Annotated in this window: 52 protein-coding genes and 1 pseudogene (2 of these 53 only partly in view); 18 read left to right on the top strand and 35 right to left on the bottom strand. The window is 68.6% G+C overall.

Going from position 1 to position 55441, the window contains the following annotated elements:
- Positions 1–791 carry the start of a cytochrome c oxidase subunit I gene (gene ctaD / locus TSB10GB4_RS16990; protein WP_186396699.1) on the bottom strand. It extends 1732 nt beyond the left edge of the window, so only the first 791 of its 2523 coding nucleotides appear in the window; it begins with the start codon at positions 789–791; its stop codon lies beyond the left edge, outside the window.
- Positions 788–1465, bottom strand: coding sequence for a cytochrome c oxidase subunit II (coxB, locus tag TSB10GB4_RS16985; RefSeq protein ID WP_244570940.1), 678 nt, complete (start codon positions 1463–1465; stop codon positions 788–790). Before coxB ends, ctaD begins: the two co-directional genes overlap by 4 nt.
- Before the next feature lie 72 nt (positions 1466–1537).
- Between coxB and TSB10GB4_RS16980 the strand changes: the two genes are divergently transcribed.
- Positions 1538–2029: a DUF2231 domain-containing protein gene (locus TSB10GB4_RS16980; protein ID WP_244570951.1), complete on the top strand. Its 492-nt coding sequence runs from the start codon at positions 1538–1540 to the stop codon at positions 2027–2029.
- On the opposite strand, the gene TSB10GB4_RS16975 is transcribed toward TSB10GB4_RS16980, so the two are convergent.
- The 4 genes from TSB10GB4_RS16975 to TSB10GB4_RS16960 all read right to left on the bottom strand — a co-directional run bounded on the left by TSB10GB4_RS16975 (position 2010) and on the right by TSB10GB4_RS16960 (position 5013).
- Positions 2010–2504: a CopD family protein gene (locus TSB10GB4_RS16975; RefSeq protein WP_186396696.1), complete on the bottom strand. Its 495-nt coding sequence runs from the start codon at positions 2502–2504 to the stop codon at positions 2010–2012. The genes TSB10GB4_RS16980 and TSB10GB4_RS16975 overlap by 20 nt on opposite strands.
- Positions 2504–3232, bottom strand: a complete 729-nt coding sequence (locus TSB10GB4_RS16970; protein WP_186396695.1) for a cytochrome c oxidase assembly protein — start codon at positions 3230–3232, stop codon at positions 2504–2506. The genes TSB10GB4_RS16975 and TSB10GB4_RS16970 overlap by 1 nt, the downstream gene beginning before the upstream one ends.
- Positions 3233–3343: 111 nt before the next feature.
- On the bottom strand, positions 3344–3832 hold the full coding sequence (locus TSB10GB4_RS16965) for a hypothetical protein (protein ID WP_186396857.1): 489 nt from the start codon (positions 3830–3832) through the stop codon (positions 3344–3346).
- Positions 3829–5013, bottom strand: coding sequence for an AI-2E family transporter (locus TSB10GB4_RS16960; protein ID WP_244570939.1), 1185 nt, complete (start codon positions 5011–5013; stop codon positions 3829–3831). The genes TSB10GB4_RS16965 and TSB10GB4_RS16960 overlap by 4 nt, the downstream gene beginning before the upstream one ends.
- Positions 5014–5203: 190 nt before the next feature.
- Between TSB10GB4_RS16960 and TSB10GB4_RS16955 the strand changes: the two genes are divergently transcribed.
- Together TSB10GB4_RS16955 and TSB10GB4_RS16950 are read left to right on the top strand one after the other, a co-directional pair.
- Entirely contained in the window at positions 5204–5398 is a 195-nt protein-coding gene (locus TSB10GB4_RS16955) for a DUF3008 family protein (RefSeq protein ID WP_186396694.1), read from the top strand.
- Positions 5399–5410: 12 nt separating this feature from the next.
- Positions 5411–5653: pseudogene (locus TSB10GB4_RS16950) on the top strand (BON domain-containing protein); the annotation flags it as partial.
- A 270-nt stretch (positions 5654–5923) separates the two neighbouring features.
- Here the strand turns inward: TSB10GB4_RS16950 and TSB10GB4_RS16945 are convergent.
- Positions 5924–6190 carry a hypothetical protein gene (locus TSB10GB4_RS16945; protein ID WP_186396856.1) on the bottom strand — a complete coding sequence of 89 codons (267 nt, stop codon included), beginning with the start codon at positions 6188–6190 and terminating at the stop codon, positions 5924–5926.
- A gap of 319 nt (positions 6191–6509) precedes the next feature.
- Between TSB10GB4_RS16945 and TSB10GB4_RS16940 the strand changes: the two genes are divergently transcribed.
- The 3 genes from TSB10GB4_RS16940 (at position 6510) to TSB10GB4_RS16930 (ending at position 8726) form a co-directional block, all read left to right on the top strand.
- On the top strand, positions 6510–6746 hold the full coding sequence (locus TSB10GB4_RS16940; RefSeq protein ID WP_186388204.1) for a hypothetical protein: 237 nt from the start codon (positions 6510–6512) through the stop codon (positions 6744–6746).
- A 115-nt stretch (positions 6747–6861) separates the two neighbouring features.
- On the top strand, positions 6862–8232 hold the full coding sequence (locus TSB10GB4_RS16935) for a trehalose-6-phosphate synthase (RefSeq protein ID WP_186396693.1): 1371 nt from the start codon (positions 6862–6864) through the stop codon (positions 8230–8232).
- A 236-nt stretch (positions 8233–8468) separates the two neighbouring features.
- Positions 8469–8726, top strand: coding sequence for a hypothetical protein (locus TSB10GB4_RS16930; RefSeq protein ID WP_208984850.1), 258 nt, complete (start codon positions 8469–8471; stop codon positions 8724–8726).
- Between the two features lie 98 nt (positions 8727–8824).
- Here TSB10GB4_RS16930 and TSB10GB4_RS16925 read toward each other — a convergent pair whose 3' ends face one another.
- From TSB10GB4_RS16925 to TSB10GB4_RS16910, 4 genes are all read right to left on the bottom strand, one after another.
- Positions 8825–10066, bottom strand: a complete 1242-nt coding sequence (locus TSB10GB4_RS16925) for a cytochrome c (protein WP_186396691.1) — start codon at positions 10064–10066, stop codon at positions 8825–8827.
- The gene (locus TSB10GB4_RS16920) at positions 10063–11823 is read right to left on the bottom strand and encodes a GMC family oxidoreductase (protein ID WP_186396690.1); all 1761 of its coding nucleotides are present in this window, start codon (positions 11821–11823) and stop codon (positions 10063–10065) included. Before TSB10GB4_RS16920 ends, TSB10GB4_RS16925 begins: the two co-directional genes overlap by 4 nt.
- A gap of 25 nt (positions 11824–11848) precedes the next feature.
- Positions 11849–12583, bottom strand: coding sequence for a gluconate 2-dehydrogenase subunit 3 family protein (locus tag TSB10GB4_RS16915; protein WP_186396689.1), 735 nt, complete (start codon positions 12581–12583; stop codon positions 11849–11851).
- 151 nt (positions 12584–12734) lie between these two features.
- Complete coding sequence (locus TSB10GB4_RS16910; RefSeq protein ID WP_186396688.1) at positions 12735–13655, bottom strand: PRC-barrel domain-containing protein; 921 nt, start codon at positions 13653–13655, stop codon at positions 12735–12737.
- A gap of 204 nt (positions 13656–13859) precedes the next feature.
- Between TSB10GB4_RS16910 and TSB10GB4_RS16905 the strand changes: the two genes are divergently transcribed.
- On the top strand, positions 13860–14357 hold the full coding sequence (locus TSB10GB4_RS16905) for a ferritin-like domain-containing protein (protein WP_186388211.1): 498 nt from the start codon (positions 13860–13862) through the stop codon (positions 14355–14357).
- Between the two features lie 79 nt (positions 14358–14436).
- Positions 14437–15363, top strand: a complete 927-nt coding sequence (locus TSB10GB4_RS16900) for a lysylphosphatidylglycerol synthase domain-containing protein (protein WP_186396687.1) — start codon at positions 14437–14439, stop codon at positions 15361–15363.
- A gap of 24 nt (positions 15364–15387) precedes the next feature.
- Here the strand turns inward: TSB10GB4_RS16900 and TSB10GB4_RS16895 are convergent, their stop codons facing one another.
- From TSB10GB4_RS16895 to TSB10GB4_RS16820, 16 genes are all read right to left on the bottom strand, one after another.
- Positions 15388–15612 carry a formate dehydrogenase subunit delta gene (locus tag TSB10GB4_RS16895; RefSeq protein WP_186396686.1) on the bottom strand — a complete coding sequence of 75 codons (225 nt, stop codon included), beginning with the start codon at positions 15610–15612 and terminating at the stop codon, positions 15388–15390.
- Positions 15602–16417, bottom strand: a complete 816-nt coding sequence (gene fdhD, locus TSB10GB4_RS16890; RefSeq protein ID WP_186396685.1) for a formate dehydrogenase accessory sulfurtransferase FdhD — start codon at positions 16415–16417, stop codon at positions 15602–15604. Before fdhD ends, TSB10GB4_RS16895 begins: the two co-directional genes overlap by 11 nt.
- Before the next feature lie 4 nt (positions 16418–16421).
- The gene (gene fdhF, locus TSB10GB4_RS16885; RefSeq protein WP_186396684.1) at positions 16422–19292 is read right to left on the bottom strand and encodes a formate dehydrogenase subunit alpha; all 2871 of its coding nucleotides are present in this window, start codon (positions 19290–19292) and stop codon (positions 16422–16424) included.
- A 4-nt stretch (positions 19293–19296) separates the two neighbouring features.
- On the bottom strand, positions 19297–20853 hold the full coding sequence (locus tag TSB10GB4_RS16880) for an NADH-quinone oxidoreductase subunit NuoF (protein WP_186396683.1): 1557 nt from the start codon (positions 20851–20853) through the stop codon (positions 19297–19299).
- Positions 20850–21329: a formate dehydrogenase subunit gamma gene (locus TSB10GB4_RS16875; protein ID WP_186396682.1), complete on the bottom strand. Its 480-nt coding sequence runs from the start codon at positions 21327–21329 to the stop codon at positions 20850–20852. The genes TSB10GB4_RS16880 and TSB10GB4_RS16875 overlap by 4 nt, the downstream gene beginning before the upstream one ends.
- A 269-nt stretch (positions 21330–21598) precedes the next feature.
- Positions 21599–23344 carry an OFA family MFS transporter gene (locus TSB10GB4_RS16870; RefSeq protein ID WP_186396681.1) on the bottom strand — a complete coding sequence of 582 codons (1746 nt, stop codon included), beginning with the start codon at positions 23342–23344 and terminating at the stop codon, positions 21599–21601.
- Between the two features lie 341 nt (positions 23345–23685).
- Positions 23686–25734, bottom strand: coding sequence for a HAMP domain-containing sensor histidine kinase (locus tag TSB10GB4_RS16865; RefSeq protein WP_186396680.1), 2049 nt, complete (start codon positions 25732–25734; stop codon positions 23686–23688).
- A complete protein-coding gene (locus tag TSB10GB4_RS16860) occupies positions 25727–27133 on the bottom strand; it encodes a sigma-54 dependent transcriptional regulator (RefSeq protein ID WP_186396679.1) in 1407 nt (468 codons plus the stop codon). The genes TSB10GB4_RS16865 and TSB10GB4_RS16860 overlap by 8 nt, the downstream gene beginning before the upstream one ends.
- Positions 27134–27292: 159 nt before the next feature.
- Positions 27293–27607 (bottom strand): hypothetical protein, encoded by a 315-nt coding sequence (locus tag TSB10GB4_RS16855; protein WP_186396678.1) that lies wholly within the window; start codon positions 27605–27607, stop codon positions 27293–27295.
- 49 nt (positions 27608–27656) lie between these two features.
- Entirely contained in the window at positions 27657–28706 is a 1050-nt protein-coding gene (pyrC, locus tag TSB10GB4_RS16850) for a dihydroorotase (protein ID WP_186396677.1), read from the bottom strand.
- A complete protein-coding gene (locus TSB10GB4_RS16845; RefSeq protein ID WP_186396676.1) occupies positions 28703–29986 on the bottom strand; it encodes a Zn-dependent hydrolase in 1284 nt (427 codons plus the stop codon). Before TSB10GB4_RS16845 ends, pyrC begins: the two co-directional genes overlap by 4 nt.
- A complete protein-coding gene (locus TSB10GB4_RS16840; protein WP_186396675.1) occupies positions 29983–30927 on the bottom strand; it encodes a dihydroorotate dehydrogenase in 945 nt (314 codons plus the stop codon). The genes TSB10GB4_RS16845 and TSB10GB4_RS16840 overlap by 4 nt, the downstream gene beginning before the upstream one ends.
- Positions 30921–31772: a dihydroorotate dehydrogenase electron transfer subunit gene (locus TSB10GB4_RS16835; RefSeq protein ID WP_186396674.1), complete on the bottom strand. Its 852-nt coding sequence runs from the start codon at positions 31770–31772 to the stop codon at positions 30921–30923. Before TSB10GB4_RS16835 ends, TSB10GB4_RS16840 begins: the two co-directional genes overlap by 7 nt.
- Complete coding sequence (locus tag TSB10GB4_RS16830) at positions 31769–33055, bottom strand: TRAP transporter large permease (RefSeq protein ID WP_186396673.1); 1287 nt, start codon at positions 33053–33055, stop codon at positions 31769–31771. Before TSB10GB4_RS16830 ends, TSB10GB4_RS16835 begins: the two co-directional genes overlap by 4 nt.
- Positions 33052–33555, bottom strand: coding sequence for a TRAP transporter small permease (locus TSB10GB4_RS16825; protein WP_186396672.1), 504 nt, complete (start codon positions 33553–33555; stop codon positions 33052–33054). The genes TSB10GB4_RS16830 and TSB10GB4_RS16825 overlap by 4 nt, the downstream gene beginning before the upstream one ends.
- Before the next feature lie 286 nt (positions 33556–33841).
- Positions 33842–34855: a TRAP transporter substrate-binding protein gene (locus tag TSB10GB4_RS16820; RefSeq protein ID WP_186396671.1), complete on the bottom strand. Its 1014-nt coding sequence runs from the start codon at positions 34853–34855 to the stop codon at positions 33842–33844.
- Positions 34856–35085: 230 nt separating this feature from the next.
- On the opposite strand from TSB10GB4_RS16820, the gene TSB10GB4_RS16815 reads away from it, so the two are divergent.
- The gene (locus TSB10GB4_RS16815; protein ID WP_244570938.1) at positions 35086–36033 is read left to right on the top strand and encodes a helix-turn-helix domain-containing protein; all 948 of its coding nucleotides are present in this window, start codon (positions 35086–35088) and stop codon (positions 36031–36033) included.
- Positions 36034–36052: 19 nt separating this feature from the next.
- Here the strand turns inward: TSB10GB4_RS16815 and TSB10GB4_RS16810 are convergent, their stop codons facing one another.
- From TSB10GB4_RS16810 to TSB10GB4_RS16800, 3 genes are all read right to left on the bottom strand, one after another.
- On the bottom strand, positions 36053–36706 hold the full coding sequence (locus TSB10GB4_RS16810) for a bifunctional 2-polyprenyl-6-hydroxyphenol methylase/3-demethylubiquinol 3-O-methyltransferase UbiG (RefSeq protein ID WP_186396670.1): 654 nt from the start codon (positions 36704–36706) through the stop codon (positions 36053–36055).
- Entirely contained in the window at positions 36703–37401 is a 699-nt protein-coding gene (locus TSB10GB4_RS16805) for an amino acid ABC transporter permease (protein ID WP_186388230.1), read from the bottom strand. The genes TSB10GB4_RS16810 and TSB10GB4_RS16805 overlap by 4 nt, the downstream gene beginning before the upstream one ends.
- 180 nt (positions 37402–37581) lie before the next feature.
- On the bottom strand, positions 37582–38391 hold the full coding sequence (locus tag TSB10GB4_RS16800) for a transporter substrate-binding domain-containing protein (protein ID WP_186396669.1): 810 nt from the start codon (positions 38389–38391) through the stop codon (positions 37582–37584).
- Positions 38392–38735: 344 nt separating this feature from the next.
- Here TSB10GB4_RS16800 and TSB10GB4_RS16795 point away from each other — a divergent pair, with 344 nt between their 5' ends.
- The 7 genes from TSB10GB4_RS16795 to TSB10GB4_RS16765 all read left to right on the top strand — a co-directional run bounded on the left by TSB10GB4_RS16795 (position 38736) and on the right by TSB10GB4_RS16765 (position 46759).
- Entirely contained in the window at positions 38736–40451 is a 1716-nt protein-coding gene (locus TSB10GB4_RS16795; RefSeq protein WP_186396668.1) for an ABC transporter ATP-binding protein/permease, read from the top strand.
- On the top strand, positions 40448–42100 hold the full coding sequence (locus tag TSB10GB4_RS16790) for an amino acid ABC transporter ATP-binding/permease protein (RefSeq protein ID WP_186396667.1): 1653 nt from the start codon (positions 40448–40450) through the stop codon (positions 42098–42100). Before TSB10GB4_RS16795 ends, TSB10GB4_RS16790 begins: the two co-directional genes overlap by 4 nt.
- 142 nt (positions 42101–42242) lie before the next feature.
- Positions 42243–43856, top strand: coding sequence for a cytochrome ubiquinol oxidase subunit I (locus TSB10GB4_RS16785; protein ID WP_186396666.1), 1614 nt, complete (start codon positions 42243–42245; stop codon positions 43854–43856).
- A 5-nt stretch (positions 43857–43861) separates the two neighbouring features.
- Entirely contained in the window at positions 43862–45025 is a 1164-nt protein-coding gene (cydB, locus tag TSB10GB4_RS16780) for a cytochrome d ubiquinol oxidase subunit II (RefSeq protein WP_186388235.1), read from the top strand.
- A 14-nt stretch (positions 45026–45039) separates the two neighbouring features.
- Entirely contained in the window at positions 45040–45168 is a 129-nt protein-coding gene (gene cydX / locus TSB10GB4_RS16775; RefSeq protein WP_186388236.1) for a cytochrome bd-I oxidase subunit CydX, read from the top strand.
- Between the two features lie 151 nt (positions 45169–45319).
- Positions 45320–46288, top strand: a complete 969-nt coding sequence (locus tag TSB10GB4_RS16770) for an SLAC1 anion channel family protein (protein WP_186396665.1) — start codon at positions 45320–45322, stop codon at positions 46286–46288.
- Positions 46289–46303: 15 nt separating this feature from the next.
- Complete coding sequence (locus TSB10GB4_RS16765) at positions 46304–46759, top strand: DsrE family protein (protein WP_186396664.1); 456 nt, start codon at positions 46304–46306, stop codon at positions 46757–46759.
- A 76-nt stretch (positions 46760–46835) separates the two neighbouring features.
- Here TSB10GB4_RS16765 and TSB10GB4_RS16760 read toward each other — a convergent pair whose 3' ends face one another.
- Positions 46836–47795 (bottom strand): LysR substrate-binding domain-containing protein, encoded by a 960-nt coding sequence (locus tag TSB10GB4_RS16760; protein ID WP_186396663.1) that lies wholly within the window; start codon positions 47793–47795, stop codon positions 46836–46838.
- 102 nt (positions 47796–47897) lie between these two features.
- On the opposite strand from TSB10GB4_RS16760, the gene TSB10GB4_RS16755 reads away from it, so the two are divergent.
- Both TSB10GB4_RS16755 and TSB10GB4_RS16750 read left to right on the top strand, forming a co-directional pair.
- Positions 47898–48557, top strand: a complete 660-nt coding sequence (locus TSB10GB4_RS16755) for a peroxiredoxin (RefSeq protein ID WP_186396662.1) — start codon at positions 47898–47900, stop codon at positions 48555–48557.
- A gap of 88 nt (positions 48558–48645) precedes the next feature.
- Entirely contained in the window at positions 48646–49326 is a 681-nt protein-coding gene (locus TSB10GB4_RS16750; protein WP_186396661.1) for a Crp/Fnr family transcriptional regulator, read from the top strand.
- 3 nt (positions 49327–49329) lie between these two features.
- On the opposite strand, the gene TSB10GB4_RS16745 is transcribed toward TSB10GB4_RS16750, so the two are convergent.
- The 4 genes from TSB10GB4_RS16745 to TSB10GB4_RS16730 form a co-directional block, all read right to left on the bottom strand.
- Positions 49330–49785, bottom strand: a complete 456-nt coding sequence (locus TSB10GB4_RS16745) for a YaiI/YqxD family protein (protein WP_186396660.1) — start codon at positions 49783–49785, stop codon at positions 49330–49332.
- A gap of 142 nt (positions 49786–49927) precedes the next feature.
- Complete coding sequence (locus TSB10GB4_RS16740) at positions 49928–52033, bottom strand: ATP-binding cassette domain-containing protein (protein ID WP_186396659.1); 2106 nt, start codon at positions 52031–52033, stop codon at positions 49928–49930.
- Positions 52034–52038: 5 nt separating this feature from the next.
- A complete protein-coding gene (locus tag TSB10GB4_RS16735; protein ID WP_186396658.1) occupies positions 52039–54153 on the bottom strand; it encodes a cysteine peptidase family C39 domain-containing protein in 2115 nt (704 codons plus the stop codon).
- Positions 54154–54156: 3 nt separating this feature from the next.
- Positions 54157–55441, bottom strand: the 3' portion of a protein-coding gene (locus TSB10GB4_RS16730) for a biotin/lipoyl-binding protein (protein ID WP_186396657.1). It continues 35 nt past the right edge of the window; only the last 1285 of its 1320 coding nucleotides appear in the window; the start codon falls outside the window, past its right edge; the stop codon is at positions 54157–54159.

Raw genomic sequence — 55441 nt, 5'->3', positions numbered from 1 at the left:
TCCGGATGGCCGAACAGCCAGAACAGGTGCTGCCACAAGAGCGAGTCGCCGCCGCGCAGCGGATCGAAGAACGGCAGGTCGGCGGCGCGCTCCAGCTCCAGCAGGATCGAGCCGAGGATCAGCGGCGGGAAGCCGAACAGCATCATCAGGGCGGTGACGAGCAGATACCAGGCCATGATCGGCATGCGGGCAAGGCTCATGCCGGGGGCGCGCACCTTCAACACCGAGACGGTGATCTCGATCGCCGCCGACAGCGCCGAGATTTCCACGAAGGTGATGCCGAGCAGCCAGACATCGGCATTGATGCCGGGCGAATAGGTCGAGGAGGACAGCGGCGTGTACATGAACCAGCCGCTGTCCGGCGCAACGCCGGCGACCATCGCGCCGAGCAGGATCGAGGCGCCGAAGATGTAGCACCAGAAGCCGTAGGCGGTGAGGCGCGGGAAGGCGAGATCGCGCGCGCCCAGCAGCTTGGGCAGGAGGTAGATCGCAAAGCCCTCGAACATCGGGATCGCGAACAGGAACATCATCACCGTGCCGTGCATGGTGAAGATCTGGCCATAGGCCTCCGGCCCGACAAAGGCCGTGCTCGAGGTCGCGAGTTGCACGCGGATCAGCATGGCGAGCAGCCCGCCGACGACGAAGAAGAAGAAGGCCGCGAGGATGAAGCGCTTGCCGAGCACCGTGTGATTGACCGCCGACAGCCGGCGCCAGCCGGCCGGCGTGTCCCACAGCGCCGCAAGCTCCCGGTGCAGGCGGAGCGGGGTCTGCCGCGAGGGACGCGCGCTCATTCTCCGCCCTCCCCGGCCGCGTCCGCTTCCGGAGCGAGCGGCGCGACGATCCCGCGGAATGTCTCCTCCTCGTGCACCTCCACGTCGAAGCGCATCGGCGCGTGACCGATGCCGCAATATTCGGCGCAGACGCCGCCGTATTTTCCGATCCTGTCGGCATGCAGCCGCAGGATGTTCGTGTGTCCGGGAATGGCGTCGAGCTTGCCGGCCAGGCGCGGCACCCAGAACGAATGGATGACATCCTCGCTGGTCAGCACGATGTCGACATCGCGCCCGGCGGGCAGATGCAGCAGATTGGTCGTGACATGGCCGCCGGGATAGTGGAACTGCCAGATCCACTGGCGCGCCACCGCCTCGATGCGCAGCGCCGCCGGCTCCCGCGCCGCGGCGATGCCCCGCTCCCCCAGCGCGAAGGCGGCCGCCACCAGACCCGCCAGCAGGACAAGGGGGATGACGAGCCCGCCCCACAGGATCAGCCGCGCCTCGCCGAAGGCGCGCAGCCAGGCGGGCCGGACGACGGCCAGCACCAGCACCGAGGCGGTGGCGATGAAGATCCCCGTGCCGGCATAGGCCATGACCCACCACAGCGTCGTGGCATCGCGCGCCGACGCACTCTCCGGCTCCAGCACCGACAGCGGCCCCGAACAGGCGGACAGAACCAGGCAGCCGGCCAAAACGCCGGCCGATCGGAACCAAACGCCGGGGCCGGGCCTTTCCTGCCAGAAGGGAGCCGCACGATGAACGAAATGAAACCCAGCGACAGTCCGGTCATCGAGAAGGTCGCGGAAGAATCCGTCGCCTCCGCCGTCGCCGTTGCCGGGCACCCGCTGCATGCGATGAGCGTGCACTTTCCGATTGCCCTGGTCGTTGCCACGCTCGGCTGCGACCTGCTGCTGTGGTGGAGCGCAGATCCGTTCTGGCTGCGCGCCGGCCTGTGGGCATCCGGCGGCGCGTTTCTTGCCGGCGTCGGCGCGGGACTGGTCGGCACGGCCGAACTCCTCCTGGTTGCCGGCATCCGCATCCGGGTGGCGAGCTGGACCCATGCGGTTGCCGCGATGATGCTGATCGCGATAGCGGGAACCAACTGGGGCCTGCGCCTGGCGGATCCGGCTGCCGTGCTGCCCTACGGCCTGATGCTGTCGCTCCTGGCGAGCGTCTTCACGGGAGTTGCCGGATGGCATGGCGGCAAACTGGTGTTCGATCACGGCATCGGCCTCATCATCTCGGAAGAAGATTGAACGCGCCGGCAAGGCGTCGCAGCCCGCCGGGCTCGGACAGGATCGCGGGGAGCAGGCCCGCAAGGTCGGGCTTGGCCAGCACCAGCAGCAGGATCGCGGCGGACGCCAGCAGGACCGCCGTCACCGCGGCCGTCCAGCGCCACAGCGGATAGGTGCGCCCCCGTCTGAACAGGCTGACGATGACCGTGCCAGCGAGCACATGCAGCACCACCAGCACAGCAACGAAAGCCAGCTTGAGAAAGAACCAGACGTCGAATGTCTGCCGCAGGAACACCAGCGCCGTGCCGCTGGCGACGGCGAGGAAGGCGGCCGGCGAGACGATCCCGACATAGAGAAAGCGCACGAGGGCATGCAGCCGGTGGAAGCTGTCGCGGTCGCGGACCCGCGTGCGGCGGAGATAGAGCCCCGGCAGGCAGACAAGCCCGGCGACCCAGAAGGCAATGGCGGCGAGATGCAGGCCTTTCACCCAGAGCATCAGGGGACCGGCCGCGACGCAGGCGCCCCCCACGCCGCCAGCAGCAGCACCGCCGCGGCGAGATAGGGCAGCGAGGCCGGCACCCACATGATCAGCCCAGCTAGCTGCTGGTCGGCAAGCGGCGACAATCCGTAGGGCTCGGCCGAGGCCAGATGCGGCGTGTAAAGCGGCCGGCGGGCAAAGGTGAGCAACGCGCCGAGCATGCCCATCTGCACCATGGTGGCGAGCAGGGCGAACACGGCGAGCCCCGGATGCATTTCGCGCGCCAGAACGCCGCGCCACAGAAGAAAGGCGGCCGTCAGCAGGCTCGACTGCATCGCCCAGTAGGGCAGCGCCCCGACAATCGCGACCTCATAGACCTGTGGGACATGCCAGAACCACAGGATCGCCGCGTTGACGGCGACAAGGACACTCAGCGGCAGCGCGGGGCCGGGGATCCGCACCTCGCGAAAGGCCAGGGCCAGCAGCGGCGCCGCGACGCCGATCAACAGGGTGTGATGGGCAACCCGCGCGGAGAACAGCGCGACCGTCAGCGCGCAGAGCGGCGAGACGAACAGCAGCAGAAGAAGGCCGGTGCCCGCCAGCAGCGCCGGCCGGTCACGCCGGCGGCCGACCCTCGCATGGATGGCGACGAGGGCGACGCACAGGGCGATCGCCACCGGATCGACATTCCAGGCAAGGGCCAAGTTCTGCGGCTCCGGCGCCGCCCCACAGTAGAATTCGGGCATGACGGTTCCCCCTCGCGATCGGGACCGTAACGCCCCGCCCCGGCAAAAGTTCCCCTCCCGCCGCCCTTCGCCGCGCTCGCGCCCCTGCCCCGGCAGGCGGCGGCAAGGCCCCTACCTGTCGGCCGGACCGCCGTCGCCGTACTGCCGCCGGCGCTGCTCGGCGAGCGCGCTCTCCAGCTTGCGGGCAAGGTCGAGAAGACGCTCCGGCACCGGCTCGCTCTCGACCTGCCGCAGCAGGCTGCGATAGTCGCCCCTGCGAGCGCGCCGGCGCTCCTTGCGGGGATCATCCGTGTCCTGCATCGCTGTCACCGCGGCTTTCTTGTCTTGCGTTTCTGACGTTGCCCCGATCCCCATGCCGGGCCGAGGCGGATCCGCATCGGCGGATCGGACGGTGTCCCACCCGCCCGGACAGACAGACCAGGGCGAGGCGGGGCGGATCGCCCTCTTCGCCTGCTGCGGCGGGTGGTTCTGCTCGTCCGGGTTGGGCAGCGGCTCCTCGTCGGGGAGCCGTTCGGGATCGGGTTCGCGCACCGGCTGCGGCGGAAACGGCAGCGGCAGCGGCGGCGTGTCCGGGTCGGGAAGAGGGCGGGGCGTGGTCATGGCAAGGTCTCCTTTTGCCGCAAACCCCGTCCGGTGCCGCCGTGTTCCGCGGGGTCGGAACCCGCGCCCTTTCCCGGCAGCGGAACAGCTTCACCCAGCATTCGGCGCACCCAGACCTGCTTGATCGCAACGAGACAGACGACCGCGAGCGGCGTTGCCAGCAGGATTCCGAGCGGGCCGAAGAGAATGCCGAAAGCCAGCAGCGCGAACAGCGTCACCGCCGGCGGCAGGGCGACGGCCTGCTGCTGGATCAGCGGGTTGAGCAGGTTTCCCTCCATCTGCTGGATCGCCAGATACAGCAGCAGGACCCAGATCGCCGTGGCGGTATCGACGGACAGCGCGATGGCGAGCGCGGGAACGGTCGCCAGCACCGGCCCGACAAAGGGGACGAATTCGAGGATGCCGGCGATGAAGCCGAGCGCCAGCGCCGCCTCGATGCCCAGCGCCCACAGGCCAAGGAAAGTGAGCGTGCCGACCACCAGCATCGAGGCGATCTGGCCCATCAGCCAGCGCTGCAGCGCAGTGCCCAGCGCATCAAGGGTGCTGGCGGCACCGGCACGCAACCGGCGCGGAAACAACAGCAGAAAGCCGTGGAGGTAGAGGCCCGGATGGGAGCCCATATAGAGCCCCGCGACAACCACCAGAACCACGTTCGCCAGCAGCGTCAGGGCCCATCCCGACAGGCCGGCGATCCGGCTCATCACGTCCACCTCGGACATCATGGCTTCCGCCCGCTCGACCAGCCATTCGCCGATGTTGCCGCCGCCGAGCCAACGTTCGAGCGGCGCCAGCAGCTCCGGCAGTTGGTCGCGCAACTGCACGAGCTGCGCCTGAAGCTGTGACCCGAGAACGGCGAAAAACAGGACGATCGACAGGACCGCGGCGAGATTCGCAACCGCGAATGACCAGCCGTTGCCCATGCCGGTGGCCCGGGAAACAAGGGAGGCGAGGCCGCGCAGGGCCACGGCGAGCAGGATCGCCGCGAAGACCAGCAACAGGAGATGCCGCAGGCACCACAGCGCCAGCACCGCAATCACGGCGAAGGCAACGGCCAGCAGTCGCTGCGCGAAGGGACTGAGAGCAGGCGGGGGGTTCGAACCCTTCATCCGCGGCTGCGCCGGATCAGGCGACCGCGCGTCGCGGCGGGACCGCAAAACGGGATGTCGATGGCGCGCATGCAAGCGTCTCCGGTCTGCCTCTCGTCGCAGCCCAACTGCCGAACGCGCCGTTTGTTCGCCGCATTCCTGCACCTGCTCCGACGCTGCTCCGGCGCTGCCCCCGCTGCTGCTCCCGGCGCTGCGCGGTTCCGGCAGGGAACATCCGCCCGCGCGCGCAGTTGAACGCCAAGCAACACAGGATGGGAGACGAGCAATGCCCGCGAAATCCAAGTCCCAGCAGAAGGCCGCCGGCGCGGCCCTGTCGGCGAAACGGGGCGACACCAAGAAAAGCGATCTGAAGGGCGCATCGAGGGGCATGGCGGACTCGATGAGCGAGAAACAGCTCGAGGAGTTGGCCTCCACCTCCCGCAAGGGCAAACCGGACCACGTGTCCAAGTCGAAATCCTAGGAGGGCATCCCGATGGTTCTGAAAGACCGGCGCTTCTTCGGGGCCCGCGCCGAGCGCCGGGCACCCCGCTCCCCCGCCTCCGAACTCGAGGCACAGGTGGCCTCCGCCCTTGCCGAGGACGGCGAGGTCGATGCCTCCGACGTTGCCGTCACCGCCACCGGCGACGAGATCACCCTGTCCGGCACGGTCACGCGGATCGAGGAAATCGGGCGATGCTCGCGGATCGCGCTGCGGGTGGACGGCGTTGGCAGCGTTCGCAACGTCATCGGCGTCTGGGGCTCGAAGATGCAGCCCCCGCGGAGGACCCGCTGGGGCATTTCATTTGCCCTCGACCGCGAGACGGCTTCATCGGTTTGTTTTTTCACGCAATTCCGGGCGGAAAACCGGTGCCCGCTTTTCCTGGAATTGCCGAAATCCCTTGGCGCAATTCCGGACGGAAAACCGGTTCCCACTTTTCCTGGAATTGCCGAAATCCCCTGGCGCAATTCCGGGCGGAAAACCGGTGCCCACTTTTCCTGGAATTGCTTAGTCGGGGCTTCTGTGCAAGGACTCGTCCGGCAGGACCGGCGAAGACGGCGGATAGTCCGGCTGCTGGGTTGTGGCGGGGTCCTGCGCCGGTTCGTCCGGCGCCAGCGCGATCTCGCGATAGAGATCGACGCCCCACCAGTAGACCAGCGCCAGCAGCAGCGAGACCACCAGCAGGATCAGGATGCGGGGCGATCCCGTGCCCTGTCTTGCCTTGCCGGGAGGCAGTTCGACCGGTTCGTCCCTGGTGTCCCGTTTGTCGTTCATCCTGCGTCCTTCCCATGAAAATTGGCGGCAAGATCGTCGCGGCGACCCCTGCGGGCCGCGCGGTCCCAAGGCCAATCCGGATCCCAGCAAGGACAGGACGGTCAGGACGACGCCGATCAGCCCGACGAGCGATGCTGGTCGGGCTCCGTCGTGAAAGGGCCGTGCTCCGTCAGGATGTCTCGCCATCCGGGTTTCGCCCTCCACGTCCCTCCAACCCGCACGCGCCGCGATGGTTCCCGGTGCCGGCGATTTTTCCGGACGCCGGTCGGAACCTCGGCGCGCGCCGCGGGTTCGGGGAGAAACGCGAAAGGAGAGACCCATGGGCACGTGCCACCAATGCGGCAACGACTACGACAAGGCCTTCGAGGTGACGATGGCGGGCTCGACCTATGTCTTCGACAGCTTCGAATGCGCCATCCAGGCGCTGGCGCCGTCCTGCCCCCATTGCGGCTGCAGGGTGATCGGCCACGGCGTCGAGGCGGGCGGCACCATCTATTGCTGTGCCCATTGCGCCGCCCGGGAAGGCGCGACGCAGCTCGCCGACCGGGCGCCCTGACATGGCGCCCGACATGGCCGACCCACGGGGCCCGCAGCCCATTGCGGCACGGCCTGCTCCGCCGATGACGGGGCCTGCGCCGCCACGATTTGCGAGCGCCCGCGAGGACGAGGCCATGAGCAGACTGGTGGTCGTCTCCAACCGGGTCGCCAACCTGCGCAGCGCCAACCACGCGGGGGGCCTCGCCGTCGGGCTGGCCGACACGCTGAAGCAGCGCGAGGGCATCTGGTTCGGCTGGAACGGCGCCGCCGACGGGGTGACCGGCGGCGAAGCGCAGGTCGAAAGGGTCGGCCGCGCCGAGCAGGTGACCGTTCCCCTCTCGCGCGAGGACATCGCCAATTACTATCTCGGCTATGCCAACAGCGTGCTGTGGCCACTGTTCCACTACCGGCTCGACCTCGTCGACTATCGGCCGGCGTTTTTCGAAAGCTACCAGCGGGTCAACGAGACCTTCGCGCGGCAGCTCGCGCCGCTGCTCAAGGCCGACGACCTCGTCTGGGTGCACGACTATCACCTGATCCCGCTCGCCCGGTGCCTGCGCAAGCTCGGCTGCCGCCAGCGGATCGGCTTCTTCCTCCACATTCCCTTTCCTCCGCCCGACATTCTCGTCGCCTCGCCCAATCATGCGGAGCTGGTCGACGCCTTGCTGGACTATGATGTCGTCGGCTTCCAGACCCACACCGACGCGGGCAATCTCAAGGCCTATCTCGGCGAGCGCCTGTCGGCGGTGCAGCTCGGCGACACCCGCTTCCAGGTCGGCGGCCGCAACGTCACGATCGACCGCTTCCCGATCGGCATCGACGCGAGCGGCTTCGCGGCCATGACCCGGCAGGCCGACGACGAGGTGCAGATCGACCTGATGCGCCGGCGGGTGCTGGGTCGGCGCCAGATCATCGGCGTCGACCGGCTCGACTATTCCAAGGGCCTGCCCGAGCGGCTGAAGGCCTTCGACCGGCTGATGGCGCAGCACCCGGAGCTGGAGAAATCGGTGACCTATCTCCAGGTCGCCCCGCCCACCCGCGAGGAGGTCGGCGCCTATGGCGACATCCGCGCCGAGCTGGAGGCGCTGGTCGGGGCGATCAACGGCCGGCTCGCCGACTTCAACTGGACACCGATCCGCTACATCCACCGCAGCGTCGACCGCAGCAAGCTGGCACCCCTGATGCGCGGCAGCCAGGTCGGCTTCGTCACCCCCTTGCGCGACGGCATGAACCTCGTCGCCAAGGAATATGTCGCGGCGCAGGATCCGGAAGACCCCGGCGTCCTCGTCCTGTCGCGCTTCGCCGGCGCCGCCGAGGAGATGGACGAGGCGCTGCTGGTCAACCCCTATGACATCGACGAGATGGCCCGAAGTCTCCACCGCGCCCTGACCATGCCGCTGGCCGAACGGCGGCAGCGCCATGCGGCCCTGCTGGAGCAGGTTTTGCGGCACGATTCGAAAGCCTGGCTCGACGCCTTCCTGAGCGCGCTCGCGCACCGGCGCTAAACCGCCGGGCCCCAGGGAACAGACGCACCGCCCGCGTGTTGGGCCTTCAAGGAGGCGACGCGCCATGTGGAACAGGCTTCAGGGTCTCATGAACGAACTTCTGCCCGGCTGGGCACGGAGCCGGGCGCTGCGGCGCCGACGTACCTCTCCACGCCCCCCGATAAAGGGCGAGGTCGTTCCGCCTCCGACCGACCGGCCCCCGGTCGATCGCAACGCGCCACCAACAGGAGGAGGCAATGCCTGACGAACGAAGACCAGACCGCCGATCTCGCCCTTCGAAAGGCATGAACCGCATCTCGCGCTTTGTTCTCGTCAACCTGGCGACAGGCATGCTGGTCGGGGTGCTGGTCGGCGCCGCCTATCTGCACTGGATCGGCGATGTCGGCCTGCTGTTTCGCGAGCCGCTCGCAGCGGCGATGCTGCTGTGGAGCTTTGCCGCCAGCACCGGCATGGGAGCGGTGGGAACGGGACTGGCCCTGCTCGGCGACGAATGATCCGGGACCTGTCGCCGGCTCCGTCAGTGGACCAGCCCCGCCTCCTTGCAGTGTTGCAGCGTCAGCTCCGCAAGACGGCCAAGACATCGCGGGGTCCCTCACTTCTCTTCCAGATAGCGGCGCATGTCCTCCACCTGCGAGGCCGAGACCGGCCCCGCCTTCCGCTCGCCAGCATGGCGCAGATAGGTGAGAAGATCGGCGACCTGCCGGTCGGTCAGCTTCCAGGCGAAGGGAGGCATGGCGAGCTGGCTCGGGGCGGCCCTGGTCGCCTCCGCCCGGGCGCCGCCAAGGATGATGCGGATGGCGGTGGAGGGGTCCTCGGCCGCGATCTTGTTGGAGCTGCCGAGCGGCGCGAAGATATAGGGCACCCCCGCCCGATCGGCCGCATGACATGCGGCGCAATTGTCGAAATAGATCGCCGCGCCGATCTCCAGCCGCGCCTGGTCGGGTGCCTCCGGCGCCTCTCGCGACCGGTCGTCGAGGCTCTTCAGATAGACCGCCATCGCCCGCAGGTCCTCCTCCGCCAGGTGCTGGGTCGACAGCCCGACGACCTCGCCCATGCGCTGCATCGGCGCGGTATGGCGGGCGCGACCGTCGCGCAGGAAGCGCACGATGTCCTCCACCTCCCAGTCGGCGATGCCGCCGTTCAAGCCCCCGCGAATGTTGGGCGCGAACCAGTTCTCCAGCGTGCCGCCCCTCAGATATTCGTCGTCCTTGTCCGCCCCCAGCACGTTCTTGCCGGTGTGGCAGGCGCCGCAATGGGCAAGGGCATCGACGAGATAGCGGCCGCGGTTCCACTCCTGCGGACGGTCCGGATCGACCGCGAATTCGCGCTGCTCGAAGAACAGCATCTTCCAGCCGGCGAGCGTCTGGCGAAGGGTCAGCGGAAACGGCAACTCGTTTTCGGGCCGCTCGTTCCTCACCGGCTCGAGGGTGAAGAGATAGTCGTAGATCGCATCGGCATCCGCGCGCGAGATCAAGGTGAAATGGGTATAGGGCATCGCCGGGTAGAGATGCTCGCCGTCGCGGCCGACGCCCTCGTTGAGGGCGCGGTAGAACTCGTCGCGCGACCAGCGGCCGATGCCCGTGGTCTCGTCCGGCGTCAGGTTCGCCGAATAGATGACGCCGAACGGCGTCTCCAGGCCGCGGCCGCCGGCATAGGCTTCGCCGTCCTCCTCGATATTGGTGTGGCAGGCCATGCAATCGGCGGCGGTCGCCAGATAGCGGCCGCGCTCCACCTGCGAGAAGGCGAGTTCCTGCGCCGGCGCGGGCGGGACGGCAACAAGGCCGAGCCCGCCGGCGAGCGTGCTCGCCAGCAGCATGTCGCGCAGCCGTCTCATGTCCGCACCAAGGGTCCCGGATCGGGGAGATAGCGGCTGACGATGGCCTCGGCCGACCAGTAGGCCAGCGCCGCCACGGTTGCGGTCGGGTTGTATCCGGCGTTCTGCGGAAACAGCCCGGCGCCGCTGACGAACAGGTTCGGCAGGTCCCAGCTCTGGCAATAGCGATTGACGACGCTCGTCGCCGGATCGGTCCCCATGATGGTGCCTCCCGTGTTGTGCGTGGTCTGATACGGCATCGTGTCGTAGGAGCCGCGGCGGGCATTGACCTTGATCTCGCGCCCGCCCATGCCGCGGGCGATCTCCTCGGCAACCGGCGTCAGATGCGCGGTCAGCCGGCGGTCGTTGAGCGTGAAATCGTAGGTCATGCGCAGCAGCGGCCGTCCCCGCGCATCCGTATAGGTCGGATCGAGATCGAGATGGTTGCCGCGATGCGCCATGGAGGCGCCATGCACCCCGACATCGGCCGTCTTCAGGAAGTTCTCGCGCACCGCCCGCTTCCAGCGCGAGCCCCAGTTCGGCACGCCGTCGGGCACCGGATGGCTCTCGATCGGGCGGGCATTGGTGGTGTTGCAGGCGATGTAGCCGCCACCGATGAAGCCGAGGCCGGAATGGTCGAAATTGTCGCCGTTGTAGTCGTCGATCGCCATGCCGAGCGCGCCGGCTCCGACGAAGCCGTTGGTGTGCTCCTCCTCGAAGAAGACGGTGACCGACGACATCACCTGATAGCAGTAGTTCTTGCCGACGACGCCCTCGCCGCTGCGCGGATCGTACGGCGTGCCGATCTCCGACAGCAGCAGAAGCCGCGTGTTCTGCAGGGGATAGGCACACAGGACGACGATCTCGGCGGGCTGGAAGATCACCTCGCCGCTGGTGTCGACATAGGTGACGCCGGAGGCGCGCGAGCCGTCGGCCGTCTTCTCCACCGACAGCACTTCCGAGTTGGTGCGCAGGGAGAAGTTCGCCCGCTGCATCAGGGCGGGAAGGATGGTGGTCTGGGGCGAGGCCTTGGAGTAGTTGCCGCAGCCGTATTTCTCGCAGTAGCCGCAATAGGTGCAAGGGGCGAGCTGCATGCCGAGCGGATTGACATAGGCGCGCGACATGTTCGCCGACGGCACCGGAAACGGGCTCAGGCCGAGCTGCCGCGCCGCCTCGCCGAACCGGTCCTGCGAGAAGGTCATCTGCATCGGCGGGTTCGGATAGTGATCGCTGCGCGGACCCTCGAAGGGATTGCCGCCGGGGAGGATCTCGCCGCGCAGGTTGCCCGCCTGACCACCGATGCCGCAGATCTTGTCGAAATGGTCGAAATGCGGCTCGAGCTCGTCATAGGTGACGCCGTAGTCCTGCACCGTCATGTCCGGTGGCAGGGGGCCGTAGCGCTCTTCGTTGTGGCTGCGGGCGACGAAGTCCGACGGCAGGAAGCGGTAGGTCTGGCCGTTCCAGTGGACGCCGGCGCCGCCGACCCCGTTGCCGGGCAGGAACGAGCCCCAGCGCCGCATCGGCAGCGCCGTCTGGGCGCTGTTGTTGCGGAACGTCAGCGTCTCCTGCGAGGCCTCCTGGAACATGGCGTGACGCCAGTAGTAGCGCAGCTCGTCCTGGGCGAAGGTGGTGGCGAAATCGCTGTGGGTGTCGCGCCAGGGTCCGCGTTCGAGCGCCAGCACCTCAAGCCCCGCGGCCGTCAGCTTTTCGGCATACATCGCGCCGGTCCAGCCGAAGCCGATCAGCACCACATCGACGCGTGGACGTTGCTTGGTCATGGGTCTCCCTCTGCCGGGCGCGCATCTACGGACCGGACCAGCCGGGCCGCCCCGAAAGGCCGACCGGTTCCAGCACGATGGCCGCCCCGTTGTGGTTGATGAAATCGCGGTAGTCGTAGCGGGTGCCCGGGAAGCCGACATAGCGCCAGCCGACCATGTCGCGGTTGCCGCCATAGATCGGATCGGCGAAGAAGCCCTCGATCGCGTTTTCAAGGATGAGGTCGAAGAACGTCTTCGCCGACACGCGATCGAACTCGATCTCCTCGCCCTCCAGGCCGGCGAGGATGGCGTCCTGCGCGTCCGCGCCGAGATCCGCGAAGGGCGCGCCATGCTCCGCCCGGCAGTAGGCATCGAGCTCCGCCAGCGCCAGGCGGTAGAGCATCGCCGGCGGGTGCTCGCTCTGATAGCCTTGCGTCGAGGTTCCCTCGCCGAAGGGGCCCTTCATGTACCAGTTCTGGCCGCGGCCGTAGAAGCCGGCCAGTTGCCGGTCGATGAAGGTGACGACATCGGCTTCCGCCGCCCCGGCCCCGTCCTCGTCGCTGGGAATGAGGCGGGCGCAGATGGCCGCCACAGTCGCGTGCTCGGCGGGGGTGAGAAAGCGCTCGTCGCCGGTTCCATGGTGGGGAACGTCTCCCGACATCGGTGCCCAGGGCATGCCTTCGCCATGACCGTATTCCCGCCCCAGAACGCGCGGCGCGGCAAGGGCGGTGCCCGCCAGCAGCAAAAGCCTCACCGCCTGGCGTCGTGTGAAGGACGTCACGTCTCGTCTCCCGGTTTCCCCCCACCCAACCCGCGAAAGCGCGGCGTGTTCCATTCCGGCCCGGCTGCGGCCGCGATCCGGAGGCCGCGGCGAACAGGGGGCGCTGTCCGCCGCGGCCTAATATGGCTGCGCGATGATCTGAAGCGCGGTGTCAGCGCCGGCCGACGCCCGACCAGAACTCATCCACCGGTCCGCGATCGGCCTGCATGTTGTCAGGGCTTCGGAACCGGTCCGGATCGATGGTCGGCGCCCGCTCGAGCTCTTCCTGGCTGACATTCAGCACGATCGTCTCCAGCCCCGGCGTCGCGTTCAACTGCTCCCAGGGGACCGCGACATATTCCTCGCCGAGACCGAGGAAGCCGCCGCGCGCCACCAGCACATAGGAGACGGCGCCCGATGCGGGATCGAGGATCACGTCATGCACGCTGCCGAGGTTCTCGTCCTGGATGTTGCGCACGTCGGTGCCGGTGATGTCGTCGATGCGGTAGGACCGCATGCCTTCCGCCTGATCGATCGGCTGCGCCAGAGCCAGTTGCTCCTGGCGCCAGTCGGTGACCTGCGCCGGATCGACGCCGGCCGAGGTCAACTGCTGCGTATAGTCCTGATAGACGGCATCCAACTGCCCGGCGACATAGTCGCAGCCTTCCTGCTCGCCGCGCTGGGCCAGGATGTGGGCGGCGAAATAGAGCGTGCGGATCTGCTCGCGCGGCGAATAGGCGCCCTCGACCGCCCCGCGCGGATCGCCCGCCAACGGTACGCCCTCGCCGGTCGGGGCGACCGAGGTTTCGGCTCCCGGCCGTGCCGCGCCGTCGGGCGCCGTGGTCGGGGTTCCCATCGGCCGCGTGCCGTAGCCGGCGCCCCAGCCGGTCAGCCAGAACTGGTCCTGCCGCATCCGGTCGGTCGCCTGTTGCAGACGCGCCTGGCACTGGGCGGAGGCCTGCTGGTTGGTCTGCGGATTGGTCTGCTGGGCGGCCGGCTGGCCCGTCTGCTGCGCCGAGACGGCGTGCGGAAGCAGCGAAAGCGCGGTCGCGGTCAACAGCACGCCCGCCATCTTCGTTGCATGTCTGGTCATTGGCTACTCCTCAAGTGGGGACAGGCAGCACCGCCGCCTGTCGTGGGGTCCACCCTGCAAACAGCCGACGCCGCCGCATGTTCCGCCCCTCACCCCGCGTCACCGACACGGCGCAACATCCCGCCGCCTGGAACAATCCCGGCGGCCCTGCGTTCGAAGGCGGCATCGCCCAGGGCGGCGAGCACCATCAGAAAGGGAAGTGACATGGCCAGGGAAAAGACCCTCGAAGATCTGTTCCACGACACGCTCAAGGACATCTATTATGCCGAGCGCAAGATCCTGAAGGCGCTGCCCAAGATGCAGCGCGCGGCGCAGTCCGAGGAGCTGAAGAAGGCTTTCGAGATGCATCGCGAGGAGACCGAAGGCCACGTCGAGCGCCTGCAGCAGGTGTTCGAGATCATCGGCAAGGCGCCGCGCGGCAAGACCTGCGACGCCATCGAAGGCATCGTCTCCGAAGGCGAGGAGATCATCGACGAGTTCAAGGGCACGCCCGCGCTCGATGCCGGACTGATTTCCGCGGCCCAGGCGGTCGAGCACTACGAGATCACCCGCTACGGCACGCTCAAGCGCTGGGCGAGCGAGCTCGGGCTCCAGGATGCGGCAAAGCTCCTCGACGAGACCTTGAAGGAAGAGGCCAAGACCGACGAGACCCTGACCAAGCTCGCGGACGCTTCGGCAAACGATCGCGCCAAGGCGGCGTGATCACCGGCACGCTCGGCCCCCGCAACGGCCCTGGTCTGCGGAGCAGGGCCGTTGCGGGACAGCGTCCGGGAACATCCCCATGTCGATCTACCGCCTTTTTCTCCGCCTCCTGATCCTGGCGGCCCTCTGCGGCGCGGCGTTCCTTCTGTACCGGACGCTGGGCCGGTATACGCTCGAGGACATCACCGACGCGGTTCGCGCCATTCCGGCCGGACAGCTCGCCCGCGCCGCCGCCTTTGCCGCCGCCTCCTATCTCTGCCTCACCGGTTTCGACTGGCTGGCCGTGCGCTACGCCGGCAAACCGCTCGCCTGGCGCCGCACCGCGCTGGCCTCCTTCGTCAGCCTCTCCATCGGCCACAATGTCGGCGTCGCCGCCCTGTCCAGCGGCGCGATCCGCTATCGTTTCTATTCGCGCTGGGGATTGCGGGTCGGCGACGTCGCCAAGGTGATCCTGTTCTGCGGCATGACGGTGGGGCTGGGACTGGCGACGCTCGGCGGGATCAGCCTGCTGCTCTATCCGGAGGAGGCGGAGGGGCTGATGGGCATCACCCGGGCCGAACTGCGGGGCATGTCGATCGTCTGCCTGTCGCTGCCGCTTGCCCATGTCGTGCTGTCGGCGACCCTGCGCGGCGACCTGAGGCTCCGTCGCTGGAGCGTGAGGTTCCCGCCGCTGCGGCTGGCCCTGCCGCAGATCGTTGTCGGAACGGCAAACTTCGCCTGCGTGGCGGCCTGTCTTCACCAGTTGCTCGCGGCGATCTCCGAGGCAGCCTATCTGGAAGTCACGGCGATCTACGTCATCGGCAATGTCGCCTCGCTGATCAGCCATGTGCCGGGCGGCCTCGGCGTGCTGGAGGCGACGGTCCTGTATCTTCAGCCGGGGGCGGAGGCGATCGGGGCGCTGATCGTCTTCCGCGTCCTCTATTTTCTCGTGCCGCTGGCTATCGGCCTGCCTGTGCTGCTCATCAGCGAATACGTCCTGCGCCCCTCGCGGGCGCGCGAGAACTGAAGGTCCGGCGCGGCGGCTCGCCGCTCAGGCGGCCTGCTTCGGCTTGCGGATGGCAGGGGCCGCCTCGACCACCAGTGGGTCGAAGCCGGCGCCACCCGCCTCCAGCATGGCGAAGAGCTGGGTGCGCATGCGCGGCTCCCAGAACTTGCTGATGTGGTCGGCGATCCCGGCCACCGCCTCGTCATGCGGGCGGGTGCGGAAAAAGCCGGCGATCTGGTTGGCCATGTAGGTCAGTTTGTCAGGCGACATCTTTCAGGCTTCCCCCGATGATCCTTTGCGGATGCGTGAAGAGTTCGAATTCCTCGCCGCGCGCGATCCCCGCGAGCGTGATGCCGGCGGCGGCGGCCTCGTCGACGGCAAGGGCGGTGGGCGCGGACACCGCGACGAGGATGCCGCAGCCGGCGACCGCCGTCTTCTGCACCAGTTCGATGGAGAGCCGGCTGGTGAGGACGATGGCCCCCGTCGCCATGTCGATCCCGGCCCGCGCCGCCGCGCCGATCAGCTTGTCGAGCGCATTGTGCCGGCCGACATCCTCGCGCACCAGCACCAGCCCGCGCTCGCCCTGCCAGAGGCCGGCCGCATGCACCGCGCGGGTGCGCAGGTTCAGCGCCTGCGCCTTGGCCATCGCCGCGACAGCCCGAGACACCTCGGCCGGCGCGAGCCGAAGCTCGGCGGAAACCGGCGCGATCTCGCGCATCGCCGCCGCAAGGCTCTCGATCCCGCAGAGCCCGCAGCCGACCGGCCCGGCCATCGACCGGCGCCGCTCGCCGAGCCGCTGGCCGGCATCGCCGGCAAGGCGGACCTGCAGGTCGAGGCCGCGGCCGCAATCGACGATCGCGATCTCCTCGACCTCGCTGACCGAGGCGGCGAGCCCTTCCGTGAGCGAGAAGCCGAGGGCGAGATCCTCCAGATCGGCCGGTGTTGCCATCAGCACGGCATGGGACGTGCCGTTGTAGCTGATGGCGACCGCCACCTCCTCCGCAAGCTCCCTGGTGGAGGCGGAGAAACGGCCGTTGCGATAGGCCGTGCCGGAGGCGGGGCGATGGGTGAGCATGGCTCTACTCCGCCGCCTCGATCCGCCGCGACAGGGTCGAGAACTCCTCGTATTTCTCCTGCCAGTCGGTCGGACCGTTGGACGGCATCACCTGCACCGCCGTCACCTTGTATTCCGGGCAGTTGGTCGCCCAGTCGGAATAGTCGGTGGTGATGACGTTGGCCTGCGTCGTCGGGTGGTGGAAGGTGGTGTAGACGACGCCCGGCGACACCCGGTCGGTGATCTGCGCCCGCAAGGCCGTCTCGCCCGAGCGGCTGGCGAGCTTCACCCAGTCGCCGTCCTTGACGCCGCGCGTCTCGGCATCGTGCGGATGGATCTCCAGCACGTCCTCCGCATGCCAGACCACATTGGCGGTGCGCCGGGTCTGCGCGCCGACATTGTATTGCGACAGGATGCGGCCGGTGGTGAGCAGTAGCGGGAAGCGCGGCCCGGTCTTCTCGTCCGTCGCCACATAGTCGGTGCGGATGAACCGTCCCCTGCCCCGCACGAAGCCGTCGACATGCATGATCGGCGAGCCGTCCGGCGTCTTGTCGTTGCACGGCCACTGCACCGAGCCCTTCTTCTCCAGCATCTCGTAGGAGACATTGGCGAAGCTCGGCGTCGTCGCGGCGATCTCGTCCATGATCTGCGAGGGGTGGGTGTAGGACCAGTCGGCGCCCATGGCATTGGCCAGCATCTGGGTCACTTCCCAGTCCGCATAGCCGTTGCGCGGTGCCATCACCTTGCGGACCCGGTTGATCCGGCGTTCCGCATTGGTGAAGGTGCCGTCCTTTTCCAGGAAGGTCGAGCCCGGCAGGAAGACATGGGCGTAGTTTGCGGTCTCGTTGAGGAACAGGTCGTGGACGATGACGCAGTCCATCGCCGCAAGGCCGGCCGAGACATGGCGCGTGTCGGGATCCGACTGCAGGATGTCCTCGCCCTGGCAGTAGAGCCCCTTGAACGTGCCGTCGACCGCCGCATCCAGCATGTTGGGAATGCGCAGGCCCGGCTCGTCGGAAATCTCGACGCCCCACAGCTTTTCGAAGATGTCGCGCACCTCCTGCCCGTTGACATGGCGGTAGCCGGGAAGCTCATGCGGGAACGAGCCCATGTCGCAGGAGCCCTGCACGTTGTTCTGGCCGCGCAGCGGGTTCACGCCGACGCCCGGCCGGCCGATATTGCCGGTCAGCATCGCAAGGTTGGCGATGCCGATGACCGTGGTCGAGCCCTGGCTGTGCTCGGTGACGCCGAGGCCGTAATAGATCGCGCCGTTGCCGCCGCGCGCGTAAAGCCGGGCAGCCTCGCGCAGCTCCTGCGCCGGGACGCCGGTCAGCGCCTCGACGGCTTCCGGGCTGTGCTTGGCGTCGGAGACGAATTCCGCATAGTCCTGGAACTCGTCCCAGTCGCAGCGCTCGCGGATGAAGGTCTCGTCGAACAGGCCTTCGGTGACGATGACATGGGCGAGCGCCGTCACCACGGCGACATTGGTGCCCGGACGCAGCGCCAGGTGATGGGCGGCCTGCACATGCGGCGTCCTCACGAGGTCGATGCGACGCGGGTCGACGACGATGAGCTTTGCCCCCTGGCGCAGCCGCTTCTTCAGCCGCGAGGCGAAGACCGGATGGCCGTCGGTCGGATTGGCGCCGATCACCATCACCACGTCGGCATGCTGGACGCTGTCGAAGTCCTGGGTGCCGGCGGAGGTGCCGAAGGTCTGGCCGAGGCCGTAGCCGGTCGGCGAATGGCAGACGCGGGCGCAGGTGTCGGTGTTGTTGTTGCCGAACACCGCGCGCGCCAGCTTCTGCACCAGATAGGTCTCCTCATTGGTGCAACGCGAGGAGGTGATGACGCCGATGGCGTCCTTGCCGAGCTCGTACTGGATGGCGCGCAGCCGCGTCGCGGCAAAGCCCAGCGCCTCCTCCCACGACACTTCCCGCCAGGGGTCGGTGATCTTGTCGCGGATCATCGGGCTGAGGATGCGGTCCTTGTGCGCGGCATAGCCATAGGCGAAGCGCCCCTTGACGCAGCTATGGCCGCGGTTCGCCTTGCCATCCTTGTAAGGCACCATGCGCACCAGCTCGTCGCCGCGCATCTCCGCCTTGAACGAGCAGCCGACGCCGCAATAGGCGCAGGTCGTGACCACCGAATGCTCCGGCTGGCCGATCTCGATCACCGACTTTTCCTGCAAGGTCGCCGTCGGGCAGGCCTGGACGCAGGCGCCGCAGGAGACGCATTCGGAGGACAGGAAGTCCTCATGCATGCCCGGCGAGACGCGGCTGTCGAAGCCGCGTCCCTCGATGGTCAGCGCGAAAGTGCCCTGCACCTCCTCGCAGGCCCTGACGCAGCGCGAGCAGACGATGCATTTGGACGGGTCATAGGTGAAATACGGGTTGCTCTCGTCCTTCGGCATCCAGCGGGCATTGACCTCGCCCAGCCCATCGCGCGCCTTGACGTGGTTGTCGCCGTCATGGCCGTAGCGCACGTCGCGCAGACCGACGACGCCGGCCATGTCCTGCAGCTCGCAGTCGCCATTGGCGGCGCAGGTCAGGCAGTCGAGCGGATGGTCGGAGATGTAGAGCTCCATCACGCCGCGGCGCAACTGCTTGAGCCGGCCGGTCTGGGTGCGCACCACCATGCCGGGTTCCACCGGCGTCGTGCAGGAGGCCGGCGTGCCGCGCCGCCCCTCGATCTCCACCAGGCACAGCCGGCAGGAGCCGAAGGCGTCGACCATATCGGTGGCGCAGAGCTTGGGGATCTGGATGCCGGTCTCCATCGAGGCCCGCATCACGGATGTGCCTTCCGGCACGGTGACCTCGAAGCCGTCAATGGTCAGCGTGACCGTCTTGTCCGACGTCGAGGCCGGTGTGCCGTAGTCGGTTTCCTTGATCAGGGTCATCGGTCTACTCCGCCGCTTCGGCCATCGGCCGGGGGGTGAAATCCTGAGGGAAGTGGGTCAGCGCGCTGAGGACCGGATAGGGTGTGAAGCCGCCGAGCGCGCAGAGCGAGCCGGCCTTCATCGTGTCGCAAAGGTCCTTCAGCAGGTCGACCTGCGCCTCCGGGCGCTCGCCGCCGGCGATCCGGTCCAGCGTCTCGACGCCGCGCACGGCGCCGATCCGGCAGGGCGTGCACTTGCCGCAGCTCTCGATGGCGCAGAACTCCATGGCGAAGCGCGCCTGCTTCAGCATGTCGACCGTGTCGTCGAAGACGACGATGCCGGCATGGCCGATCAAGCCGTCCTGCGCCGCGAAGGCCTCGTAGTCGAACGGCGTGTCGAACAGCGCCGGCGGGAAATAGGCCCCGAGCGGGCCGCCGACCTGCACCGCGCGCACCGGACGTCCGCTCGCCGTGCCGCCGCCGATCTCCTCGACCAGGGTGCCGAGCGTCACGCCGAAGGCGGTCTCGTAGAGCCCGCCATGGCGGATGTTGCCGGCAAGCTGGATCGGCATTGTACCACGCGAACGGCCGACGCCGAAATCGCGATAGAAGGCGGCGCCCCGGTCCAGGATCACCGGCACGGAGGCCAGCGACAGCACGTTGTTGACCACCGTCGGCCGGCCGAAGAGGCCGCGCAAGGCCGGCAGCGGCGGCTTGGCCCGCACCACGCCGCGCTTGCCCTCCAGACTGTTGAGCAGCGAGGTCTCCTCGCCGCAGACATAGGCGCCGGCGCCGACGCGCACCTCCATGTCGAAGGCGTGGCGCGAGCCCAGCACCGAGGCGCCGAGAATGCCGTCGCGGCGGGCGATCTCGATCGCCTCGCTCATGATCGCGATGGCATGCGGATATTCGGAGCGGGTGTAGATGTAGCCCTTGGTCGCCCCCGTCGCGATGCCGGCAATCGCCATGCCCTCGATCAGCACGAAGGGGTCGCCCTCCATGATCATCCGGTCGGCGAAGGTGCCGCTGTCGCCCTCGTCGGCATTGCAGACGATATATTTGCGGTCGGCCTCTGCCCTGAGGACCGTGTTCCACTTGATGCCGGTGGGAAAGCCGGCGCCGCCGCGGCCGCGCAAGCCGCTGTCGGTGACCGTGGCGACGATCTCCGCCGGCGCCATGGCGATGGCGTTGTGCAGCCCGCGCAGGCCCTTGTAATGGCGGTAGTCCTCCAGCGACAGCGGATCGGTGACGCCGACGCGGGCGAAGGTCAGCCGGGTCTGGCTCTTGAGGAAAGGAATCTCCTTGGTCTCGCCGTGGAACAGCGGATGCTCGCCGCCCTCCAGAAAGCCGGCGTCGAACAGGCCGGGCACGTCCTTTTCCGTGACCGGACCATAGGCGACGCGGCCATGGGCGGTGCGCACCTCGACCAGCGGCTCCAGCCAGTGCATGCCGCGCGAGCCGTTGCGCACGACCCTCGCCTCAAGGCCGCGGGCGGAGAGTTCGCCTGCGATCGCCTTGGCGACGCGGTCGGCGCCGACGGCCAGCGCCGCGGAGTCCCTGGGAACGAAGATCACCGGGGTCATCGGCCTGTCTCCTTCACCAGCTCGCGCATCGCCGTCTCGTCCAGCCGTCCGTGCAGCTCGCCGTCGAGCATCGCTGCCGGGGCGCAGGAACACAGGCCGAGGCAATAGACCGGCTCCAGCGTGACCCGCCCGTCCGGCGTCGTCTCGTGCCAGTCGATGCCGAGCGCGGAACGCACCCCGTCGGCAAGCCCGTCGCCGCCCATGGACTGGCAGGCCTCGGCCCGGCAGATCTTCAGCACATGGCGGCCCGCCGGCTCCTTGCGGAAATCATGATAGAAGCTCGCGACGCCGTGCACCTCGGCCCGGCTCAGATTGAGCGCCTCGGCGATGGTGCGCAACGCCTCGTCCGGCACGCAGCCGAACTCCTTCTGCACCTCGTGCAGGATCGGCAGCAGCGGCCCCTCGAGCTGCGCAAGGTCCTCCACGACGGCCTGCGTCCGTTCCGCGACCTGTCGTGACGACAATTGCAATGACATGCGTTCTCTCCCTCGCCTCGCCCGCCTCCCGGAAAGTCCGAAATGCGCGGAGAAACATCAACATCACTGTTCCGTTGTGCGATTGCACATCCTTATAGATGAGCAATTTACTCCACTTTTACGCCCTCCCGGCCCGGCTGCGTCGGGACGCGAGGGCTCGGCCGCGCCGGATGAGCGGCGCGCAGGGCGAAAGCACGGAAACGGTGGATCGGAGCCCGGGACGCCGGAGCGCCCCGGGCTTGGGTCTGGGCTTGGGCCTGGGGCCTGCCTCAGGCCTTGGCCGGCTGCGCGCCCTCCGGACCGGTGCTTTTCGCGCCGGCGCCCGCGCCGCTTTCCATGTGATGCCTGGCATCGACCGGGCGCACCAGCGCATTGGCCACCAGCGCGATCACCAGCAGGGCCGCCATGGCATACATGGTGGTGTTGTAGAGGCTCGGCGTCGGATCGACCGTGCCAATGGGCGCGATCTCCATCAACTGCGCCACCGTCACCGTCTTGGCCGCCACCAACTGATCGAGCTGCTCGACGCCCGCGCCGAACTTCTGCGCGAAGGCCTGCGGGTCGACCCTGGACGCAAGGTCCCGGATGGCGCTGTTGAGCGACATGTTGCGCAGCTCGGTGATGGCGAGCGGGCCGAGAACGCCGGCCGTGCTCCAGGCGGTCAGCAGCCGCCCGTGGATGCCGCCGACATATTTGGTGCCGAAGATATCCGCGAGATAGGCCGGGATCGTCGCGAAGCCACCGCCATACATCGTGAAGATGATCATGGTGGCGCCGTAGAACATCACCAGCCAGGTCACCGCCGGGTCGACGCTGACCTGCGCCGCCGCGAAGGGGATCGACAGGTACAGCAGCGTGCCGAGCACGAAGAACACGTGGTAGGTGTTCTTGCGCCCGATATAGTCGGAGGTGGAGGCCCAGAAGAACCGGCCGACCATGTTGAACACGGAGATCATGAACACATAGGTCGCCGCGAAGGTGGAGTTGACGATCAGCGGCAGGGTGGTGCCGAAGATCTCCGACATCATCGTCTTGGCGACGCCGATCACGCCGATGCCGGCGGTCACGTTGAAGCACAGCACGATCCACAACAGGTAGAACTGCGGCGTCTTCAGCGCCTGGTCGATATGGACGTTGTTCTGGGTGATCATCTTGCGCGAGGCGGCGGCGGCCGTCGGCGGCGTCCAGCCGGCCGGGCGCCAGCCCTCGCGCGGCACCCGGTAGGACAGGGCCGCAACGATCATCACCAGCAGATAGGCGAGCCCCAGGGTGAAGAAGGTGCCGGCGGCGCCGGTGTTGCCGGTGCCGACCACATAGATGCCTTCCTGCAGCGCGACCGGGGCGGCGGCCACCTCCTTGGCGCCGGCGAGCACCACCTCGACCAGTTGGCCGTTGACCTCGGCGAGGCGACGGCCGCCCTCGGTGACGAGATCGATGGAGCCGAGCGGGCCGAGATAATCCGGCGCCCGGTAGAACACGCCGAGCAGCCATTCCTTGATCGGCGTCGCGATCATCGCGCCGCCGCCGAAGCCCATGATCGCCATGCCGGTGGCCATGCCGCGGCGGTCCGGGAACCAGCGGATCAAGGTCGACACCGGCGAGACATAGCCGAGGCCGAGCCCGCAGCCGCCGAGCACGCCATAGCCGAGATAGAGCAGCCAGAGCTGGTGCGTCATGATGCCGAGGCCGCCGATCAGGAAGCCGCCGCCCCAACACAGCGCGGCGACGATGCCGACCATGCGCGGGCCGACTTCCTCCAGCCACTTGCCGGCAAAGGCGGCGGACAGGCCGAGAAAGACGATGGCGACCGAGAAGATCCACACGACCGACGACAGGCTCCAGTCGCCGGGCGCCGCCGCCACGACGCCGAACTGCTTGATCAGCGGCGGATTGAAGATGCTCCACGCATAAACGGAGCCGATGCACAGGTGGATGGCAATGGACGCCGGCGGAACCTTCCAGCGGTTGAAGCCGTCCTCTGCGACGATGTGTTCCTTTTTCAGCCAGTCAAACATGCACCTATTTCCTCCCGTGCACGGTTGTCGAGGCAGCTCCGCAAGCCATGCCGCGCCGTTGACCGGATCGTCGGCAGCTTCCGGCCGGCCCCCTCCGGAGCCGGATGCCTGCCGTCCGCCCTCCCCGCACGCCGACAGGGCCTCCCGCCCCGCCAACCACGGCAGACCGGCCCGCTCGGGCGGCCTGCGACCAGACAGCGCAGTCCCCTACGCAAGTTCGGCGCCAGTTTGAATGATCTTTGTTTTTCAAGGGATTGACGGAAAAGCCCCACCCAACGCGGACATTTTGTCCACTTGACGCGCCGGTCGCCCGTCGCGGCCTGGACATTTTGTCCGAAGGCTCAGGAGGCGTCGGCCAGCGGCTCCTCGGGCAGCCAGATGGTGAAGACGGTGCCGGCGCCCGGCGCGCTGCGCACGCGGATCTCGCCGCCCTGGCGGCTGACCAGCGTCTGGGTGATCGACAGGCCGAGCCCCGTCCCCTGCCGGCTCTTGGTCGTGTAGAACGGGTCGAAGACGCGCGCGAGCACCTCCGCGCTCATGCCGACGCCGGTGTCGGCGACCTCCACGGTCACGCCCGGCACGCCGTCGCGCTGCGTGTCGGCGGTGGCGAGCGACAGCCGCCCGCCCTTCGGCATCGCGTGGATGGCATTGACGATCAGGTTGATCAGCACCTGCTGCAGTTCGGTCCGGTTCATCAGGACGGTGCGGGAGGCCCGCATCTCGCGCACCACCTCGATCTCGGTCTGGCGCAGCAGATGGCGCACCAGCGGCAGGCAGTCGGAGATCACCTCGTCCGGCGCGTGCCGGTCGGCATAGCCGGCATATTCGTCGGGCTTGGCGAATTGCAGCAGCTTCATGACGATCTGGTTGATCCGGTCGACCTGCTCGTCGATCAGCCGGATCTCGGTCCCGGCGACCTTGGCGTGTTCGCCGAGCAGCATCCGCAAGACCTCCAGGTTGCCCTGGATGACGGCGATGGGATTGTTGATCTCATGCGCGACGCCGGCGGTGATCTCGCCGATGGCCGCCAGCTTCTCCGACATGATGAGCTGCTTGGTGGTCTCCTCCAACTGGCGGTTCGCCAGCATCAGGTCGCGGGTGCGCTCCTCCACGCGGGCGTTCAGCTCCTCGTTCCAGGAGCGGAGCTGCCGGTCGCGTTCCTGCACCAGGTCGAGAAGATGGTCGAGATGCTGCGCGACGCGGGCGATCTCGTCGCTGCCGCCGCCGGGCCGGGTGCGCGCGCCGAGATCGCCGTGCTCGACCCGCCCGATCGTGTCGGTCATCCGCTCCAGCGGCTTGAACACGCCGCGCGCCCAGCGCAGGAACAGCGGCACGCTGCCGGCGGTGACGACAAGGAAACCGACCAGCACGGCAACCAGCGTCGCCAGCTTTTCCGCCTGGAACGGCGCCTCCAGAAAGCCGACATAGAGCATGCCGACCCGCTCGCCCCGGCTGTCGGCGATCGGCTCATAGGCGGAGATGTACCAGTCGTTGACGACGAAGGCACTGTCGAGCCAGACCTGCCCCTCGCCCAGCACGCGCTCGCGCACCGCCGCCGAGACCCGCGTGCCGAGCGCCCGGCGGTTCTCGAACAGGCGCACATTGGTGCTGACCCGGACATCATCGAGAAACAACGTGGCGGTGCCCTGGCTCCCCTCCGGCAGGCTCGCCTCGCGATAGACGAGATCGTTGATCGTGTCGATGAAAACGAGGTTCTGGTTGAGCAGGATGCCGCCGACCAGCGCCGCCGGCACCGCCTCCGCCAGACGCGCCGGACTGGCCGAGTGCACGACCATGCCGCGCGTCTCGGTGGTCCGCTCTGTCGGCACCGCGTTGGCTGTGGGGATCAGCTCCAGGCTCGCCCGCGCCGCAAGCTCCGGCGACAGGCCGGCAAGCTCCTCGCCCTCGAAAATGTCGACGCCGCTGGCCGGCGTGCCGGCCATGGCCCGGTCGATCACCGGCCAGTCGCGGCCGAGCGGCGGGCGAGCCCCGGCCGGAGAGACCGCCCGCACCCGGCCGTCGCCGCCGACCAGATAGAGAAAGTCGAGGCCCATCTCCGCGCGGCTGCGCTCCAGCAGCGCGGCCAGCGCCGCCCCGTCGCGCGCATCGGCGATGTCGCGGAACTCCGCCGACTTGCCGAGCGCGTCGAGCCGCTCGCCGGTGTTGTCGAGGATCCGGGTGAAATACTGGTGGGCGACCGTCAGGTCGGCATTGACCTTGGTCTTCAGCAGGGCATCGAACTTCGAGTTCCAGCGCACCATCGCCCAGCCGAGGAACAGCGGCAGCACCACCAGGGTCGGCAGCAGCGCGATGGCCAGCAGCCGCACCCGGACCGACAGCCGGCCGCGGCGCGCGGGCACCGCCCGCCGCCCGTCCTCAGGCTCAGCCATTCCAGTCGACGAGCTTGCGGTCGATGGTCTTGCGCGAGATGCCGAGCCGGCGCGCCGCCTCGGCGCGGTTGCCCTCGCACGCCTCCAGCACCCCGAGGATATGGCGCCGCTCGACGTCTTCCAGCGCATCCGTCCGGACTTTGGCCGGCGCGGGCGCAGGTCCGCGCACGGGCTTGCCCACCAGATCCTCCGGGAAGCGTCCGAGGATCAGCGAGCGCTCGATCATGTTGCGCAACTCCCGGACATTGCCCGGCCAGTCATAGGCGAGCAGCCCGGCGACCACCTGTGGCCCCATCGGCACCGGCGGCATGCCGAGCTGGATCGCCAGCTTGCTCATGAACAGTTCCGCCAGTTCGCGAATATCGTCGCCGCGCTCACGCAGCGGCGGCATCTCGATCTGCAGGACATTGATCCGGTAGAACAGGTCGGCGCGGAACCGGCCGGCCTCCACTTCGCGCTCCAGATCCGCGTTGGTGGCGAAGACGAACCGCAGATCCACCGGCACCTCGCGCTCCGAGCCGATCGGCCTCACCCGGCGATCCTCGATCGCCCGCAGCAGCTTGCCCTGCAGCGGCATCGGCAGATCGCCGATCTCGTCGAGGAACAGCGTGCCGCCCTGGGCATGCATGAACAGGCCCTCGCGATTGGCCGCCGCCCCCGTGAAGGCCCCCTTCAGGTGGCCGAACAGCTCCGCCTCGATGACATCGGCGGGGATCGCCGCGCAATTGACCGGCACGAAGGGCTTGGCCGCACGATCCGACAATTCGTGGACCGAGCGTGCCGCCACCTCCTTGCCGGTGCCGGACTCGCCGGTGATCAGCACCGAGGTCGGCAGCGGCGCGACGCGGGCGATGGTGTCGCGGATCTGGCCGATCTGGCGGGAATGGCCGATCAGCTTGTCGCGCAGCAGCAGGTGGTCGGAGGTGGCCTGCAACTGGTGGCGCAGCAACTGGTTCTCGCGCAGCAAGGTCACCCGGTCGAGACAGCGCGCCACCGCGTTGAGCAACTGGTTGGACCGGAACGGCTTCAGCACGAAGTCGACCGCGCCCGCCCGCAGCGCCTGGATCGCCGTTTCCAGGTCCGCATAGGCGGTCATCAGGATCGCATGGGCGAAGAAGCCGATCTCCCGCTGTTCGGCGAGCCACTCCACCCCGGTCTTGCCGGGCATGATATTGTCGAGGATGACCACGTCGAAGTGATGCCGGTCGAGCAGCAGCGAGGCGGCGGCCGCGTCCTCCGCCTCCTCGATCCGCTTGCAATGCGGCGCCAGCGTGCGCACCAGGAAGTTGCGCATGCCGGGCTCGTCGTCGACGATCAGGATCGAGGCCTGCGACAGCCACGGCCCGAATTGCGCGTCGACGGACGCGTCCGTCGCGCGCTTGAGCGATCCCGTGCCCATGAACTCCCTCCCCCGGATTCTTTTGTCGTTCTGTGTTTTTCTCTTCCAAGAGATAGCACAGCCGGCCGGACACGATAATGCCCGCGAGGCGCAGCTTGCAAACACACGAAGACGCGAGAACCGGAAGACCGGCGCTGTGGGAGGGACGACGCGCGCCGCCTAAACGGCGCTGAGGCGCAGGGCGACCGTGTTCAGCGCCGCAACCTTGGCCTCGGCCGAGCCGCCGGCATAAGCGCTTTCCAGCGTCTCCAGCACCTGGCGGAACCGCTCCAGCTCCTTGCCGGCGATGTCCAGCGTCAGCGGCTGGTCGTCATAGGCATCGACGAATGCCTGCGCGGCGCGGGCCACCAGCAGCCAGGCGATGGCCTGTTCGGGCTCGCCGGCGATGCGGGCACGGGCCTCGCGCGCGCAAGCTTCGAAGCTGCGCACGCTCGCGCTGTGCTCGGTCAGACCATTCGCAATCTCGATGAACATCCTGCTCTCCTTTGGCGAAGACCTTTCGCCGGCCTCTTTCGCGGGGACCCTACGCCGTGCGGGCCGAAACCGTCCAGTGCACCGGCACCATGGGATCGAAGACGGTAACCGTGCCCTCGCCCGTCACCACCTTGTCCGGCACCGGGACCGGCGCCGCGCGCTTTTCCAGCACCAGACGGCCCTCGTTCGGCGGCAGCCGGTAGAAGGCCGGCCCGTTCAGCGAGGCGAAGGCCTCCAGCCTGTCGAGCGCGCCCTCCTCCTCGAAGACATGGGCAAGGCAGGCCATGGCGTTCGGCGCGGTGTAGATGCCGGCGCAGCCGCAGCCGCATTCCTTCGCCGGATCCACATGCGGCGCGGAATCGGTGCCGAGGAAGAAGCGCGCATCGCCCGAGGTCGCGGCCGCACGCAGCGCCAGCCGGTGTTCCTCGCGCTTGGCGACGGGCAGGCAGTAGTAATGCGGGCGGATGCCGCCGGCGAAGATCGCATTGCGGTTGATCATCAGGTGATGAACCGTGATCGTCGCGGCGAGATCCCTCTCCTGCGCGCGGACATAATCGACCCCCTCGCGCGTCGTCACATGCTCCAGCACGACGCGCAGGCCCGGAATGCGCCGGCGCAGCGGATCGAGCACCGTTTCCAGGAACACCGCCTCGCGGTCGAAGATGTCGACGGCCGGGTCCGTCACCTCGCCATGGACGCAGAGCGGCAGGCCGATCTCGGCCATGCGCTCCAGCACCGCAGTGACCTTGGAGAAATCGCGCACGCCGCCATGCGAATTGGTGGTGGCGCCGGCCGGATAGAGCTTCACCGCGGTGATCAGCCCGCTGCGGAAGCCGGCCTCGACATCGTCCGCCTCGGTGCCTTCGGTGAGATAGAGCACCATCAGCGGGGTGAAGTCGTGACCCTTGGGCAGGGCGGCGAGAATGCGCTGGCGATAGGCCTCAGCCTGCGCCGTCGTGACCACCGGCGGCACCAGGTTCGGCATGATGATCGCGCGGGCGAAATCGGCCGAGCTGTGCGGCAGCACGCCGGCGAGCATCGCCCCGTCGCGCAGGTGCAGGTGCCAGTCGTCGGGCCGGCGGATCGTCAGTCGGGTCATGGCGCCCCCACGAGATACTGGTGGACGATATCGGTGGCGGCGAGCAGATCGGGCAGCTCCATCGCCTCCTGCGGATTGTGCGAGCCGTTGCGGTTGCGCACGAAGACCATGCCGGCCGGCACCCCGACGGACGAGAACACCGCCGCATCGTGGCCGCCGCCGCTCGCCATCACGAACGGCTCCTGGCCGACGGTCTCCATGGCCGTGCAAAGGCCGGCGACGAGACCGGGATCGCACAGGGCGGGGGCGACGCGCAACTCCTCGTCGAGCTCGAAACGGACTTTCCGGTCGCGCTCGATCTGCGCCATCTCGGTCTTCAGCAATTCGCGCATCTCGTCCAGCACCCGCGCGCTCTGGCTGCGGATGTCGAGGCTGAACGACACCTGGTCGGGAATCCGCGTCATCGCGTGCTTTTCCGGATCGGTGCCGACGATGCCGCTGGTCAGCACCAGGTCGTCGCCCTTGGCGAGAATGGTCGCCCAGCTCTCGTCGAGCCGCACCAGGAGGTCGGCCAGCGCCAGCACCGGATCGCGGCGGAAGGCGCGCGGCACGGCGCCCGAATGGCCGGCCTCGCCGAGGCAGCGCAGGGAGCGGTAGCGGATGTTGCCGCGAATGCCCGACACCACCGCCGCCGGCACGTCCTTGCCGATCAAGAGCGGCCCCTGCTCGATATGCACCTCCAGATAGGCGGCGATCCGCGACAGGTCGATCAGCGGCCGGCCGGCGCGCACGCCCGCCATGTCGATGCCGAGCGCGTCCATATGGGCATCGAGCGTGCGGCCATCGCCCTTGTGGCGGGCGGCAAGATCGGAGGCCGGCAGCGTGCCGGTCAGCGCCTTGGAGCCGATATAGCACGGGCCGAACCAGGCGCTTTCCTCGCCGCGCATGGCAAGCACATGCACCGGAAAGGCGAAGCGGCGGCCCTCGCGCCGCGCCCGCACCAGGCACAGCAGACCGGCGACGACACCGGCAAGGCCGTCGAAATTGCCGCCGAAGGGGACGCTGTCGACATGCGAGCCGATCAGCGTGTAGCGCGCCGCCTCGCGCTCGCCCGGCAGGCAGAAATTGGCGTTGAGCCCGGCGTCGTACCAGACCTCCAGCCCCTCGCGGCGGGCGAAGTCCTCCAGGAAGGACAGCGTCTTCGTCTCGATGTCGGAAAAGGCCGGGCGGCTGACGCCTTCCACATCCGGCGACAGGTGCGCGATCTCGTCGAAGAGGAAGCCGGCAAGGCGCAACTCCTCGGCGCGGTCATAGGCCCCGGACTTCCTCAGCGCGGTCACGGCGCCGCCTCCATGAACACGACGCCCTCCTTCTGCTCGCCGTCGATCAGCGTGCCGATCAGCTCGCGCACGGACGAGAGCTTCTCGCGCTGCAGATAGCGCTCCAGCTCGGCGATGACGGTGACCATCGCCGTCGGATTGATGAAGGTGGCGGTGCCGACCTGCACGGCGGTGGCGCCGGCGATCAGGAACTCGATCACGTCCTCGGCGGTGGAGATGCCGCCGCAGCCGATCACCGGAATGGTGGTCGACTTGGCACACTGATAGGCCATGCGCAGGGCGATCGGCTTCAGCGAGGGGCCCGACAGGCCGCCCATCAGGTTGCCGAGCTTCGGCCGCCGGGTGCGGATGTCGATGGCCATGGCCAGCAGCGTGTTGGCGACGACCAGCGCATCGGCGCCGCCCTCCTGCGCCGCCCGCGCCACTTCCGGCGTCTCGCCGGTGTTCGGCGTCAGCTTGGCCCAGAGCGGCAGATGCGTCGCCGCGCGCAGCTTGCGCATCACGTCATAGGTCGAGGAGGGACGGATGGCGAAGGCCTTGCCGTCCTCCTCGATGTTCGGGCAGGAGATGTTGACCTCGATGGCGGCAACGCCCTCCACCGTCACTTCCGAGCACAGGCGGGCGAACTCGTCCGCCGTATTGCCGGAGATCGATACGACCAGCGGCGTCTCGTAGTCCTGGTAGAACGGCACCACCTTGTCGAGGAAAGCGCCAACGCCCTTGCTCGGGATGCCGATGGAATTCAGCATCGACCCGCCGACCTCGCACACGCGCGGCGTCGGGTTGCCGTCGCGCAGGCCCCTCGTGATCGTCTTCGTCACATGGGCGCCGAGGCAGTCGAGGTCGAAGACCTCGGCCAGTTCCTCGGAAAAGGTGCCCGAGGCCGGCATGATCGGGTTCTTGAGCTTGAGGCCGGCAATGTCGACGGACAGGTCTACCATGGCATGGCCTCCTGGATGTCGAAGACGGGTCCCTCGCGGCACACGCGCAGTTGCACGGTCTTGTCGCCCTTGCGGAACGGGCGGACGCAGCAGTGGCACATGCCGAGGCCGCAGGCCATCTGCTGCTCCAGCGCGATCTCGCCGGGAATGCCGTGGCGCTTGCCGATCCGCTGCAACAGGGTCAGCAGGCGGTTGGAGCCGCAGGTGTAGAAGGCATCGATGCCCGGTCCCGCGATCCGCTCCTCGATCAACCCCTCCAGATGCTCGAGCGACGAGGTGCCGTCCGCATCGGTGACCGGCACGATCTCGGCCCCGAGATCGCGGAAATAGTCGATCGACATCAGCAGGTCCGGATGGCGGGCGCTGCAGATCGCGGTGAGATGCCGGCCGAGCCGGTTGGCCTCCAGCGCCAGCGGCGCCAGCGTCGCAAGGCCGACGCCGCGGGCGACCAGCACCAGGCGCCGCCAGTCGTCGTCGATGCGGAAGCCCTGGCCGAGCGGACCCATGACGTTGAGCGTGTCGCCGGCGCGCAGCTTCGCCAGCGCCCGTGTGCCCGCGCCCGCCACCTTGTAGAGGAAATGCAGCTCGCCGCGCTCGGGATAGAAGCCGTAGATGCTCATCGGCCGGCGCAGATAGGGCGTCTCGCCGCCGAGCACCGGACACAGCAGGTTGAAGAACTGGCCGGCGCGGCACAGGTCGAGCATCTCGCGCGGGGCTGCCAGCACAAGGCGCATGTACTCGCCGTTGACCGGGTCGTTGGCGAGGACGCCAAGGTCCCGCTCGAAGACGACGGGTTGCGCCCGCCCGCCAATGGCGGGCGCGGCTCTTGTCAGCACGCTGGTCATCCGAACACCAGATTGGGCAGGAAGGTGGAGATCGACGGGATATAGGTGATGATCCCGAGCGCCACGAGATTGGCGATGACGAAGGGCCAGATGCCGGCAATGATCGTCATCACCGGCTTGCCGAGCGTCGAGGACGCCACGAAGAGATCGAGCCCGAAGGGTGGCGTGATCATGCCGGCGGAGATGTTGAGCGTGACGATCATGCCGAAATGCACCGGGTCGATTCCCATCGCCATCGCCACCGGATAGAGCGGCGGCACCAGGATCAGCAGCGCCGAATTCGGGTCGATGAACATGCCGGCGATCAGGAAGACGACGTTGACCACCAAGAGGAAGGCGATCGGCCCGGCATCGACCGCCGCCAGGAACTGCAGGATCTGGCTGGGGATCTGCGCCAGCGTGATGAAGTAGGAGAGCAGGCCGCCGAGCGCCAGCAGGATGAAGATGATCGCGGTCGAGACGGCCGCCCGCTCGGTCACCTTGAACAGCTTCTTCAAGGTCAGCTCGCGGAACACCACCATTTCCACGAAAATGGCGTAGACGACGCTTACGGCGGCGGCCTCGGTCGGGGTGAAGATGCCCGAATAGATGCCGCCGAGAATGATCGCCGGCATGCCGAGCGCCCAGCCCGAATGCGCAACGGCGCGCAGCCGCTCGCCCCAGGAGGTGCGCTCGCCGGCGGACACGCCGGCGCGCCGCGCCTCGATGGCAACCATGATGGCGAAGACGAGGCCGAGCACCAGGCCGACCGCCATGCCGGCGACGAACAGCCGCGCGACCGAGGTGCCGGTCATCCAGCCATAGATGATGAAGGTGATCGACGGCGGGATCAGCAGCGCCGTCTCGGCGCTGGAGGCGATGAGGCCGAGCGAGAACTTGTCGCTGAAGCCGGCCTTGCGCATTTCCGGATAGACCAGCCGGCCCATCGCCGCGACCGTCGCCGGCGCCGAGCCGGAGACCGAGCCGAAGGCCATCGAGCCGCCGACGATGGTATAGCCGATGCCACCCTTGCGATGGCCGAGCAGCGACTGCACGAGGCCGGTGAGGCGGCGGGCGATCTGGCCCTCGCCCATCAGCTCGGCCGCCAGGATGAAGAAGGGAATGGCGAGCAGCGTCGAATGGTTGATGCCGCCGACCAGCTTCTGCACCACGACCGGATCCGGCAGGGAACCGTAGAAGATCTGCTTGACCAGCAGCGCCGGCACGCCGAGCACGAGGAACATCTCGAAGCCCGCGACCAGCAGCAGAACGGCCAGCGCGACGATGAGGTAGAGAAGAATCATGCCTCGTCGGCCTCCCGTGCCGGCATGCGGTCGATCAGCCCGAGGAAGCTCAGCAGGTAGCGCAGGGCAAGCAGCCCGAAGCCGACCAGGGGCGCGACATAGATCCAGCCCATCTCGAGGCCCAGCGTCGGGCTTCTCTGACCCGAGCCGAAGACGAACAGCGTCATCTTCCAGGCGAGCCAGACGAGATAGAGCGAAAACAGGAAGCCGGTGGCATCGATGATGCGCTGGACCGGCAGGCGGGTGGCGGCGGCGATGCGCGCGCGCCAGGTGTCGACGGCGACATGGCGGCCGATTTCCAGCGCGTAGCCGATGGCGAGGAACACCAGGTAGAGGTTCATCAGCCGCACCGCTTCCTCGATCCAGCTCAGGCTGGAGGCAAGCGGGCTGCCCGAGGCGCGCACCACCACGTTGACGAAGTAGAGAGCCACCATCGTCAGGAAAATCAGGACCAGTGCGGACCGTTCGACGGTCCGCAGGATCGAGAGGGCACTGCGCATTGACCTGCTCCAGTCGTCCGCCGCAAGGGCTGTCCTGCCCGCCGCTCGCGGCGGACCCGGAATGAAATCGGGCGCGGATCCGGCCGCGCCACCCACCACACAAGGCGGCGGGCAGTTCTTAAGCGGTGCGGGCGCAGGTCCCGCCGCGCCCACCCGCCGCTAGGGCGGCGGGCAGTAAAGCGGTGCGGGCGCGGTCCGGGCCGCGCCCACCCGCCGCTAGGGCGGCGGGCAGTAAAGCGGTGCGGGCGCGGTCCGGGCCGCGCCCGCGGGCCGGAACAGCCGGCGGTTACTTGGTAACCGCGGCGTATTCCTGCTCGTAAAGGTTCACCAGCAGCAGGCCTTCCTCGCCGGCGCCCTGGATGTAGGCGTTGCGGGCGGCCGGATACATGGTCTCGCGGAACGCGGCCTTCTCCTCGGCGGAGAGCTCGCGCACCTCGACGCCGGCACCCTTGATCTCCTCCAGCGAGGCGGCGACCGACGCCTGCTTGTGGGCGATCAGGTCCGGGACCACCTCGGCGAAGGCCTCGGTGATGACCGTGCGATACTCTTCCGGCAGGCTGGCCCAGAAGGTCGGGTTGAACAGGACCACGTCCTCCATCGCGCCGTGATTGGAGAGCACCAGGTGCTTCTGCACCTCGTAGAACTTCATGGCGCGGATGGTGTCGAGCGGGTTCTCCTGCGCATCGACGACGCCGGTCTGCAGCGAGGTGTAGAGCTCGCCGAAGGGCAGCGCGATGGCCGTGGCGCCGACCGCCTTGAACTGCTCGATCAGGATCGCCGAATCCATGACGCGGAACTTCTGGCCGGAGAAGTCCTCCATGCTGGCGAGCGGCTTGTTGGACGTGAAGTTCTTCTTGCCGTTCGGCCAGAGCATCAGGCACTCGACGCCGCGACTCTCGAAGGACTCGCAAAGCGCCTTGCCGAAGGTGCCCGAGCGCAGCTCCTGCGCCTTGGCATCGTCATCGGGCAGCAGGAAGGGAATGTCGAGGATCGACACGACCGGATTGAAGCCGCCGAGGAAGGCGGCCGGGGCGACGGTCGCCTCCAGCGAGCCGAGCTGCACGCCCTCGGTCATCTCGCGCTGCTGGCCGAGCTGGCCCTGCGGGAAGATCTGGAACTCGACGGCGCCGTTGGTGCGCTCGGCGACCAGTGCCGCAACCTTTTCAAGGTGCACGTGGCGGGACTGCTGGGTCGATTCCAGATGGCCGATCTTGGCGACGAAATCCGCCGCGAAAGCGCCGGACGAGAAGGCGACGGCGAGGACGGCCGTCGCGGCCAACTTGCTGATTGACTGTGTCATAGGGCTCCACCTCTAAGGCTAACAGGCACCGGATACGCTTTTGCTTCTTGGCGCGACAGCGCGGAAGGAAGGACGCAGCGTATGGGGCGATCCGGAGCCTGTCAATATTTCATCTCAAAAATGAGACAATTGGACATTTCATCCAAGAACTGATTATCTTGATCGGAAATGAGCCGCCACACGAGATCGCCGGCCGCGCTGCCGGCCCTCGCAGGCCATGGGAACCCGTGGTGACCCCGATACCGACCTCAACACCGATGCAGGACGACGACACCATCCGGTTCAGCGATATCGGCGCAAGGCTGCGGGCCCATCGCCTGGGCAAGGGCCTGACGCCGGAGGCGCTGGCGGAAAAGCTCGGCATTTCCCGCGCCGCGCTGTACCGGGCCGAGAAGGGCGAGATCCGCAAGATCGAGATGCTGACCTCGATCGCCGCCGAACTCGGCATGTCGCTGCCGAGCCTGCTCGGCGTCGGGGTGGAATATGTCAGCACCTCCATCGGCTTCTTCGAGCGCATGCGGCAACTGGAGGACGAATGCCAGCAGATCATCGGCCTGTTCAGCCCGATGTCCTACTTGCTGACCTCCGACGACTATGACGCGATCCTTAAGGAAGTGCTGCAGGAATCGATCCCCGACGGCACCGATCCGGACGGCGAGGCGGCCGAGGCGGTGGAGCGGCTGCTGGAGATCCTGCGTGCCCGCAAGGAGGCCTTCCGCCTGCGCCGGCCGCTGATCGTCAGCCTGATCTCCTCGGCCGATCTCGAACGCTTCCTGCTGCACGGACTGATCGGCCGCCACGACCTGCCGCCGCAAACGGTCGACCGCCGCCGGCTGATGGCGCGGCGCGAGGCGGAGTATCTCCTGTCGATGCTGCGCGACCAGCCGATCGGCATCCAGATCGGCATCGTCCGCGGCCCGGTGCCGGCGACGAGCTTCCAGATCTTCCGCCAGACCAGCCGCTCGGTGCTGGCGATCAGCCCGTTCCGGCTCGGCGAACAGCCGAATGTCCGCCTCGGCGTCGCCATGATCACCTCGGCGGCGGAGGCGATGACCCTGCACGAGACCATCGCCGAACGGCTGTGGGGCGACGCCCTCAAGGGCGCCGAGGCGATCGCCCATCTGGACGCGACGATCGACAAATACGCCATCGCCGCCCCGCCGACGACGGACGGTTGAGACGCCGGGCGAGGCCCGATCAGCCGCCAGTCGCCGGCGTTCCCTTCCGTGCGGCCACCAGATAGCGGGGGGTCGTGCCCGGCCAGAGCCCCGCCCGCGCCAGGTTGAGCTCGCCGAACGGCCCGGCCCTGAGGATCTCGAACCCCACCGACGACAGTGCCTCCGCAACGGGCCGGGCGCTTTGCACTGCGGCAAAGGGCTGCCGCGCCCGCTCAGCGGCGGGCCAGTCCGACGCGCGCCAGAACCCGTCCACCAGCAGGACGCGGCCGCCCGGCCTCAGCCACCCGGCCCAGGCGGAGAAGGCCCGATGCGGATCGACCAGATGGCAGAGCACCTGTCGCGAGACGATCCAGTCGAAGGTGCCAGCGGCGAAAAGCGCGGCGTCGTCCGATGCGCCGACGACGAAGTCGTGCCGCCGCAGGGCCGGGTTCCGCTCCAGCGCCCGCTCGACCATCGGCCCGGAGGGCTCCAGCCCGGACACTGCGTAGCCGGCCGCCTTCAGCGCCACCGTCAGCAGGCCGGTCCCGGCGCCGATATCCAGCACGCGCGCCGGCGGCCGCTCCTTCCCGGCAAGCGCCGTCATCACCGCGAGCCAGGTCTCGACCTCCTCGGGAGGCAGCCGGTGCTCGGGGTCGTCATCGTAGCGGGCTGCCCCGATCTCGTCATAGCTCATGTCACCGATGCCATCCGTTGGGGAGCGGCCCTGCGAGAGCTGCCCGTCACATCGCAGGTCGCGAACCTGCTTTCGATCACCTGCTGGAGCCGCGCGATCGCGAAGGAGAGTGCCCAGTAGATCGCGGCGGCGATGACGAACATCTCCAGATACCTGAAGCTGGAGGAACCGACTTTCTCCGCGACACGGGTCAACTCGACGACCGTGACGACGGAGGCCAGCGAAGTCTCCTTGACCGCGCCGATGAAGCGCGTGCCGAGCGTCGGGATCGCCGCCCGCAGCGCCTGGGGCAGGACGATGAGGAACAGGACCAGCGCCGGTTTCAGCCCCAGGGAGGCGCCGGCATCCCACTGTCCCGGCTCCACCGACCCGATCACTCCGCGCAGGTCCTCGCCGATGAAGGCGCCGGAATGCAGGGCAAACGCGGCAATGACCGTGGGGATCGCCGGAAGCACCACGCCGACCTGGGGCAGGCCGTAATAGAGGAGCAGGATCTGCACCAGCAGCGGCGTGCCGCAGAGAAACGACACGGCAATGCGCGCAGGTACCCGCAGCAGGCGCGGGCCGTAGAGCCGGGCGACGGCCAGACCCAGCCCGATCGGCAGGGCGAGGAGAAACGACACCACCCCGAGGACGACGGTCAGCACCGTCCCCGAAACGAGAAGCGGCCAGGCCCGGATGAAAAGGTCGATCACACGCAGTGCCCCACGACCTAGTCACCCGAATCTGAAGTTCGTCACATGTCTCGGCATGCTCTGAACGAACTTCAGATTCAAAAGGGTGACTAGCAAGTCTATGTTTCTAGTGTGGTTTTCGAATTTGAAATACGCTCACCGGCACGCTGCAAAAATGAGGCGTATTTCAAATTCACCACCCTAGTCGGCGGCGGCCTTTTTCAGCTCAGCCGCCATGTCGACGCTGCCGAGCCATTTGGCGGACAGGCTGCTATAGGTGCCGTCGTCGATGATCGACCGGAAGGCCGCGTTCAGCGCCTGCCCGAAGCGGTCCTCGCCCTTCCGGAACACCATCGCGTTGATTTCCCGGTTGACCTGCACCGCCCGGACCACCGGCAGGGCGTTGATCCTGGCGATATAGGCGCCCGCATCGTCGGAATAGATCACCGCGTCGACCCGGCCCACCGCAAGGTCGGACAGCGCCAGGGCGGCGTTCTCATAGGCGCGCACATCGAGCTTCTTGTCGCCGTGCTCGGCCGCCAGATACCCCTCGGTGATCGAGCCCGCGAGCGTGCCAACGGACTTGCCGTCGAGATCGTCCAGCGTCCTGATCCGCTCGTCGCCCGTACGCACGAAGACGCTGGTCCCGATCGCCATGTAGGGCAGCGAGAAGTCGACGATCTTCGACCGCTCCTCGGTGATCGTGTGGCCGGCGATGACCAGGTCGAACCTGTTCGCCTGGATGCCGGGAATGAGGTCGGGAAACCGGGCCGGCACGAACTCGACCTTGCCGATGCCCATCCGCGCCGCCAACTCGTTCGCCAGGTCGATCCCGAGCCCGGTCAAGCGGTTGTCGTCGTCGAGAAAGTCCCAGGGCGCATGCCCCTGCGTGTTGGCCACCCGTAGCGTCCCCGCCGCTTCGACACGGGCGAGAAGGTCGTCCTGCGCAGCGGCCGCGGAGGCCAGGGCGGACAGAACGATGGAGAGGGCAAGCAGGATCGCTCTGCGCATGGCGGCTCCCTTGACGGATTGCGGGTGGGCACGGCAGGCGGAACCGCACAGGACGGTGGGCCAAGCTGCCCGCCCCTGCCGATGACGCCAGTGCGTTACAGGGTAACATTTACATAGACGTGATAACATAACAGTTGCCGTGGTCAAGGGGCCGGATCGGCATCGGCACGGGGGATCCGCGCCCGCGCTGGACGCCACGGTGACATTGTCACCGTTCCCGCGGGGCGGTGCATGGCATCCCGGCCGGACGTCGTGCCGAGCGGCCCGGGATTGCGACTGTGAGATCAAACCCATTCCATCGCAGGATGCCGACCTGTCAGGGCGGCTCGGGAGAGCACGGGACCATGGACAGCCCCGAACGGCCGACCGCCGCCCCACCGGAACGGGGCGCGCCGGAAGGGGGCGCGTCGGAAGGGCGCGCGTCGGAACGGGACGCGCGGGCACGGATCATCGCCCCGGTGCGGGCGGAACTGCGCCGGGCCGGGCTGCTGGCCGTGCTCGCCGGCATGATCTGGCCGCTGCAGGCCGCCGCCATCGCCTGGGCGATCGCCGGCTGGGCGACCGGCACGGATGTGCTTGCCCGCAGCCTCGCGGCCGCGCTCGCCATCGGCATCGGCGCTCTGGTCCGCGCCGGGCTCGAGCACCGGAGCGGCCGCCTGCTGTTCGAGGCCGCCGACCGGACCATCGCCCGCGAGCGCCAGGCGCTGCTGCTGCGCGAGGCCCGCGCCCGCGCCCCCGAAGGCTCCGCCGCCGTCGCGGCGCTGGCCTTGCAGAAGCTGCCGCTGCTGCAGCCCTGGATCACGCGCTACCACGTGGCGATGACGCGGGTCGCGGTGCTGCCGGCGCTGCTGCTGCTGCTGACCGTCTCGATCTCCTGGGCCATCGGTCTGGTGCTGCTGGTCGCCGGGCCGCTGATCCCGGTGTTCATGGCGCTGGTCGGCATGGCCGCCGAAGCCGCCTCCCGCCGGCAACTGGCCGAGATCGGCACCATGAACGACATGCTGATGGACCGCCTGTCGGCCCTGCTCGATATCCGCCTGCTCGGCGCCGCCGACCGCGCGGCGCAGGATTTTTCGGCCCGCGCCGAGGCCCTGCGCGAGCGGACGATGGCGGTGCTGCGCATCGCCTTCCTCTCCTCCACCGTGATGGAACTGTTCTCGGCGATCGGCGTCGCCATGGTCGCGGTCTTCGTCGGCTTCAGCCTGCTCGGCGAGATCGGCTTCGGCACCTGGGGCGCGCCGCTGACCCTGGGCGAGGGCGTGTTCCTGCTGCTGATCGCCCCCGAATTCTTCCAGCCGCTGCGGGACCTGGCCGCCGCCTGGCATGACCGCGCCGCCGGCCAGGCCGTGGTCGCCGAGCTGGAAGCGTTCGACCGCGCCGAACGCGTCACCGTGGTCGGCCAGGGCGAGCCCGCCGCACCGCTTGCCGGCCCGATGTCGCTCGAACTCTCCGGCGCGGTCGCCGCCCTGCCCGCCCGCGCCCTGCCGCTGCCCGTCTTCGCCGTCGCCGGCAGCGCGCTGATCGCCTTGAGCGGGCCGAGCGGCGCCGGCAAATCGACGACGCTCGCCGCCATCGCCGGACTGGTGCCGCTCGCCGCCGGGCGCATCACCGTCTGCGGCCGGCCGCTCGGCCCCTCGATCGCCGATGCCTGGCGCGCCCGCCTCGCCTATATGGCGCAGGCGCCGCATTTTCCCGACCAGATGCTCGCCGACTATCTCGATCCGCTCGGCGAGGGCGCCGACCCCTGGCACGCGCTCGACCTCGCTCGCGCCCGGCAGGTGGTCGAACACCTGCCGGCGGGCTTGCGGACCCGGCTCGGCGAGACCGGCGGCGGCGTCTCCGGCGGCGAGGCGCGCCGGCTGATGCTCGCCCGCGCCATCCTCACCGGCGGCGACCTCCTGCTCGCCGACGAGCCGACCGCCGACCTGGACAGCGAGACGGCGGCGATGATCATCGCGGCGCTGCGGCAGCTCAAGGCGGGCGGACGAACGGTGATCGTCGCAACGCACGACCCGGCGCTGATCGCCGTCGCCGACCGCACCGTGGAGATCGCTCCATGACGCCGCTGCTGCGCGTGGCGCGCCTGCTGATGTCGGCCTCGCCCCGGGCGATGGCGCGCGGCGCCGCGCTGACCCTCGTGGTGCTGCTGATGGGTGCCGCCCTGCTCGGCCTGTCCGGCTGGTTCATCACCGCAACGGGCCTCGCCGGCCTTGCCGGCATCGGCATCGCCTTCGACGTGTTCCGCCCCTCCGCCGGCGTCCGTCTGCTGGCCCTCGGCCGCACCGCCGCACGTTACGGCGAACGGGTGCTGACCCACGACGCCACCTTGCGCGCGCTCGCGGCGCTGCGCGTCGACCTGCTCAGGCGGCAGGCCGGGCTCGATGCCCGCGCCCTGGCGCGGCTGCGCGGCGAGGCGAACCTGACGCGGATCGTCGCGGATGTGGACGCGCTCGACGGCATCGTGCTGCGCCTGCTGCTGCCGGTGCTGGCCGGGCTGGCGACCCATGCGGTGGTCTTCCTGGCGCTCGGCCTGCTGGTCGACTGGCTGGTTGCCTGGCTGGTCCTGCTCGGCTATCTGCCGCTCGCCGCGCTGGTGCTGCGGCGCCTGGCGCGGCGTGGCATCGCCCCCTCGGCCGCGGCGGAAGACCGCGCCCAGACGCTGCGCCGCGGGCTGATCGACATGCTGCGTGACCGCGAGGCGCTGATCCTGACGGGAACGCTCGGGGCGCGCGAGACGGCGCTCCTCGACGTGGAGCGGCAGGCGCGGGCGGCGGCGCGGGAGCTCGACCGCAGCGAGCGGGAGGCCGGCGCCCTGCTGTCGCTGGTCGTCGCCCTCGTGGCCGCGCTGGCGCTACTGGCCGGCGGCTGGCTGATGCAGCGCGGCGATGTCGACGCCGCCTCCGCCGCCATCGGACTGTTCGTTGCCCTGGCGCTGGCGGAAACCGTCCTGCCGCTGCGGCGCGGCTTCGCGGAGCTGGGACGCATGCTCGGCGCCGCCGAGCGGATCCTGCAGGACGACCCCGGCCCGCGCACGCGCGGCCCCGCTCCGGACCAGGACCGGGACCAGAATCAGGACCGTGATCCGGCGCCCCCCGTCCCGGCGGCCGGCGCGCCGCTGCTGGACTGGCGCCGCGGCCCGCTCTCGCTGATGCTCCATGCCGGCGAGGCAGCGGCGCTGGAAGGGCCGAGCGGCGCCGGAAAGACCACGCTGCTGCTGCGGATCGCCGGCATGACCGACGCGCCCGCCGACGAGATCCGGGTGCTCGGCCGGCCGCCACTGGACTGGCCGGAGGATCTGTTCCGCGACATCGTCACGATGGTGCCGCAGCGCAGCGCCCTGATCGCCGGCAGCGTGCGCGACAATCTGACGCTCGCCGGGCCGGCAACGGACTCGCAGATATGGGCAGCGCTGGAGGCGATGGATCTCGCCGCCGCGATCGACGAGCGCGGCGGCCTTGGCGTCCGGCTCGGCGAGCGCGGCGCCGGCCTGTCGGGTGGACAGGCGCGGCGGCTGTCGCTCGCCCGCGCCATTCTCCGGCGTCCAAGGCTTCTGCTGCTCGACGAGCCGACCGAGGGCCTCGACGAGGCGACGGCCGAGAGGGTGCTCGCCGGCCTGCGCCGGGCGCTGCCCGAGACCGCGCTGCTGGCGGCCCTGCATCGCGGCGGCGAACACCCGGTGTTCGGACAGCGGCTGCGCCTCGCCCGGTGACCAGGTCGCGATCGGCACGTCCTCGGTGACCATGTCACCGTCGCGGCGGCGGCCGGCGCGCTAACCAGATCCCCGAACCTCAACACCCCGGCACCGATCGCTTACGCGCTGGCGATCGCGGCCGGACGTTCGGGAGAGTCCGATGGAACTCGATGTCGTCGAGCTGTCGCGCCTGCAATTCGCGATGACAGCCATGTATCACTTTCTCTTCGTGCCGCTGACGCTGGGCCTGTCGGTCATCGTCGCGATCATGGAGACGGTCTATGTCATGACCGGCCGCCCGATCTGGCGGCAGATGACCAAATTCTGGGGAACGCTGTTCGGGATCAATTTCGTCCTCGGCGTCGCCACCGGCATCACCATGGAATTCCAGTTCGGCATGAACTGGTCCTATTACAGCCACTATGTCGGCGACATTTTCGGCGCGCCGCTGGCCATCGAGGGCCTGATGGCCTTCTTCCTGGAAGCAACCTTCGTCGGCCTGTTCTTCTTCGGCTGGGACAAGCTCTCCAAGGTCGGCCACCTAACGGTGACCTGGCTGGTGGCGATCGGCTCGAACTTCTCGGCCCTGTGGATCCTCATCGCCAACGGCTGGATGCAGAACCCGGTCGGCGCCGTGTTCAACCCCGAGACCATGCGCATGGAGATGACCTCCTTCTTCGAGGTCATGTTCAACGAGGTGGCGCAGGCCAAGTTCGTGCATACCGTCTCGGCCGGCTACGTGACCGCCTCGGTCTTCGTCCTCGGCGTCTCGGCCTGGTATCTGCTGAAGGACCGCCACGTCGAACTCGCCCGCCGATCGATCGCCGTCGCCGCCTCCTTCGGGCTGGCCTCGGCCCTGTCCGTCGTCGTGCTCGGCGACGAGTCCGGCTACTCCGCCACCCATACGCAGCGCATGAAACTCGCCGCCATGGAAGGCATGTGGCAGACCCATGAGGCACCGGCCTCGTTCACCCTTGTCGGCATTCCCGACCAGGAGGCGCGCGAGACCCGCTACGCCGTCGAGATCCCCTGGGTGATGGGCCTGATCGGCACCCGCTCGCTGACCCGCGAGATCCCCGGCATCGAGGACCTGGTCGCGGAATCGGACCGGCGCATCCGCTCCGGCATCATCGCCTATGACGCGCTGATGACCATCCGCGAACAGCGGAGCGACACGCCGGCGGAGATCCGCGAGACCTTCGAGGAGCATGGCGGCAACCTCGGCTATGCCTTCCTGCTGCTGCGCTATGTCGAGGACCCGCGCGGCGCCTCCGACGAGTTGATCGCCAAGGCGGCGCAGGACACGGTTCCCACCGTCTGGCCGCTGTTCTGGGCGTTCCGGATCATGGTCGGCCTCGGCTTCGGCTTCATCGCGGTGATGGTCTACTTCTTCTGGTATGCCAGCTTCCGCGCCCATGCCTATCCCCGTTGGGCCCTGCGCGCGGCGGTCGCGATCATTCCCACGCCCTGGATCGCCGCCGAACTGGGCTGGTTCGTCGCCGAATACGGGCGCCAGCCCTGGACCGTCGACGGCGTGCTGCCGACGGCGCTCTCGGTCAGCCACCTGTCGGTGCAGGACGTCCTGCTGACGCTGGCCGGTTTCGTGCTGTTCTACACGGTGCTCTTCGTCATCGAGATGGGGCTGATGCTGAAATACATCCGCAAGGGCCCGACGCAGGATGTCGATGTCACCGACGCCTGGGAAGCGCAGCACCGACACCGCCTTCTCGATCGTGGCCGCGAGCCCCTTTCGGCCGCCACAGCCGCGGAGTAAAGATCATGATCCTCTACGAACTCATGAGTTACGAACTGCTGCGCGTGGTCTGGTGGCTGCTGCTGGGCGTGCTGCTGATCGGCTTCGCCATGACCGACGGCTTCGACATGGGGGTCGGCGCCCTGCTGCCCTTCGTCGCCCGCACCGACACCGAACGGCGGGTGGCGATCAACACGGTCGGCCCGGTCTGGGAAGGCAACCAGGTGTGGTTCATCCTCGGCGGCGGCGCGATCTTCGCCGCCTGGCCACCGCTCTACGCGGTCAGTTTCTCCGGCTTCTACCTCGCCATGTTTGTCGTCCTGGCGGCGCTGATCCTGCGGCCCGTCGGCTTCAAGTACCGCTCCAAGCGGTCGTCGCCGGCCTGGCGCAACGGCTGGGACTGGGCGCTCTTCGTCGGCGGCGCGGTGCCGGCGCTGATCTTCGGCGTGGCGGTCGGCAACGTGCTGCAGGGCGTGCCCTTCGAACTGACGCCCAACCTGTTCGCCCGCTACGAGGGCGCCTATTACGCCAAGTTCATCGGCCTGCTGAACCCCTTCGCCCTGCTTGCCGGGATCGTCTCCCTGACGATGCTGGTCACCCATGGCGCGGCCTGGCTGTCGCTGAAGGCGGAAGGGGCGGTCGCCGAGCGGGCGCGGCAGATCGGCGCCGTCACCGGGCTTCTCACCATGGGCGGCTATGCCCTGGCCGGCCTGTGGCTGGCCTTCGGGATCGAGGGCTATGCGCTGGTCGGCGAGGTCGTCACCGACGGCCCGTCCAACCCGCTCTATTCCGAGGTCGAGCGCACCGCAAGCTGGCTTTCGGCCTATGGCGAGCGGCCGTGGATCGCCATCGCGCCGGTCCTCGCCTTCCTCGGCACCGGCCTGGCAGTCAGGGGCCTGCTGAGCGGCCGCGAGGTCTCGACCCTGCTGTGGTCGAAGCTCGGCATCTTCGGCGCGATCTCCTCGGTCGGCCTGACGATGTTTCCCTTCATCCTGCCGTCGTCGCTCGACCCGCGCAGCTCGCTCACCGTGTGGGACAGCTCGTCCTCGCATCAGACGCTGTTCGTGATGCTGGTGACGACGGTGATCTTCATGCCGCTGATCCTCGCCTACACCGCCTGGGTCTACAAGGTGCTGTGGGGCAAGGTCACAGAGGCCGAGGTCAGCGAAAACTCCGAAAACGTCTACTGAGGAAGGGGTTCGCAATGTGGTACTTCGCCTGGCTGCTCGGCCTGCCGCTCGCCGCGATCTTCGCGGTCATGAACGCCATGTGGCTGGAAATGCAGCGTGACCGCGCCCTCGCAGAGGAGCGCGACGACCGCTGGCCGCGCTGACCGAACACCGCTGCCGCTAGGACGGGAGGCCGACCGGTCGCCTCCCGTTCTTTCCCGTTTCAGGGCCCGTTTCAGGTCCCGTTTCAGGGCCCGTTTCCGGCCCCCGTCTGCGGCCTTCCGCTTCGGCGGATACTACCGAAAGAACCGATACATGACCACCATCGAGGCACACGCGGCCGAACCCCGGTCGCGGCTGGAGCACTTTCCGATCAGCTTCTTCGGCGTCAGCATGGGCGTCTTCGGCCTCGCCCTGGCGCTGCACGCGGGCGGCTTCGAGCGCGCCTCGCAAGCGACCGGCTGGACCGGCATCGCCGTGCTTGCCGTCCTGTTCCTGGTGCTCGGGCTCAAGGTGCTGCGGCATCCGGCGGCGATCCGGGCCGAATGGTCGCATCCCGTCCGCCTCGCCTTCTTCCCGGCGACCAGCATCTCGCTGCTGCTGCTGGCCACCTTCCTGCGCGAGGCGGCGCCGGCGGCGGCGAACCTGATCTGGATCGCCGGGGCGGCGGTGCAGGGCGTCTTGACGCTGGTCGTCATCTCGGTCTGGATCGGCCACCGCACCTTCGGGCCGGGACACCTGTCGCCGGCCTGGTTCATCCCGGCCGTCGGCAATGTCGTCGCCCCGCTGGCCGGCGTGCCCCTCGGCCATGCCGAACTGAGCTGGTACTTCTTCTCCGTCGGCATCCTGTTCTGGATCGTGCTGCTGACGCTCGTCGTCAACCGGCTGGTCTTCCACGATCCCCTGCCCGAGCGGCTGCGCCCGACCCTGGTCATCCTGATCGCGCCGCCGGCCGTCGCCTTCCTCGCCTGGATCCAGTTCAACGGCGGCACCATCGACGCCGCCGCGCGCATCCTCATCAATGCCGGCTTCTTCTTCACCGCGCTGGTCGCCATCCAGGTTCCAGCCTTGCTGCGGCTGCCCTTCGTCCTGTCCTTCTGGGCGCTGTCCTTCCCGCTGGCCGCGATCACCACCGCCAGCTTCCGCTTCGCCGCGCTGACGGGATCGGATCTGCATCGGGACATCGGCCTGGTCCTGCTCGCCCTGCTGGTCCTCACCATTCTCGCCCTCGCGGTTCGCACCGCGCGGGCGGCCATCGCCCACCAGATCTGTCAACCCGAGTGAACGAGGAAAGACCCCATGAAAGCAAAGATCATCGCCGCCGCCCTGCTGGCCGCCACCGCCTTCGGCACCGTGATCGGTGCCGGCCAGGTCGCCGCCGAGGACCGGCAGAAGCTGGTGACCATCGTCACCGCGGCCGAACCGCAGACCCAGTTGATGGCTATGGTGCTGACCATGCAAGCCGCGCAGCAGGGCGCCTCCGTCCACATCATGCTGTGCGGCCCGGCCGCTGACATCGCCTTGAAGGAAGCGCCGGACAGCGCCACCGCCGGCCAGCCGCCGCGCGGCATGAGCCCGCAAGGGCTGATGCAGACGATCCGCGAGAAGGCCGGCGCGACCGTCGAGGTCTGCGCGATCTACCTGCCCGGCAAGGGGCTGGAGCCGTCGGCGCTGCTCGACGGCGTCGGCGTCGCCAAGCCGGAGGAGATGGCGGCGCGGATCCTGGATCCGGCCACCCGCATCCTCGATTTCTGACCGCAGGGGTCGAAGACGGCGGGAGGGGGTCACGCGCCCGGCCCCCGCTGCCGTCCTCGGTGCGCCGCCGCGCCGGCTATCCCGGCGCGGCGGTCTCCACCGCTTCGCGCCCACCCTCCCGGCCCGCGCCGGTCGCCTCGCCGACACGCGCGCGCGCCTGGCGCAGGCACGCACCGATCCGGCTGTAGAGCGCGCCCTTGGACGAGCTCTTGCGCCAGACCAGGGCGACGCGGCGCGGACAGGCATCGGGCAGGGCGGCCAGCGCGACATCGTGCCCCTTGAGCGCCCCCGCATCGACCGCAAGGTCCGGCAGCAGGGTCAGGCCAAGTCCTTCCTCGACCATCGCCACCAGCGTCGGCAGGCTGGTGGCCGCAAGGCTCTCGTCCTCGCCGAGCTGCGCCTGCGGGAAGCTCGACAGGGCGTGACGCTGCAGGCAGTGCCCCCGTTCCAGCAGCAGCAGCCGGCGCCCGTGCAGATCCCCGGCCGTGGCGCTGCGCAGATTGGCCAGCGGGTGCTGGCGGGGACAGACCAGCCGATAACCGTCCTCGAACAGGACCTCGGCATGGACCTGCGGCGGCAGATCGTGCGGCAGCGCGAGCACCGCCAGGTCGAGCCGCCCCTCGACAAGCCCGGCGAGCAGGTCCGCCGTCAGTTCCTCGCGCAGGAACACCTTCATCTTCGGAAAGGCCTGGCGAATGAGCGGCAGCGCCCGCGGGGTGAGGAACGGGCCGACGGTCGGGATCGTCCCGAGCCTGAGAAGCCCGGCGCCGTCGCCGGCCTGCGACCGGGCCAGCTCCTCGATATCATGCAACCGCGTCAGCACATCGCGGGCGCGGGCCGCGACCTCCACACCGAGCGGCGTCATCAACACCGAATGCGGCGTGCGCTCGGCCAGTTGCACGCCCAAGCCCTGCTCGAGCTCCTTCAGCCCGCTCGACAGCGTCGACTGGGTGACGTGGCAAGCCTCGGCGGCGCGCGAGAAATTCAGCGTGTCGGCAAGGGCGACGAGATAGTGGAGTTGTCGGGTCTTCAGCATTGATCATCGCCTTTTTCGATAGCGATCGATTTTTAAATCAATTTCCCTCATAGCACCAGCGCCGATAGGGTTTCCGCATCACTCGAACGCGGAGACACGCAGATGACCCTTTCCTCCCAAACCGAACAGACCGCCACCGCCCTGCCCCGCCTGAACGAACCGGCGCCGGACTTCAGCGCGCTGACCACCCACGGCCCGCTGTCGCTGGCGGATTATCGCGGCAAGTGGCTGATCCTGTTCTCGCATCCGGCCGACTTCACGCCCGTGTGCACCACCGAGTTCATGGCCTTTGCCCGCCGCGCCGGCGACTTCGCCGCGCTCAACACCGAACTGCTCGGCCTCTCCATCGACAGCCACTACGCGCATATCGCCTGGGTGCGCTCGATCAAGGAGACCTTCGGCCAGGACATCCCGTTCCCGATCATCGCCGATCTCGACATGAAGGTGGCCCAGGCCTATGGCATGATCCAGCCCGGCGCCTCCGACACCCAGGCGGTCCGCGCCACCTTCGTGATCGATCCGGACGGCGTCCTGCGCGCCATGATCTACTACCCGATGACCAACGGCCGCTCGGTCGACGAGATCCACCGGCTGGTCGAGGCGCTGCAGACCTCGATCGCACATCAGGTGGCGACCCCCGAGAACTGGAAGCCCGGCGACGCGGTGATCGTTCCGACGCCGCAGACGGTCCAGGCCGCCGAAGCCCGGATGAGCGAGGGCTACGAGACGAAGGACTGGTATTTCTCGACGCGCAGCCTGTAAACAGTGCCTACGGCATCGGCCCGGGAACCGGACGCGGTTTTCGGGCCGATGCGGACAGTCAAATGCGCGCACTGACGGGAGTGACGAGATGAGCGAAACGGCGGGAGCCTGGATCGAGCAGTTCGAGGCCCTGAGCGGACTGCCGCAGCCCTTGCGCGACGACCTGGTGAACGGCAGCCAGGTGGTCGAGATTCCCGCCGGGACGCAGGTCTTCGGCCCCGGCCAGACAGCGGACAGTCTGCTGCTGCTGCTGGAGGGAACGGTGCGCGTGCAGCAGCGGTCGGAAACCGGTCGCGAAGTGTTCCTCTACCGGGTGCACGCCGGCGAAAGCTGCGTGCTGACCACCGCCTGCATGCTCGCCTTCGAGGACTATTCCGCCGACGGCGTCGCCGAAACCGACCTGCGCGCCGTTGCCATCCCGCGGGCGACCTTCGACGATCTCGTCGGCCGCTCGCCGCTGTTCCGGGATTTCGTGTTCAAGGCCTATTCGCGCCGCATCATCGACCTGTTCACCCTGATCGACCACATCGTGTTCCAGCGCATGGACGTGCGGCTCGCCGCCCGGCTGCTGGAACTGGCCGATACCGACGGCGTGGTCCGCGCCACCCATCAGGTGCTCGGCACCGAACTGGGCACGGCCAGGGAAGTCGTCTCGCGGACCTTGTCGGAGTTCCAGCGCCGCGGCTGGATCGCCCAGTCGCGCGGCGAGGTGCGCCTGCTCGCCAATGACGGGCTGGCGGTGCTGGCCCGCGCCGGCGGCGACCGCTGACCGCTATCCGTGTTTCAGCGCCAGCCGCGCCAGCCGGTCCAGCGACTGCAGGAAGCGCGACCGGTCGGCTTTCGAAAACGCCCGGCCGCCACCCTGGTGAAACGGGTCCGCCGCGCGGATGTCTTGCATCAGATCGCGGGTCGCCAGCCGGCCGCCGATATTCGCGGCGTCGAGGATCTGCCCGTCATGCTGCACCACATGCGCGCCCGCCTTCAGGCAGCGGTCGGCAAGCGGCAGGTCCGAGGTGACCACGATGTCGCCGGGACCGCACTCTTCGGCGATCCACTTATCGGCCATGTCCGGCCCCTCGGCGACGATCCTCAGCGAGACGAGCGGGTTGCCGGGCGGGCGGATACCGCCGTTGCAGACCAGCACCACCGCGATGCCGAGCCGGGTCGCAACCCGCTCCACCTCCGACTTCACCGGACAGGCATCGGCATCGACATAGAAGGTGGTCACGTCCTGCAATCTCCATGGTGGCAACGCGGCGCGCAACGCCGGGGCCTCCCTCGTCGCTCCAGCACGCCCCCTCGCGCGGCGTCTTATAGACGGCTCCTGCCCCGGGCGAAATCCGCAAGGCCCGCCTTTCCAGCGCCTGACGCTACAGCATCTGCCTCTGCGCTAGATGGTGGAACGTTCCGCCGCGAGCCAGCAGCGTATCGAAGCGCCCTTCCTCGACGATCCGTCCCTTGTCCATGACGATGATCCGGTCGGCATGGCGGATCGTCGAAAGCCGGTGGGCGATGACGATACGGGTCGCCTCGACCCTGTCGATGGCATCGGACACGATGGCCTGGGTGGCATTGTCCAGCGCGCTGGTGGCCTCGTCGAACAGCACGATGCGCGGCCGGCGGACCAGGGCGCGGGCAATCAGGATCAACTGCCGCTGCCCGCCCGAGAAGGTGCTGCCGCCTTCGGTCACCACGGTTTCCAGCCCCATCGGCAACCGCTCGACAAGCGGCGCCAGCCCGACGGCGCGGGCGGCGGCCATCACCTCGTCACGACTGGCCATGCTGGAGGCGGCGATGTTCTCGTAGAGCGAGCCGGGCGTGAGTTCGACCGCCTGCATCACCGCGCCGATCTGGCGGCGCAGCAGGCGCAGATCCATGCCCGACAGGGCCTCGCCGTCATACAGAACCTGTCCCGCGCGCGGAGTCTCGAAGCCCAGCATCAGGCGCATCAGCGTGGACTTGCCCGACCCGGACGCCCCGACAATCGCCACGAACTCGCCCGGCGCGATGTCGAGATCGATGTTGGAGAGCGTGAGGCTGCGCTTGTCGTCATAGGCGAAGTCGACGCCGTTCAGGGTGATACGACCCGAAAGCACCGGCGGCGGGGCGTTGGAATGCAGCGTCTCGGGAACCTGGGTGAAGACCGGCCGGGCGCGGGCGAGCAGCGGCGCGGCCACCAGCGCGGCGTTCATCGTCTGGCTGAGGCTGGCAAGCCCGCCCACGAACTGCCCGAAGGCGACGTTGAACGCGGCGAACGTCGCCAGCGTGATGCCGTCGCGCCCCACCAGGAGGAAGATGCCGAGCATTCCCACCGGCGACAGCAGGGTGGAGAAGACCATCTCCAGATTGGCGATGCGCCCGGCCGCCAGGCGACGGCGCACCTGTTTCTCGAACAGGCCGGCAAACCGCCCGAGCGCCCGCTCCTCCGCCCCGCTCATCCGCAGCTTGCCGATGGCGCCGAACAGTTCGACCAGGAGGCCGGAGGTGGCACCGACTTCGGCGAAGACCTTGCTTTCGCGCCGCACGCGGAGCCAGCCCAGCAGGGCAAGGAGCGCCGTCGCGCTCACCCCGTAGATCAATCCGTAAAGGGCCAGTCGGGCGTCGAAAGTCAGCATCAGGACGAGGCTGCCCAGGGCCGAGACCGCTCCCAGCAAACCGCCCAGCGCCGCCCCGCCCAGCGCCCGGCGGGCGTGATCGACGCCAAGAACCCGCTGGGCGAGATCGCCGACGGTATAATCGCGGAAGAACCGCGTCGGCAGGTCGAGCACACGGCCCCACAGGGCAGCCTGAAGCCGCAGGTCGACACGGTTGAGGATGCGCGTCAGGGTGAGCGAGCGCATGATCTGGAAACCGGCCGCACCGATCGCGCCGGCGCAGAGCAGGAAGACCATCTCGCTGACCATCCCCATGCGCCCGTCCGGCAGCGCCGTCCCGACAAGGGTTCCCATGGCGATCGGCGCGATCAGGCTCACCAGCATCATCAGAAAGACCGCCAGGGCGAGCGTCGCCCCGTCCCGCGCCACGCCGCGCAAGGTGAAGGACAGCAGCGCGGAGCGGGTGATCTGCGCCGGCAGCGGCGCATAGAGCTGGATCGCCTGCGGAGCGATGGCCCTCGCACCGGCCGCGTCGAGCGGGATCGGGGGACTGTAGGGCGACGACGCGACGCCATAGCCCGCGCTGCCGGCAACCAGCGCCACGGGGCGCCCGGCGGCATGGGCGAGGAGATCCGGGCCGGACCTGCGCCACCACTCGCCGCCCAGCGTCACCGGACGCAGCAGCAGTCCGGCGCGGCGGGCGAGGGTCTCAAGGTCGCCCGTGCGGTCGGCGGGCAGGTCCACCCCTTCGCGCTCGGCCAGGATCGATACCGCCTCGATGAGCGCCCGGCCGGACGGAGCGGACGCGGCTGCCGCCCGATCCGGACCCTCGACCTCCTGCGATCCGGATCCTTCCGGGAATTTTCCGAGAGCGAGCCCCACGGCTGTCAAATCTCCCTCACCAGACGGGCATAGGCCCCGCCCGTCGCCAGCAGGTCGGCATGGCTGCCCCGCTCCACGATCCGCCCGTGATCGAGCACCAGGATCTCGTCGCAGTCGCGGACGGTGGACAGCCGGTGCGCCACGACAATCAACGTGAGGCCGCGCGCCCTGACCGCCGCCATCACCTGTTCCTCGCTGACCGCGTCGAGCGCGGAGGTCGCCTCGTCGAGCACCAGCAGCGCCGGGTTCCGGACCAGAGCGCGGGCGATTTCGACGCGCTGACGCTGGCCGCCGGACAGATTGCGCCCGCCTTCGGTGAGCGGCATGTCGGGCGAGAAATCGCCGAGGCCGGCGTCCTGCATGGCGCGCCGGACGTCGGCGAGCGGGATCTCCTCGTCCCACAGGGTGATGTTGTCGCGCAAGGTGCCGGAAAACAGGCGGATGTCCTGATCCACCCGCGCCAGCGCATGGGAGAGATCGGCGCGCGGCCAGTCGGCAAGCGGGCGGCCGTCGAGGCGGATGCTGCCCGCCTTGGGCAGATAGAGCCCGCAGACCAGCGAGCCGATGGTGCTCTTGCCGCTGCCCGAATGGCCCACCAGCGCCACCGACCGTCCCGGCTCCAGCGACAGGGAGAAATCGGCGATGAAGGGCGGATCGAGGGGGCCATAGGCAAAGGCGACGCCGTCGATGTCAAGGCGGCCGCGCGCCCGCTCCCCGGTCGCGGCCGGCGTGGCGTAGCGCCAATCCTGCCGCGCCGCCTCGACATCCGCCAACCGCGCGAAATCGGCCCGCGCCGCCTGCAGGCTGCTGCCCGTTTCCACCAGGTGGGAGGCATGGGCGGAAAACGCCCCCATCAAGGCCTGAAACGCCACCAGCCCGCCGACGGTGAGACTGCCGGCCATCACCTCGACCGAGCCGGCCAACAGCACGCAGGCCGCGGCGATCGCCGTGGTCAGGGGCGTCAACACGGCAAAACCCTGTTCGAACAGGGCCGACCTTTGCTCCGCCTCCAATGCACGGGCATGGTGGCCCGCCCATTTGGCGAAGGCGCCGGTCTCGTTGCCGCCGGCCTTGATGGTCTCGATGGTGGCAACGCCCGTCACCGTGGCGGAAAACAGCTTGGCGGCCTCGGTCTGCAGGCGCAGGGCGAGATCGGTGCGCCGCCGCCGCACCATGTGCAGGACGCCGAGATTCACCAGGACCATCAGCAAGGCAATGGCGGTGAGCAGCGGGCTGTAGGCCAGCATCAGGGCGAACAGGAACACCGCCGCAAGCCCGTCGAGCCCGACCCCGGACAGATCGCGCGACACCAACCGCGCGGCCGTTTCCACCGAGCCGGTTCTCGACACCAGATCGCCCGTGTGGCGGCTGGCGAAGAAGGCCAGCGGCAGGCGCAGGAGATGTTCGACGAAACCGAGGGTGCGGCCGCGCAACAGCGCCATATGCACGCGCAGGCTCAAGGACTGGGTGAGCAGGCTCACCCCGGCCTGCACCAGCACGGCCACCGCCAGCCCGAGAACGATCGGCCCGGCCCAGCCGGGAGACCGCTGCACCAATACGCCGTCGATGAAGGTCTTGATCATGCCCGGCACGGCCAGTCCGGCGACCGCCAGCACCAGCGCGTAAAGAACGACCAGAACGGCCGGCTCGCCGAGCCCGCGCGCCATCTCCCTGACCCGGGGCCAGAAGGCGGGCGGACGCCCCCCGGCGGCAAAGCCTTCCCCGGTCTCGAAGACGAGCATCACGCCGCTGTAATGGCGGGAGAAGTCCTCGCGCGTCATCTCGCGCGGACCATGCGCCGGATCGTTCAGGAACACCGTCTTCCCCCGCGCCCCTTCGAGCACGAGGAAGTGATTGTAATCCCAGAAGACGATGGCCGGAAACGGGCCGGCGAGCGCGGCCTCGGCGGGCCGCCGCAGCCCCTTCGCGGCAAGACCGTAGGAGCGGGCGGCCTTTAGGATGTTGGCGGCGTTGGCGCCGTTGCGGTCCACGCCGCAGCGCGCGCGCAGGTCCTCCAGTCCGACGAAGCGCCGGAAATGCCCGAGGATCATGGCAAGCGAGGCCGCGCCGCACTCGGCCGCTTCCATCTGCAGGATGGTGGGGGTCCGCGCGCGGGCCATTGGCTACGACTCCAGCCAGCGCTTCAACAGCGGCAGCACCAGGGTAATCGGGGCCTGGTGGAAGACGTCGATTTCGACGTTGGACAGTGTCCCGCGTTCGACAGGGAACTGGGGACCGGTCCCGCCCCACCACGCGAAGCCGTTGGGCGTGTCGGCGGTGACGAGCTTCAGCCGCGCGACGATCGGCGGACCGGCCTGGGTGTAGTGGCGGGCCATCTCCGCGTTGCGGATGAGCGCATAGACCTGATCGTAGCTGACCGGACGCGGATTGATCGCCACCACCTCGGCGCGGATCGCGCCGAATTCCTCCTTCTTGATCGAGGCGGGAATGACATGGGCACGCATGCCGGGCTGAACGCGCAAGCCTTGTGCCGGGTCGAGGAAGGCGATGAGTTCCGCGCCATCCGCGTTGCCGTCGTCCAGTTCCTCGTGCAGACCGAAACGGGCACCGCCGGCAACGACGATCCCATGTTGCGCGGCGACCACGCTGTGATCGCCCGACGCCGCCAGCACCGCGAGCTTCTGGCCGACGCCGAGGATATCGCCAGGATCGGCAAAGACCTCGGCAATCGTCCCGGCATAGGGCGCGCGCACCTCCTCGTCGTGATCCAGCCTCTCCAGCAGGACGACAAGACGGGCTTCCCGCGCGGCCAGTTCGTCCTCGGCCGCACGCAGTTTCGCCGCCAGCGCGTCGAGAAAGGTTCCGTGTTCGGCGCGCAACTGGGCAAGACTGGTGCCGACCCGCGCCAGGGCCAGGGCGGCGTCATTGTAGGTGTTGCGGGTATCCTCCACGTCCAGGCGGCGGATCACCCCGCGCTCGAACAGTTTCTCCCGGTTGGTGAGCAGTTCCTGCAATTGCCGCGAGCGCTGGATCAGCACACGCCGCTCCTCCTCCAGCGCCGCCACCTGCTCCTCGAAGGCGGCGATCCGGTGGGTTCTCTCCCGCTCGCTGGCCTCGCCCAGACGCTCCAGCGCCCGCGCCGCCTGATCGCGCGCCAGCTTGCCGGAGCGGATTTCCGCCTCGATCTCGCGCACGTCCATCCGGGCGATGACCATGCCCGCCTCGACCTTCTGCCCGGGGACGACGGAGATCTGCTCCAGCCGGCCGGCGACCGGGATCGCGATGGTATAGAGCGCCTCTCCCGCCGCCAGGATCTGTCCCATCCCCTGAACCTTGACCGAGACGGTGCCGACCACCGACCAGGCAAGCGCGGCGCCGACGACCAGAAGCGCACCCAGCGCTCCGGCCCAGTAGCCGCGCGGCAGGTAATGGCTGGGCTGGCGCGTT

Source organism: Stappia sp. TSB10GB4, assembly GCF_900185745.1.
Taxonomy (GTDB): domain Bacteria; phylum Pseudomonadota; class Alphaproteobacteria; order Rhizobiales; family Stappiaceae; genus Stappia.
The sequence above is the reverse complement of the archived record's forward strand: the minus strand, read 5'-3'. Positions and strand labels throughout refer to the sequence as shown.

What these genes read in the sequence shown, in the direction of transcription:
- TSB10GB4_RS16980 (WP_244570951.1), top strand. Translation starts at nt 1,538, where the DNA reads ATGAAACCCAGCGACAGTCCGGTCATCGAGAAGGTCGCGGAAGAATCC.
- TSB10GB4_RS16975 (WP_186396696.1), bottom strand. Translation starts at nt 2,504, where the DNA reads ATGCTCTGGGTGAAAGGCCTGCATCTCGCCGCCATTGCCTTCTGGGTC.
- TSB10GB4_RS16970 (WP_186396695.1), bottom strand. Translation starts at nt 3,232, where the DNA reads ATGCCCGAATTCTACTGTGGGGCGGCGCCGGAGCCGCAGAACTTGGCC.
- TSB10GB4_RS16965 (WP_186396857.1), bottom strand. Translation starts at nt 3,832, where the DNA reads ATGACCACGCCCCGCCCTCTTCCCGACCCGGACACGCCGCCGCTGCCG.
- TSB10GB4_RS16955 (WP_186396694.1), top strand. Translation starts at nt 5,204, where the DNA reads ATGCCCGCGAAATCCAAGTCCCAGCAGAAGGCCGCCGGCGCGGCCCTG.
- TSB10GB4_RS16945 (WP_186396856.1), bottom strand. Translation starts at nt 6,190, where the DNA reads ATGAACGACAAACGGGACACCAGGGACGAACCGGTCGAACTGCCTCCC.
- TSB10GB4_RS16940 (WP_186388204.1), top strand. Translation starts at nt 6,510, where the DNA reads ATGGGCACGTGCCACCAATGCGGCAACGACTACGACAAGGCCTTCGAG.
- TSB10GB4_RS16935 (WP_186396693.1), top strand. Translation starts at nt 6,862, where the DNA reads ATGAGCAGACTGGTGGTCGTCTCCAACCGGGTCGCCAACCTGCGCAGC.
- TSB10GB4_RS16930 (WP_208984850.1), top strand. Translation starts at nt 8,469, where the DNA reads ATGCCTGACGAACGAAGACCAGACCGCCGATCTCGCCCTTCGAAAGGC.
- TSB10GB4_RS16925 (WP_186396691.1), bottom strand. Translation starts at nt 10,066, where the DNA reads ATGAGACGGCTGCGCGACATGCTGCTGGCGAGCACGCTCGCCGGCGGG.
- TSB10GB4_RS16920 (WP_186396690.1), bottom strand. Translation starts at nt 11,823, where the DNA reads ATGACCAAGCAACGTCCACGCGTCGATGTGGTGCTGATCGGCTTCGGC.
- TSB10GB4_RS16910 (WP_186396688.1), bottom strand. Translation starts at nt 13,655, where the DNA reads ATGACCAGACATGCAACGAAGATGGCGGGCGTGCTGTTGACCGCGACC.
- TSB10GB4_RS16905 (WP_186388211.1), top strand. Translation starts at nt 13,860, where the DNA reads ATGGCCAGGGAAAAGACCCTCGAAGATCTGTTCCACGACACGCTCAAG.
- TSB10GB4_RS16900 (WP_186396687.1), top strand. Translation starts at nt 14,437, where the DNA reads ATGTCGATCTACCGCCTTTTTCTCCGCCTCCTGATCCTGGCGGCCCTC.
- TSB10GB4_RS16895 (WP_186396686.1), bottom strand. Translation starts at nt 15,612, where the DNA reads ATGTCGCCTGACAAACTGACCTACATGGCCAACCAGATCGCCGGCTTT.
- fdhD (WP_186396685.1), bottom strand. Translation starts at nt 16,417, where the DNA reads ATGCTCACCCATCGCCCCGCCTCCGGCACGGCCTATCGCAACGGCCGT.
- fdhF (WP_186396684.1), bottom strand. Translation starts at nt 19,292, where the DNA reads ATGACCCTGATCAAGGAAACCGACTACGGCACACCGGCCTCGACGTCG.
- TSB10GB4_RS16880 (WP_186396683.1), bottom strand. Translation starts at nt 20,853, where the DNA reads ATGACCCCGGTGATCTTCGTTCCCAGGGACTCCGCGGCGCTGGCCGTC.
- TSB10GB4_RS16875 (WP_186396682.1), bottom strand. Translation starts at nt 21,329, where the DNA reads ATGTCATTGCAATTGTCGTCACGACAGGTCGCGGAACGGACGCAGGCC.
- TSB10GB4_RS16870 (WP_186396681.1), bottom strand. Translation starts at nt 23,344, where the DNA reads ATGTTTGACTGGCTGAAAAAGGAACACATCGTCGCAGAGGACGGCTTC.
- TSB10GB4_RS16865 (WP_186396680.1), bottom strand. Translation starts at nt 25,734, where the DNA reads ATGGCTGAGCCTGAGGACGGGCGGCGGGCGGTGCCCGCGCGCCGCGGC.
- TSB10GB4_RS16860 (WP_186396679.1), bottom strand. Translation starts at nt 27,133, where the DNA reads ATGGGCACGGGATCGCTCAAGCGCGCGACGGACGCGTCCGTCGACGCG.
- TSB10GB4_RS16855 (WP_186396678.1), bottom strand. Translation starts at nt 27,607, where the DNA reads ATGTTCATCGAGATTGCGAATGGTCTGACCGAGCACAGCGCGAGCGTG.
- pyrC (WP_186396677.1), bottom strand. Translation starts at nt 28,706, where the DNA reads ATGACCCGACTGACGATCCGCCGGCCCGACGACTGGCACCTGCACCTG.
- TSB10GB4_RS16840 (WP_186396675.1), bottom strand. Translation starts at nt 30,927, where the DNA reads ATGGTAGACCTGTCCGTCGACATTGCCGGCCTCAAGCTCAAGAACCCG.
- TSB10GB4_RS16835 (WP_186396674.1), bottom strand. Translation starts at nt 31,772, where the DNA reads ATGACCAGCGTGCTGACAAGAGCCGCGCCCGCCATTGGCGGGCGGGCG.
- TSB10GB4_RS16830 (WP_186396673.1), bottom strand. Translation starts at nt 33,055, where the DNA reads ATGATTCTTCTCTACCTCATCGTCGCGCTGGCCGTTCTGCTGCTGGTC.
- TSB10GB4_RS16825 (WP_186396672.1), bottom strand. Translation starts at nt 33,555, where the DNA reads ATGCGCAGTGCCCTCTCGATCCTGCGGACCGTCGAACGGTCCGCACTG.
- TSB10GB4_RS16820 (WP_186396671.1), bottom strand. Translation starts at nt 34,855, where the DNA reads ATGACACAGTCAATCAGCAAGTTGGCCGCGACGGCCGTCCTCGCCGTC.
- TSB10GB4_RS16810 (WP_186396670.1), bottom strand. Translation starts at nt 36,706, where the DNA reads ATGAGCTATGACGAGATCGGGGCAGCCCGCTACGATGACGACCCCGAG.
- TSB10GB4_RS16800 (WP_186396669.1), bottom strand. Translation starts at nt 38,391, where the DNA reads ATGCGCAGAGCGATCCTGCTTGCCCTCTCCATCGTTCTGTCCGCCCTG.
- TSB10GB4_RS16795 (WP_186396668.1), top strand. Translation starts at nt 38,736, where the DNA reads ATGGACAGCCCCGAACGGCCGACCGCCGCCCCACCGGAACGGGGCGCG.
- TSB10GB4_RS16790 (WP_186396667.1), top strand. Translation starts at nt 40,448, where the DNA reads ATGACGCCGCTGCTGCGCGTGGCGCGCCTGCTGATGTCGGCCTCGCCC.
- TSB10GB4_RS16785 (WP_186396666.1), top strand. Translation starts at nt 42,243, where the DNA reads ATGGAACTCGATGTCGTCGAGCTGTCGCGCCTGCAATTCGCGATGACA.
- cydB (WP_186388235.1), top strand. Translation starts at nt 43,862, where the DNA reads ATGATCCTCTACGAACTCATGAGTTACGAACTGCTGCGCGTGGTCTGG.
- cydX (WP_186388236.1), top strand. Translation starts at nt 45,040, where the DNA reads ATGTGGTACTTCGCCTGGCTGCTCGGCCTGCCGCTCGCCGCGATCTTC.
- TSB10GB4_RS16770 (WP_186396665.1), top strand. Translation starts at nt 45,320, where the DNA reads ATGACCACCATCGAGGCACACGCGGCCGAACCCCGGTCGCGGCTGGAG.
- TSB10GB4_RS16765 (WP_186396664.1), top strand. Translation starts at nt 46,304, where the DNA reads ATGAAAGCAAAGATCATCGCCGCCGCCCTGCTGGCCGCCACCGCCTTC.
- TSB10GB4_RS16760 (WP_186396663.1), bottom strand. Translation starts at nt 47,795, where the DNA reads ATGCTGAAGACCCGACAACTCCACTATCTCGTCGCCCTTGCCGACACG.
- TSB10GB4_RS16755 (WP_186396662.1), top strand. Translation starts at nt 47,898, where the DNA reads ATGACCCTTTCCTCCCAAACCGAACAGACCGCCACCGCCCTGCCCCGC.
- TSB10GB4_RS16750 (WP_186396661.1), top strand. Translation starts at nt 48,646, where the DNA reads ATGAGCGAAACGGCGGGAGCCTGGATCGAGCAGTTCGAGGCCCTGAGC.
- TSB10GB4_RS16735 (WP_186396658.1), bottom strand. Translation starts at nt 54,153, where the DNA reads ATGGCCCGCGCGCGGACCCCCACCATCCTGCAGATGGAAGCGGCCGAG.